At 67.8% G+C, this 54102-nt stretch carries 56 protein-coding genes and 1 tRNA gene (2 of these 57 only partly in view); 27 read left to right on the plus strand and 30 right to left on the minus strand.

What is annotated here, in order from left to right:
• From CAP40_RS04890 to sdhC, 8 genes are all read right to left on the minus strand, one after another.
• Nucleotides 1–200, minus strand: partial view of a succinate dehydrogenase iron-sulfur subunit gene (locus CAP40_RS04890; protein WP_086128180.1) — the 5' end (the start) only. It extends 586 nt beyond the left edge of the window; only the first 200 of its 786 coding nucleotides appear in the window; it begins with the start codon at nucleotides 198–200; the stop codon falls past the left edge of the window.
• A gap of 59 nt (nucleotides 201–259) precedes the next feature.
• Nucleotides 260–1126 carry an ATP-dependent Clp protease proteolytic subunit gene (locus tag CAP40_RS04895; protein WP_144034225.1) on the minus strand — a complete coding sequence of 289 codons (867 nt, stop codon included), beginning with the start codon at nucleotides 1124–1126 and terminating at the stop codon, nucleotides 260–262.
• Between the two features lies 1 nt (nucleotide 1127).
• A complete protein-coding gene (locus CAP40_RS04900) occupies nucleotides 1128–2102 on the minus strand; it encodes a C13 family peptidase (protein ID WP_086128181.1) in 975 nt (324 codons plus the stop codon).
• A 113-nt stretch (nucleotides 2103–2215) separates the two neighbouring features.
• Entirely contained in the window at nucleotides 2216–2767 is a 552-nt protein-coding gene (locus tag CAP40_RS04905; protein ID WP_086128182.1) for a hypothetical protein, read from the minus strand.
• A gap of 78 nt (nucleotides 2768–2845) precedes the next feature.
• Nucleotides 2846–3553 (minus strand): HNH endonuclease signature motif containing protein, encoded by a 708-nt coding sequence (locus CAP40_RS20725; protein ID WP_256924018.1) that lies wholly within the window; start codon nucleotides 3551–3553, stop codon nucleotides 2846–2848.
• Nucleotides 3554–3562: 9 nt separating this feature from the next.
• Nucleotides 3563–5377: a succinate dehydrogenase flavoprotein subunit gene (gene sdhA / locus CAP40_RS04915; RefSeq protein ID WP_086128183.1), complete on the minus strand. Its 1815-nt coding sequence runs from the start codon at nucleotides 5375–5377 to the stop codon at nucleotides 3563–3565.
• Nucleotides 5377–5766: a succinate dehydrogenase, hydrophobic membrane anchor protein gene (gene sdhD, locus CAP40_RS04920; RefSeq protein ID WP_086128184.1), complete on the minus strand. Its 390-nt coding sequence runs from the start codon at nucleotides 5764–5766 to the stop codon at nucleotides 5377–5379. The genes sdhA and sdhD overlap by 1 nt, the downstream gene beginning before the upstream one ends.
• Entirely contained in the window at nucleotides 5759–6184 is a 426-nt protein-coding gene (sdhC, locus tag CAP40_RS04925) for a succinate dehydrogenase, cytochrome b556 subunit (protein WP_086128185.1), read from the minus strand. Before sdhC ends, sdhD begins: the two co-directional genes overlap by 8 nt.
• A gap of 191 nt (nucleotides 6185–6375) precedes the next feature.
• Here sdhC and CAP40_RS04930 point away from each other — a divergent pair, with 191 nt between their 5' ends.
• From CAP40_RS04930 to CAP40_RS04945, 4 genes are all read left to right on the plus strand, one after another.
• On the plus strand, nucleotides 6376–7719 hold the full coding sequence (locus CAP40_RS04930; RefSeq protein ID WP_086128471.1) for a methyl-accepting chemotaxis protein: 1344 nt from the start codon (nucleotides 6376–6378) through the stop codon (nucleotides 7717–7719).
• A gap of 117 nt (nucleotides 7720–7836) precedes the next feature.
• Nucleotides 7837–8538, plus strand: a complete 702-nt coding sequence (locus tag CAP40_RS04935; protein WP_086128186.1) for an SDR family NAD(P)-dependent oxidoreductase — start codon at nucleotides 7837–7839, stop codon at nucleotides 8536–8538.
• Nucleotides 8528–9235: a hypothetical protein gene (locus tag CAP40_RS04940; protein WP_086128187.1), complete on the plus strand. Its 708-nt coding sequence runs from the start codon at nucleotides 8528–8530 to the stop codon at nucleotides 9233–9235. Before CAP40_RS04935 ends, CAP40_RS04940 begins: the two co-directional genes overlap by 11 nt.
• Entirely contained in the window at nucleotides 9235–10209 is a 975-nt protein-coding gene (locus CAP40_RS04945) for a 50S ribosomal protein L11 methyltransferase (protein WP_086128188.1), read from the plus strand. The genes CAP40_RS04940 and CAP40_RS04945 overlap by 1 nt, the downstream gene beginning before the upstream one ends.
• A 350-nt stretch (nucleotides 10210–10559) precedes the next feature.
• On the opposite strand, the gene phhA is transcribed toward CAP40_RS04945, so the two are convergent.
• The gene (gene phhA / locus CAP40_RS04950; protein WP_086128189.1) at nucleotides 10560–11426 is read right to left on the minus strand and encodes a phenylalanine 4-monooxygenase; all 867 of its coding nucleotides are present in this window, start codon (nucleotides 11424–11426) and stop codon (nucleotides 10560–10562) included.
• Between the two features lie 50 nt (nucleotides 11427–11476).
• Between phhA and CAP40_RS04955 the strand changes: the two genes are divergently transcribed.
• Entirely contained in the window at nucleotides 11477–12106 is a 630-nt protein-coding gene (locus CAP40_RS04955) for a TIGR02117 family protein (RefSeq protein ID WP_256924019.1), read from the plus strand.
• Nucleotides 12103–12813: an alpha/beta fold hydrolase gene (locus CAP40_RS04960; RefSeq protein ID WP_086128191.1), complete on the plus strand. Its 711-nt coding sequence runs from the start codon at nucleotides 12103–12105 to the stop codon at nucleotides 12811–12813. The genes CAP40_RS04955 and CAP40_RS04960 overlap by 4 nt, the downstream gene beginning before the upstream one ends.
• Here CAP40_RS04960 and CAP40_RS04965 read toward each other — a convergent pair.
• From CAP40_RS04965 to CAP40_RS04980, 4 genes are all read right to left on the minus strand, one after another.
• Nucleotides 12810–13238 carry a DUF5990 family protein gene (locus tag CAP40_RS04965; protein ID WP_086128192.1) on the minus strand — a complete coding sequence of 143 codons (429 nt, stop codon included), beginning with the start codon at nucleotides 13236–13238 and terminating at the stop codon, nucleotides 12810–12812. The genes CAP40_RS04960 and CAP40_RS04965 overlap by 4 nt on opposite strands.
• Before the next feature lie 63 nt (nucleotides 13239–13301).
• Nucleotides 13302–14165, minus strand: a complete 864-nt coding sequence (gene lepB, locus CAP40_RS04970; protein WP_086128193.1) for a signal peptidase I — start codon at nucleotides 14163–14165, stop codon at nucleotides 13302–13304.
• Nucleotides 14166–14169: 4 nt separating this feature from the next.
• Entirely contained in the window at nucleotides 14170–14526 is a 357-nt protein-coding gene (locus tag CAP40_RS04975) for a GntR family transcriptional regulator (RefSeq protein ID WP_086128472.1), read from the minus strand.
• Nucleotides 14527–14544: 18 nt separating this feature from the next.
• Complete coding sequence (locus CAP40_RS04980) at nucleotides 14545–15144, minus strand: nitroreductase (RefSeq protein ID WP_086128194.1); 600 nt, start codon at nucleotides 15142–15144, stop codon at nucleotides 14545–14547.
• Nucleotides 15145–15434: 290 nt separating this feature from the next.
• Here CAP40_RS04980 and CAP40_RS04985 point away from each other — a divergent pair, with 290 nt between their 5' ends.
• Nucleotides 15435–17447 carry a peptide MFS transporter gene (locus tag CAP40_RS04985; protein ID WP_086128195.1) on the plus strand — a complete coding sequence of 671 codons (2013 nt, stop codon included), beginning with the start codon at nucleotides 15435–15437 and terminating at the stop codon, nucleotides 17445–17447.
• Between the two features lie 689 nt (nucleotides 17448–18136).
• Here the strand turns inward: CAP40_RS04985 and CAP40_RS04990 are convergent.
• Nucleotides 18137–18538, minus strand: a complete 402-nt coding sequence (locus CAP40_RS04990; RefSeq protein ID WP_086128196.1) for an EVE domain-containing protein — start codon at nucleotides 18536–18538, stop codon at nucleotides 18137–18139.
• Between the two features lie 143 nt (nucleotides 18539–18681).
• Between CAP40_RS04990 and CAP40_RS04995 the strand changes: the two genes are divergently transcribed.
• The 3 genes from CAP40_RS04995 to CAP40_RS05005 are packed head-to-tail and all read left to right on the plus strand — an operon-like array spanning nucleotide 18682 to nucleotide 21045.
• On the plus strand, nucleotides 18682–19053 hold the full coding sequence (locus CAP40_RS04995; protein WP_086128197.1) for a hypothetical protein: 372 nt from the start codon (nucleotides 18682–18684) through the stop codon (nucleotides 19051–19053).
• Between the two features lie 50 nt (nucleotides 19054–19103).
• Entirely contained in the window at nucleotides 19104–20765 is a 1662-nt protein-coding gene (locus CAP40_RS05000; protein ID WP_086128198.1) for an FAD-dependent oxidoreductase, read from the plus strand.
• Nucleotides 20766–20781: 16 nt separating this feature from the next.
• Complete coding sequence (locus tag CAP40_RS05005) at nucleotides 20782–21045, plus strand: DUF3297 family protein (RefSeq protein ID WP_086128199.1); 264 nt, start codon at nucleotides 20782–20784, stop codon at nucleotides 21043–21045.
• 166 nt (nucleotides 21046–21211) lie between these two features.
• Here CAP40_RS05005 and CAP40_RS05010 read toward each other — a convergent pair whose 3' ends face one another.
• From CAP40_RS05010 to CAP40_RS05025, 4 genes are all read right to left on the minus strand, one after another.
• Entirely contained in the window at nucleotides 21212–21544 is a 333-nt protein-coding gene (locus CAP40_RS05010) for a GIY-YIG nuclease family protein (protein ID WP_086128200.1), read from the minus strand.
• Nucleotides 21545–21548: 4 nt separating this feature from the next.
• A complete protein-coding gene (locus CAP40_RS05015; protein WP_086128201.1) occupies nucleotides 21549–22313 on the minus strand; it encodes an isocitrate lyase/phosphoenolpyruvate mutase family protein in 765 nt (254 codons plus the stop codon).
• Nucleotides 22314–22488: 175 nt separating this feature from the next.
• A complete protein-coding gene (locus CAP40_RS05020) occupies nucleotides 22489–23295 on the minus strand; it encodes a LytTR family DNA-binding domain-containing protein (RefSeq protein ID WP_086128202.1) in 807 nt (268 codons plus the stop codon).
• Nucleotides 23292–24329, minus strand: a complete 1038-nt coding sequence (locus CAP40_RS05025) for a sensor histidine kinase (RefSeq protein ID WP_086128473.1) — start codon at nucleotides 24327–24329, stop codon at nucleotides 23292–23294. Before CAP40_RS05025 ends, CAP40_RS05020 begins: the two co-directional genes overlap by 4 nt.
• Nucleotides 24330–24528: 199 nt before the next feature.
• On the opposite strand from CAP40_RS05025, the gene CAP40_RS05030 reads away from it, so the two are divergent.
• Nucleotides 24529–25116, plus strand: coding sequence for an HD domain-containing protein (locus CAP40_RS05030; RefSeq protein ID WP_086128203.1), 588 nt, complete (start codon nucleotides 24529–24531; stop codon nucleotides 25114–25116).
• Nucleotides 25117–25332: 216 nt separating this feature from the next.
• On the opposite strand, the gene CAP40_RS05035 is transcribed toward CAP40_RS05030, so the two are convergent.
• Nucleotides 25333–28125, minus strand: a complete 2793-nt coding sequence (locus tag CAP40_RS05035; protein WP_086128204.1) for a TonB-dependent receptor — start codon at nucleotides 28123–28125, stop codon at nucleotides 25333–25335.
• A gap of 169 nt (nucleotides 28126–28294) precedes the next feature.
• Complete coding sequence (gene ligA, locus CAP40_RS05040; RefSeq protein ID WP_086128205.1) at nucleotides 28295–30424, minus strand: NAD-dependent DNA ligase LigA; 2130 nt, start codon at nucleotides 30422–30424, stop codon at nucleotides 28295–28297.
• Nucleotides 30425–30499: 75 nt separating this feature from the next.
• Between ligA and CAP40_RS05045 the strand changes: the two genes are divergently transcribed.
• Both CAP40_RS05045 and CAP40_RS05050 read left to right on the plus strand, forming a co-directional pair.
• Nucleotides 30500–31657, plus strand: coding sequence for an MBL fold metallo-hydrolase (locus tag CAP40_RS05045; RefSeq protein WP_086128206.1), 1158 nt, complete (start codon nucleotides 30500–30502; stop codon nucleotides 31655–31657).
• A 92-nt stretch (nucleotides 31658–31749) separates the two neighbouring features.
• On the plus strand, nucleotides 31750–32208 hold the full coding sequence (locus CAP40_RS05050) for a hypothetical protein (RefSeq protein WP_086128207.1): 459 nt from the start codon (nucleotides 31750–31752) through the stop codon (nucleotides 32206–32208).
• Nucleotides 32209–32227: 19 nt separating this feature from the next.
• Here the strand turns inward: CAP40_RS05050 and CAP40_RS05055 are convergent, their stop codons facing one another.
• Nucleotides 32228–32797, minus strand: coding sequence for a DUF3617 domain-containing protein (locus CAP40_RS05055; RefSeq protein WP_167301268.1), 570 nt, complete (start codon nucleotides 32795–32797; stop codon nucleotides 32228–32230).
• A gap of 52 nt (nucleotides 32798–32849) precedes the next feature.
• Between CAP40_RS05055 and uvrB the strand changes: the two genes are divergently transcribed.
• The 3 genes from uvrB to CAP40_RS20360 all read left to right on the plus strand — a co-directional run bounded on the left by uvrB (nucleotide 32850) and on the right by CAP40_RS20360 (nucleotide 37136).
• Nucleotides 32850–35042 (plus strand): excinuclease ABC subunit UvrB, encoded by a 2193-nt coding sequence (uvrB, locus tag CAP40_RS05060; protein ID WP_086128209.1) that lies wholly within the window; start codon nucleotides 32850–32852, stop codon nucleotides 35040–35042.
• A gap of 57 nt (nucleotides 35043–35099) precedes the next feature.
• Nucleotides 35100–36506 carry a pentapeptide repeat-containing protein gene (locus CAP40_RS05065; protein WP_086128210.1) on the plus strand — a complete coding sequence of 469 codons (1407 nt, stop codon included), beginning with the start codon at nucleotides 35100–35102 and terminating at the stop codon, nucleotides 36504–36506.
• An 87-nt stretch (nucleotides 36507–36593) separates the two neighbouring features.
• A complete protein-coding gene (locus tag CAP40_RS20360) occupies nucleotides 36594–37136 on the plus strand; it encodes a hypothetical protein (protein WP_086128211.1) in 543 nt (180 codons plus the stop codon).
• Nucleotides 37137–38146: 1010 nt separating this feature from the next.
• Here CAP40_RS20360 and CAP40_RS05075 read toward each other — a convergent pair.
• The 3 genes from CAP40_RS05075 to CAP40_RS05085 form a co-directional block, all read right to left on the minus strand.
• Nucleotides 38147–38842: an HAD family hydrolase gene (locus CAP40_RS05075; protein WP_086128212.1), complete on the minus strand. Its 696-nt coding sequence runs from the start codon at nucleotides 38840–38842 to the stop codon at nucleotides 38147–38149.
• Between the two features lie 59 nt (nucleotides 38843–38901).
• A complete protein-coding gene (locus CAP40_RS05080) occupies nucleotides 38902–40653 on the minus strand; it encodes a cellulase family glycosylhydrolase (protein ID WP_086128213.1) in 1752 nt (583 codons plus the stop codon).
• A gap of 202 nt (nucleotides 40654–40855) precedes the next feature.
• Nucleotides 40856–41632 (minus strand): energy transducer TonB, encoded by a 777-nt coding sequence (locus tag CAP40_RS05085; protein ID WP_086128474.1) that lies wholly within the window; start codon nucleotides 41630–41632, stop codon nucleotides 40856–40858.
• 124 nt (nucleotides 41633–41756) lie between these two features.
• Between CAP40_RS05085 and CAP40_RS05090 the strand changes: the two genes are divergently transcribed.
• Nucleotides 41757–42074 (plus strand): hypothetical protein, encoded by a 318-nt coding sequence (locus CAP40_RS05090; RefSeq protein ID WP_086128475.1) that lies wholly within the window; start codon nucleotides 41757–41759, stop codon nucleotides 42072–42074.
• A 3-nt stretch (nucleotides 42075–42077) separates the two neighbouring features.
• Here the strand turns inward: CAP40_RS05090 and CAP40_RS05095 are convergent, their stop codons facing one another.
• The gene (locus CAP40_RS05095; protein WP_086128214.1) at nucleotides 42078–43142 is read right to left on the minus strand and encodes an alanine racemase; all 1065 of its coding nucleotides are present in this window, start codon (nucleotides 43140–43142) and stop codon (nucleotides 42078–42080) included.
• Nucleotides 43143–43225: 83 nt separating this feature from the next.
• On the opposite strand from CAP40_RS05095, the gene CAP40_RS05100 reads away from it, so the two are divergent.
• The 3 genes from CAP40_RS05100 to CAP40_RS05105 all read left to right on the plus strand — a co-directional run bounded on the left by CAP40_RS05100 (nucleotide 43226) and on the right by CAP40_RS05105 (nucleotide 45457).
• Nucleotides 43226–45022, plus strand: coding sequence for an aminopeptidase P family protein (locus CAP40_RS05100; protein ID WP_086128215.1), 1797 nt, complete (start codon nucleotides 43226–43228; stop codon nucleotides 45020–45022).
• Complete coding sequence (locus CAP40_RS20365) at nucleotides 44989–45138, plus strand: hypothetical protein (RefSeq protein ID WP_167301277.1); 150 nt, start codon at nucleotides 44989–44991, stop codon at nucleotides 45136–45138. The genes CAP40_RS05100 and CAP40_RS20365 overlap by 34 nt, the downstream gene beginning before the upstream one ends.
• Before the next feature lie 244 nt (nucleotides 45139–45382).
• Nucleotides 45383–45457 (plus strand) — tRNA-Thr (locus CAP40_RS05105).
• Between the two features lie 51 nt (nucleotides 45458–45508).
• Here the strand turns inward: CAP40_RS05105 and CAP40_RS20905 are convergent.
• From CAP40_RS20905 to CAP40_RS05130, 5 genes are all read right to left on the minus strand, one after another.
• The gene (locus tag CAP40_RS20905) at nucleotides 45509–46222 is read right to left on the minus strand and encodes a winged helix-turn-helix domain-containing protein (protein WP_086128216.1); all 714 of its coding nucleotides are present in this window, start codon (nucleotides 46220–46222) and stop codon (nucleotides 45509–45511) included.
• Nucleotides 46137–47414 (minus strand): adenosylmethionine--8-amino-7-oxononanoate transaminase, encoded by a 1278-nt coding sequence (locus CAP40_RS05115; RefSeq protein WP_086128217.1) that lies wholly within the window; start codon nucleotides 47412–47414, stop codon nucleotides 46137–46139. Before CAP40_RS05115 ends, CAP40_RS20905 begins: the two co-directional genes overlap by 86 nt.
• On the minus strand, nucleotides 47411–48022 hold the full coding sequence (gene bioD / locus CAP40_RS05120; protein ID WP_086128218.1) for a dethiobiotin synthase: 612 nt from the start codon (nucleotides 48020–48022) through the stop codon (nucleotides 47411–47413). Before bioD ends, CAP40_RS05115 begins: the two co-directional genes overlap by 4 nt.
• Complete coding sequence (locus CAP40_RS05125; protein ID WP_086128476.1) at nucleotides 48019–49137, minus strand: 8-amino-7-oxononanoate synthase; 1119 nt, start codon at nucleotides 49135–49137, stop codon at nucleotides 48019–48021. Before CAP40_RS05125 ends, bioD begins: the two co-directional genes overlap by 4 nt.
• Nucleotides 49138–49226: 89 nt before the next feature.
• Entirely contained in the window at nucleotides 49227–49649 is a 423-nt protein-coding gene (locus CAP40_RS05130) for a hypothetical protein (protein ID WP_086128219.1), read from the minus strand.
• Between the two features lie 170 nt (nucleotides 49650–49819).
• Here CAP40_RS05130 and CAP40_RS05135 point away from each other — a divergent pair, with 170 nt between their 5' ends.
• The gene (locus tag CAP40_RS05135) at nucleotides 49820–50467 is read left to right on the plus strand and encodes a hypothetical protein (RefSeq protein ID WP_086128220.1); all 648 of its coding nucleotides are present in this window, start codon (nucleotides 49820–49822) and stop codon (nucleotides 50465–50467) included.
• Nucleotides 50468–50524: 57 nt separating this feature from the next.
• Complete coding sequence (locus CAP40_RS05140; protein WP_086128221.1) at nucleotides 50525–51637, plus strand: S-(hydroxymethyl)glutathione dehydrogenase/class III alcohol dehydrogenase; 1113 nt, start codon at nucleotides 50525–50527, stop codon at nucleotides 51635–51637.
• Between the two features lie 10 nt (nucleotides 51638–51647).
• Nucleotides 51648–52031 (plus strand): VOC family protein, encoded by a 384-nt coding sequence (locus tag CAP40_RS05145; RefSeq protein ID WP_086128222.1) that lies wholly within the window; start codon nucleotides 51648–51650, stop codon nucleotides 52029–52031.
• Nucleotides 52028–52384: a cupin domain-containing protein gene (locus CAP40_RS05150; protein WP_086128477.1), complete on the plus strand. Its 357-nt coding sequence runs from the start codon at nucleotides 52028–52030 to the stop codon at nucleotides 52382–52384. Before CAP40_RS05145 ends, CAP40_RS05150 begins: the two co-directional genes overlap by 4 nt.
• A 4-nt stretch (nucleotides 52385–52388) precedes the next feature.
• A complete protein-coding gene (gene purU, locus CAP40_RS05155; protein WP_373384836.1) occupies nucleotides 52389–53258 on the plus strand; it encodes a formyltetrahydrofolate deformylase in 870 nt (289 codons plus the stop codon).
• A gap of 10 nt (nucleotides 53259–53268) precedes the next feature.
• Nucleotides 53269–54102 carry an S-formylglutathione hydrolase gene (fghA, locus tag CAP40_RS05160; RefSeq protein ID WP_086128223.1) on the plus strand — a complete coding sequence of 278 codons (834 nt, stop codon included), beginning with the start codon at nucleotides 53269–53271 and terminating at the stop codon, nucleotides 54100–54102.
• On the plus strand, nucleotides 54099–54102 hold the 5' end (the start) of the coding sequence (locus tag CAP40_RS05165) for an NAD(P)/FAD-dependent oxidoreductase (RefSeq protein ID WP_086128224.1). 1214 nt of this gene lie beyond the right edge of the window; only the first 4 of its 1218 coding nucleotides appear in the window; its start codon is at nucleotides 54099–54101; its stop codon lies off the right edge, out of view. The genes fghA and CAP40_RS05165 overlap by 4 nt, the downstream gene beginning before the upstream one ends.

Genomic DNA, 54102 nt, shown 5'->3' on the forward strand with positions numbered 1-54102 from the left:
ATCTTGATCAGCGCGTCGAGGACCATCGGGCCGCATTCGTCGAGGTCGATCTCGAAACTGTCGTAGCGCGGATTCTCGCCCGTGTCGGGATCGTAGCGGTAGATCTTGAACTTCTTGACGTTCGTCGCGCCCGGATCCGCCTTGTGCTCCCGGCCCTTGGTGGAGATGCGGCTGTTCTTGGGAAGGCGGAATTGGGCCATCGAGGGGGTTCCTTATGCTTGGGCGCGCGATAGCCAATCGCGCTGCGCCGCTCAACCTCTCAGATGATGTCGAGCACCAGGCCCAGCGAGCGCGCCTCCTCCGCCGCGATATACCAGCCGGCCGGCGCGCGGGCCCGGAGCTCCTCGAAGGGCAGGCGCGAGCCCGCCACGAGCGCGCGGAAGCCTTCTTCCTCGATCCGCGCCGATTCCTCGATTTCGTGCAGCATGGCCTTCAGGCTGGCGGCGCAGCTCTCGAGCGGGCCGGAAAGCGCCACATTGCGAGTGAGGATGCGCTGGCGGAGCATCAGCCGGGTGCCGCGCGTGAGGAAGCGCTTGTCGGCGGGGAAGGCGGCCATGAAGGCGGTGCCGGCCGAATGGACCGCGACCTTGCCGAGGAAGAGCGTTTCGCGCCCCGAATATTCGCGCAGCAGCCGGATCTCGTCGCCCATCAGCCGCGCGATTTCGGGATCGCCGCCCGGTGTCGAGAGCGAGACGACGAGCGCACCCTGTTTCGGTGCGGCGCCAAGCTGCGCGCGGAAGCTGGCGTACATCGCCTGGTCGACCGGGCCGGACAGCGCGACGTGCGGGCGGGCGAGCAGCGGGTAGCACGTCGCCTGGGTGCCGTCGTCGGGCAGGGGCTCCGGTTCGTGCGTGCCGGCGATTGCCGCGAGCACTTCGGGTTCGGGGACGGGCGGGAGCGCGGCGGCGGCGGCCGGCCGCGGCGCGAGCGTGCGGCGCCGTGCCTCGCGTCGCTCCACCCAGCGGCGGACCAGGAACGCGAAGCCGAAGGTGATCAGCAGGCCGAGGCCGAGCTGCAGCAGCCGGTTGCGGAAGCCGCCCGGAAGCGCCTTCTGGATCGCCGCGGGGATCTGGTGCTCCAGATCGCCCGGGATCAATCGCTCCAGAAGGGTCTCCTGCTCGGCCATCTCATCCGCCGGCCTTGAGCGCGTCGGTCGCCGGGCGGCCCACGGGCGACGTGTCGGTCTGGGGCATGCGCGCCTCGAGCGGCGCCAGCCAGGTCGCGACATGATCGCCGATCGCCACCTGCGGGTTGGAGGGCGGCACCCGCGCCGCGCCCTCCCATTCGCCGATCATCATCCGCGCCGCGTCCGACGCCTTTTCGAGCGGCTGGTTCTTGCGCAGCGCATGGTTGATCATCGCGTCGCCGAAGAAGGTCCAGTCATTGTCGGCCTGGCAGCCGAAGCTCGGCCGGTCGGAGGAGGCGGCGGTGAACAATGCGGTGTCGGGGCTGGAGAGTGGCCCCACGAAGATGCCCGAATAGCAGGCCGACAGGATCAGCACGCGATTCCGGATGCCGAGTTCGTCGAGCAGCGCCTGGAGCCGCTTGGGGCTGAGGACGCCATAGCCCTCGTCGCCGTCATGATAGGCGATGCCGACCTTGGCGCCGTGGCTGGTGGTGTAGAGGACGAGGACGTCCTGCTCCTTGTCCATCACTTCGGCGACCCGGGCGAGCGCGAGCGTGAGGCTGGTCAGCGAGCCGTTCGGCAATTCGCTCGGCATGGTGCCGGTGCTGCCGGCGAGCACGATGGTGCGCCCGGCGGCATCGAAGCGGCGCGAGAGCACCTTGCCCGCCTCGCGCGCCTCGCGCCCGAACACCGGATCGCTGTCGAGCGCGACCGAGACGACATAGGCGTCGACCAGTGCCTTGCGCTGCGGCTGGAGCGCGGCGAGCGCGACGTTCAGCTTGCGGGCATCGGCGAGCATTGCCCTGGCCGATCGCCCGCGCTGCAGTTCGGGGCCGGGATCGAGCCCCTCGATGCCATCGCTGCCCGAGACCATCCCGGGCCATTCCGCCTTGTGCTCCGGCGCGCGATACTGGGCGGCGGCGGGCGTGACGGCGAGCGCGGCAGCCGCCGCGAGGATGGCGAACGCGATACGCATGGCAGGCCCGAACCCCCCGGAAATCGTTAACGCCTCACTCTCGCGGGTGCGGGAGCGGTGTCAAGCGGGGACGGAAATCCCGGCCCGCTGCCGCATTTGGGGATCGATGCTCCCTAATGCCAGACCGCGCTGAGCGGATAGAGCAGGATGAGCCAGGCGAGGCATCCGATCGCGATCCGCCGATCCCGCGCCAGGATGGCGAGCAGGGAGACGGGGAAGAAGGACCAGGTGCACACCAGCAACCGGGGGGACAGCATGCCGTTCGTGCCCAGCAGCGCGATGGTCGTGGTCATCAGCGCGACGTTGCAGAGCAGGACGGCGCCCATCACCTTGCGATAGTGCTTGTCGAAATAGCTGTTCAGGTCGCCCCATTCGTCGAAATCCTCGGGGAAGATCAACGAGGCCGCGACATAATAGACGGCGGTCACCAGGAAGCCGCAGAACATCACCGCCCAGTTGAGCGGCAGCAGCTCGCGCAGCGTCCAGCCATACATCCAGAAGGACACGACGTCGCACGAGACGAAGATGCCGAGCAGCATCGTCGCCCAGCCGATCCGCACCTTGTGGCTGGCCTTGAGCGCGCGGCTGAGCCCGCCCAGCCCCTCGGCCAGCGCCAGCCCGAGCAGCAAGCCGAAGAAACTGAAGATGAATTCGAATGCGCTCATGTGGTTATTCCCCCGACCAGGCTCCACTGTCGCGGTGACGAGAGGGGTGTCAAGCGCACGGCACGGCGATGCGGGTCGTCATTCCCCGAAGTGCATTCGGCGATGGCAGTTCGGGCACAGGGCTATCGCATTGGCGACGGTATCGTCTCCGCCCGAGGCCAATGTTTCCTTATGATGGACCTCCAGATAGGGCGATCCATCCGATTTCCGTGAGAAAGGTGCGGGGTTCCCACAACGCTCGCAGCGCCCGTTCGCGCGCGCCAGTACTTCCGCGACCACATCCGGATTGCGCCGGAAAGCGATCGTTTTGACGACATAGACCTGAGGTTGCTTTTGCGCCTGTGTGAGCCGCTTCCGGCGTTCCTCGTTCGGGAGCGCTTCGGATTCTCGTATCAGATCTTCGAAGCGCGGCCCGGTCTGCCGGCTTTCGATCTCGTTGCAAACAGTCTCGATCCGGTTCAGGCGGCCGTTGCCCAGCGCGTTGTAATATTCGATATGCGCCCGCACCGAGCGTAGCGCAGTTGCCATGGCCGAGGCGCCGAAATCGACCTCGATATGCTCGAGATAATATCTGATCGAGTAGGCGCTGAGCGTGCGGTGAAAGGCCTTGCCGGTCAGCATCTGGCGGAGGTTTCGAATCTGGTCCGATGCCGAAGCGGGATTCATGTCCCGCGTCGTGACCAGTTCGGCAACGCCTTCCGCTTCCGCCAATTCCCCGAAAATCACGCGCTTGGCTACGGCGTAGGCTTCTGCCGTATCCTCAGGCGTGATCTTCTTTCGAGGCATCGAGCGGGCTTAGTACACCCGCTTCTTCGGCTTGATGTACTCGATCTCGTCGGTGAGCGTGTAGTCGTGCACCGGGCGGTAATCGATGCTCGTGGCGCCGCCCTTGCCGCCCCAGCCATCGAAGGTGGCGACGGTGTGCTTCATCCAGTTCTTGTCGTCGCGCTCGGGGAAGTCCTCGTGCATGTGGGCGCCGCGGCTTTCCTTGCGGTTGGCGGCGCACTCGATGGTGACGACGGCCTGGCCGATCAGGTTGTCGAGCTCGAGCGTCTCCACCAGGTCGGTGTTCCAGATCAGCGAGCGGTCCTGGATGCCCACGTCCTGGAAGCCCTTGTAGACGTCCCGCATGTAGCCAACGCCCTCGGCGAGCAGCGCGCTGTCGCGGAACACCGCGCAGTGGCGCTGCATCGTCTTCTGCATGTCGGCACGGACCTCGGCGGTCGGGCGCGAACCCTTGGCGTTGCGGAAGTGATCGAGGCGGCCGAGCGCGAACTCCTCCGAGCCCTTGGGCAGCTCGTTGTGCTTCATGCCGGGCTTGAGCAGCTCCTTGAGGCGGAGACCGGTCGCGCGGCCGAACACGACCAGGTCGATCAGCGAGTTGGAGCCGAGGCGGTTGGCGCCGTGGACCGACACGCAGGCCGCCTCGCCGACCGCGAACAGGCCGGGGATCACCGCGTCCGGATCGCCGTCCTTGTTGTGGACGACCTCGCCATGATAATTGGTCGGGATGCCGCCCATGTTGTAATGGACGGTCGGCACCACCGGCAGCGGCTGGCGGGTCAGGTCGACGCCGGCGAAGATCTTGCCGGTCTCGGTGATGCCGGGCAGCCGCTCGTGCAGGATCTTCGGGTCGATATGGTTGAGGTGAAGGAAGATGTGATCCTTCTCCTTGCCGACGCCGCGGCCCTCGCGGATCTCCATCGCCATCGAGCGCGCGACGACGTCGCGGCTGGCGAGGTCCTTGGCCGAGGGGGCGTAGCGCTCCATGAAGCGCTCGCCCTCGGAGTTGGTGAGATAGCCGCCCTCGCCGCGCGCGCCCTCGGTGATCAGCACGCCGGCGCCGTAGATGCCGGTCGGGTGGAATTGGACGAACTCCATGTCCTGCAGCGCGATGCCCGCGCGCAGCGCCATGCCGTTGCCGTCGCCGGTGCAGGTGTGCGCCGACGTCGCCGACTGGTAGACGCGGCCGCCGCCGCCGGTGGCGAGGACGACGGCGTGGCTGCGGAAGCGATGGATCGAGCCGTCTTCCATGCACAAGGCGATCACGCCGCGGCAGGCGCCATTCTCCATGATCAGGTCGAGCGCGAAATATTCGACGTAGAAGTCCGCGTCGTATTTCAGGCTCTGCTGATAGAGCGCGTGGAGCATGGCGTGGCCGGTGCGATCGGCCGCGGCGCAGGTGCGCTGCACCGGCGGGCCTTCGCCCATGTTCTGCATGTGGCCGCCGAACGGGCGCTGGTAGATCGTGCCATTGTCGTTGCGGCTGAACGGCACGCCGGCATGCTCGAGCTCGTACACCGCCTGCGGCGCTTCGCGGACCATATATTCGATCGCGTCCTGGTCGCCGAGCCAGTCCGAGCCCTTGACGGTGTCGAACATGTGCCACGACCAGTGATCGGGCGTGTTGTTGCCCAGGCTGGCTGCGATGCCGCCCTGCGCCGCCACGGTGTGCGAGCGGGTCGGGAACACCTTGGTGATGCAGGCGGTCTTGAGGCCCGCCTCGGCGCAGCCCATGGTGGCGCGCAGGCCCGAGCCGCCGGCGCCGACCACCACCGCGTCATAGGTGTGGTCGATGATCTTGTACGCGCCAGAAGAATTGTTTGGCATCAGAGCGCTGCTCCCGCCGTGAAGGCGATCTTGAGGATCGAGAAGATGGCGGTGGTGCCCGTCGCCAGCGTGAAGAAGTTGAGCAGCACCATCAGCACGATGTGCGTCTCGTCGTGCTGATAGTCCTCGATCACCACCTGCAGGCCGAGGCGGAAGTGATAGAATGTGGTGAGGACCAGCAGGATCAGCGGCACGGCGACCTGGGTCTGGGCGATCCAGTGGCGCGCGGTCTCGAAGTCATAGGCCGGCAGCAACGCGATGCTGAGCACGAACCACAAGGTCAGGATCAGGTTGGCGCCGGCGGTGAGCCGCTGGTGCCACCAGTGATGCGCGCCTTCATGCGCCGAGCCGAGGCCGCGGACCTTGCCGATGCTGGTGCCGTTACCCATTGGTCTTCCCCCAGATGATATAGGCCCAGAAGGCCGCGGTGAGGAGAACCGCGGCGACATAGGCCAGCGTCGCGGTGGTCTTGTTGGCCTTGAGCTCGAAATTGGCGCCCTGGTCGAGGAACAGGTGGCGGATGCCCGAGCTCATGTGCTGGAAGAAGGACAGGGTCAGGCCGATGCCGAAGACATAGCCGGCGATGTTGAGCGCGCCGGACTTGACCGTGAACAGGTCGAGGAACGCCGCATAGGCCACGGGCCCCGAGGCGAGGGCGACCAGCCACCAGACGAACAGGATCGTCCCGACGGTCGCCATGCCCGTGCCGGTGACGCGGTGGGTGATGGAGACCGCCATGGAGGGGCCCCACTTCCAGATCGACAGATGCGGCGACATGGGTCGCGCTTCGTTGCGCACATTGGCCAAGATTATGTCCTTCCTCGGTCGGTGCCGTCTCCTTAATCCCGGCGCCGCCGGATGCAAGCTGGCATGCACGACGGCCGGCTTGGCTAACCCCGCCTTAACCACTTCACCGGCATATCCCGGGGCAAGTGGCCGATCGTCCCGCGGCCGCAAAGGGGACAAGTTTCGTGACCAACGCCGTTTCGCTTGAGGATCTGCCGGTACCGGGCTCCACGGCCGCCCGCATCGACGTGCGCGCCCGGCTTCGCATCTTCGATTTCGAGGGCTCGCTCGCGGCTTCGGGCCGTGCCGCCTGGGAAGCGCTGGAGCCGGAGATTCGCGCGGTTTCGGAGGCCTATTGGCAGCAATGGCTGCGCTGCTTCGCCGACGAGCGCAGCTGGGCGCCCGACGATACGCAGAAGATGATCGATCTCGGCGTCGTCTTCCTCAGGAACCGCTTTCTGGACGCCGAGGGCCGGCCCTGGATCGAGTCGATCGAGCGCTCGGTCGCGGCGGCCTATGCCGCGAACGTGCCGCCGATGGCGCTGCTCTCGATGATCAGCGCAAGCGACCGGGTGGCGCTCGAGATCCTGATCCGCCGCGTCGGCACCGAGGACCGGCGACTCGCCGGCCTGATCGACACGCTGATGCGCCTCTCCGCGCTCGAAGGCGACATCACGGTCGAGATCTACAACATGTACCGCGAGCACAGCGCCCAGGCGGCGCGCGACCGGCTTGCGGAGGATTTCCGCGATTCGATCGGCGGCACCGTCCAGCGCGCCTCGCGCGAGGGCGAGCAGCTCCGCGTCCAGGCCAGCCATACTTCCGCTTCGGCGCGTGGGATGCTGGGCAAGGCGTCGGAAGTGGCGGCGGCGGCGGAACAGTCTGCGGTGGCGATGCGCGAGGCGGCGCAGACGGCGGCCGGGCTGATCCGGGCGATCGAGGATGCGCGGATGGAAGTGGAAGCAGCGGCGGGGATCGCGACGCGGGCGTCGTCGCAGGCGACCGACGCGGTGGGGATGAGCGAGGCGCTGAGCGACCATGCCAAGTCGATCGAATCGATCCTGGGGCTGATCCGCGACATTGCCGGGCAGACGAACCTGCTGGCGCTGAATGCGACGATCGAGGCGGCGCGTGCGGGCGATGCCGGTCGCGGATTCGCGGTGGTGGCGCAGGAAGTGAAGAGCCTGGCGAACCAGACGGCGCGGGCGACGGACGACATCGCGGCGAAGATCGCGGCGATCCAGTCGGCGACGAAGAGCACGGTGGAGACCAACGCCTCGATCCGTTCGACGGTGAGCGAGGTGCAGGAAAGCGCCAATCGCATCCGCAGCGCGATGGAAGTGCAGGCGCAGACCGTCACCGCGATCACCGCGGCCGTGGACGAGACCGCGCTTGCCGCCGACTCCATGTCCGCCACCATCGGCGCTATCCGCGAGGATACCAAGTCGGTCACCCACGAGATCGACACGCTCCAGAAGGACGTGGCCGAAGTCGACGACCGTCTCCACAAGCTGCGTGCCGCCGCGGACAGTTTCTCCAGCAGCGTCGCTGCCTGAAGCGCTTCGTCATTCCCGCGAAGGCAGGGCTCCAGAGGCAAGCAGGACAGCACTTGCTACTCTGGTCCTCCGCCTTCGCGGGGATGACGGGGACAGGGCGAAGCGCTAGGCAGGCGCATGGCCACCCACATCCTCCTCACCGGGGCAAGCCGCGGCATCGGCGCCGCGATCGCCGAGAGCTTCAAGAACGACGCGGTTCGCCTGATCGGGCAGGGCACCAGGAGCGGCATCCCCGCCGATTTCGCCGATCCGGCGGCGCCCAGGGCCCTGTGGGACCAGGCGCTCGATGCGCTGGGCGGGCGGATCGACGTGCTCATCAACAATGCCGGGGTGTTCGAGAGCAATCCGCTCGACATCGAGCATGACGACTGGGTGGCGAACTGGGAGCGGACGATGCGGATCAACCTCACCGCTTCGGCCGAGCTCTGCCGCCTCGCCATCTGCCACTGGCAGGCCGGGGGGCGGCCCGGGCGCATCGTCAACATGGCGAGCCGCGCCGCCTATCGCGGCGACAGCCCGGCGCACTGGCACTATGCCGCGTCCAAGGCGGGCATGGTCGGCATGACCAAGAGCATCGCCCGGGGCTATGCGCGCAGCGGCATCCTCGCCTTCGCGGTCTGCCCGGGCTTCACCATGACCGGCATGGCCGACGACTATCTCGCCAGCCGCGGCGGCGAGAAGCTGCTCGCCGACATCCCGCTCGGCCGGGTGGCGGATGCCGACGAAGTGGCCGTGCTCGCCCGTTTCTGTGCGCTGGCCGCGCCGCCCTCGATGACCGGGGCAGTGCTCGACATCAACGGGGCGAGCTATGTCCGATAGTCCCGGGCCCCGGCTCCCCCTGGCCGCGCGCCCGCCCTTCGTCGGCGGCCTCCTCGTCGGCGCGCTGGCCGTGGTCGGGGCGGGCATCGTGATCCTGGCGGCGGTCCTGATCGGCGGCGCGATGTTCATGCGGGGGCGGGGCAATGCCGATGCCCCGGCGCAGGTCGAGGCCAAGGCTGCCAAGGACGTGTTCGCCGTCGCCGCGGTCAATCCGCTGCACGGAACCAACGTGCTGGAGATCGTGATCGCCACCGATTCCTCGATCCGGCGCGGCGATGCCGGCTCCTATTCGGGCGGTGGCGCACCGGACGAACGCAACGTGATCCTGCTCGACAAGGCGAGCGGTGCCAGCCGCAAGCTGCTGCCGGACAATGGCCGCCGGATCGTCTCCCGCGATTATCTGCCGGCGATGGCGGGTGCCGGGGAGGAAGGCGTGGACACGCAGAAGGCTCCGCTCGCTTATTATGTGTTCCGCGTCCGCACCGTCGACGGCACGCGTCAGGATGTGCTGGTCGGCGACCTCGCCACCGGGCGCCAAGCCTATCTGCTTGCCGGGATAGACGGGATCGACAAGGCCTGGATGCAGAGCCCGACCCGCCTCGCGCTGCTGATGCGCCAGGGCCGCAAGCTGCAATATCGCGCGATCGAGATCCCCGATCTCAAGGTGGTCGTCGCGCGCCCCGTGGAGATCGATTGATGTCGAGCTGGAAGCTCATCCTGCCCTGCACCCGCGCCGAAGCTGAGGCGATCGATGCCGATGACGAGGCATTGTTCGGCATCGAGCCGATGCCCGTGCTGCTGACCAGCGAACGGATCGAGGACGATCCCGACCATTGGCAGCTCGAGGCCTTTTTCGAATCGAAGCCCAACAGTGCCGCGCTCGACGCGGTGCGCGCCCTGGTGCCGAGCGCGAAGGGGGTGAAGGCGGTCGCCGAGAAGATCCGCGACGCCGACTGGGTGACGCTCAGCCAGGCCGGGATCGAGCCGGTCCATGCCGGCCGCTTCTACGTCCATACCGCTACCAACAAGGGCAAGGTGCCCGCAGGCGCCACGGCTTTCCGCATCGATGCCGGCCTCGCCTTCGGCACCGGCACGCACGCGACCACTTCGGGCTGCCTGCTCGCGCTCGACCGGCTGAAGCGGGAGGGCAAGCGCTTCGAGAACGTCCTCGATCTCGGCACCGGCACCGGTCTGCTCGCCTTCGCGGCGCTGCATCTCTGGCCGCGCGCCTATGCCACGGCGTCGGATATCGATGCGCGCGCGGTCGCGGTCACTGCAGAGAATGCCGAGCTCAACGGCATCGGGCTGGGCGGCGGGCAGGGCGCATTGGCGCTGGCCGCCGCGGCGGGCGTCGAGCATCCGCTGCTGATCGGCCGCGCGCCCTATGACCTGGTCATCGCCAACATCCTTGCCGGCCCGCTGGTCGAACTGGCGCCGAGCATCGGCGCGGTGCTGGCCGAGGGGGGGACGTTGATCCTGGCGGGGCTGCTGGTAGGGCAGGCCGAGACGGTGGCCCAGGCCTATCGCCGCCAGGGCCTGCGCCTGGTCCACCGCGCCGATCGCGGCGACTGGCCGACGCTGACGCTGGCGAAGCGGGTGCGCTACGGGACGGAACGGGTAACGCGGATGAGCCGCGGCAAGGGCGAGGCGCCGGGGTTCGGGAGCTGGTAGGGTCGGGAGGCCAAGCCAAGGCCGTTCCCCGCCATCGCCACTTCCGGCTCCTTCACTGTCATCCCTTCTAGCTCCCCTCCCTGGAAGGGAGGGGCTGGGGGTGGGTTGCGTCCAGGCGTACCGCCAACGCCCTGCTTATCCTCGCCGTGACGCGTGCATCCACCCACCCCTAACCCCTCCCTTCCAGGGAGGGGAACAGGTGCGGCACAAATCACTTGAGATGGAAAACCATATAGGTTGTAGAACCCGCCATCCTCCGGCTGCCACCGGCAGACCGGGCCAGCTGCACTTCCGGCGTATGCCCCTTCCCCCGCTCGCGGGGAGAAGGAGAGAAGCACCGGGCTGAGACCCTATTGCTTCGACCGCGCATATTCCTGGGTGCCGCGGGTGACCACGTCGTCCCCCGGCAGGATCTCGGCGATCGGGATGTCCGGCTGGCGGAGGATCTCGTCATAGAGCGGCGCGAAATCGGTCTCCACCGTGGCGCGCAGCAGCTCGGCATAGCTCGGGATGACGAAATAATTCTGCTGGAAGTCGTCGATCCGATAATCGGTGCGCATCACGCGCTTCAGGTCGAAGCCGATGCGGTTGGGGCTGTCGCTCTCCAGCGCGAACACGCTTTCGGCGAAGGAGGAGACGATCCCCGCGCCATAGATGCGCAGGTCGCCGTCCTCGCGGACCAGCCCGAACTCCACCGTGTACCAGTAGAGCCGGCCGAGCTGCTTCAGCGCGCCCAGCTCGAGCGCCCGGTTGCCGCCGCGGCCATAGGCTTCGAGATAGTCGGCGAACACCGGATCGGCGAGCATCGGCACATGGCCGAACACGTCGTGAAAGACGTCGGGCTCCTGGATATAGTCGAGCTGGTCGGGCCGGCGGATGAAGTTGCCGGCGACGAAGCGGCGATTGGCCATGTGATCGAAGAACACGTCGTCGGGCACCAGCCCCGGCACCGCGACCACTTGCCAGCCGGTGAGCTTCATCAGCCGCTCGCTCAGCTCCTCGAAGTTCGGAATGCCCGATTCGGACAGGCGCAGCGCGTCGAGGCCCTGCAGATAGGCCTTGCTCGCCCGGCCCGGCAGCAGCTTCGCCTGGCGCGCATAGAGCCTGTCCCAGGTCGCGTGTTCTTCGGCCGTATAGGCCTGCCAGTTCTGCGGGATCGTCCAGTCGGCCGATGCGCCCTCGGGGGGGCGATCGAGCACATGCGTGTCTTGAGCCATGAAAATAGCATAGCATGCGATGGTGCAGGTGCGAAATGGGGGATGGCCGGTTGCGGATCCTGGTAAGGCTGATCGGAACGCTGGTGCTGCCGGTGGTCGTCTATCTCGCGGCCGCGGCGCTGGGTGCCGGGCTTGCCGCCAACCGCGGGCGCACGCCGCCGGCGACGGGGGTGCGCATCTATGTGGCCGACAATGGCGCGCACACCGATCTGATCCTGCCTGCCGCCGCGTTCCGCGACATCGCCCGGCCCGAGCATCTGGCCGATCCCCGCTACGGCGCCGAGCCCTATCTCGCCATCGGCTGGGGCAATCGGGATTTCTACCTCCACACCGCCCGCTGGCGCGACATCGATCCCTGGCGCACCGCCAAGGCGCTGGCCGGTATCGGATCGACCGTGGTCCATGTCGCCCATGTGCCCGCGCCCCAGGTGGACGGATCGGTGCGCGCGGTGCTGCTGCGGCCCGAGGAATATCGCCGGCTGGTCGCCTATGTCCGGGGCAGCTTCGCCGCGGGGCCGGTGGTGCGCGGCTATGGCGCGCGCGACGCCTTCTATACGGCCAAGGGCGGCTATAGCGCGATCCGTACCTGCAACGAATGGACGGGACGGAGCCTGCGCGAGGCGGGCGTGCGGATGGGCAGCTGGACGCCGCTGCCCTGGGGGGTGATGCTGTGGCTATGATCCCGCGCACCGCCGCCGAGCCGCCGCCCCGCCTCGCCCTTGCGCTCGAGCCGGCCCGTGCCGCGATGACCCTGGCCGAACTCGCCCGTTTCCGCATCGCCGGGCTTGCCCGGGGCGACGGCCGGCCGGTGCTGGTGTCGCCCGGCCTCTGCAACACCGATCGCTCCAATTTCATGCTGCGCGCCATGCTATCCCGGCTCGGCTATCGCCCCTATCCTTGGCGGCTCGGCCGCAATTTCGGCGTGCGCACCGTCGGGCCGGAGTGCGAGAAGCTGATCGCCCGAGTCGAGGAGATCCAGCGCGAGACCGGCGGGAAGGTCACGCTGATCGGCGTCTCGCTCGGCGGCGTGATGAGCCGCATCGTCGCGCATCGCCGCCCCGATCTGGTCCGCGCGGTACTCACCATCAGCGCGCCCTTTGCCGGTGCGCCCAGCGCCACCAATGTCTGGCGCCCTTTCCAACTGCTCACCGGCGAGAAGATCGCCGACCCGGCGGTGGTGGCGCGGCTGGCCGAGGCCGCGCGCCCGCTGCCCATGCCGAGCGCCGCGATCTGGAGCCGCAGCGACGGCTTCGTGAACGGGCTGATCTGCCGCGAAGGCAGCGAGGCGGCGTGCCGCGCGGTCGAGGTGCGCAGCAGCCATCTGCTCGTCCAGATGAAGCCCCAGGTCCTGCGCGCCGTCGCCGGGATACTGGGCGGCTGGACCTAGGGCGCCACCACGCGCAGACTCGTTGCCCGCACGGTGGCGCAGGCGGGCGTGCCGTCCTTGCCGGTGCCCTGGACCTGGATCTCGAGGATGCCGCCCTCCGCCGCGCGCGCCAGCAGCGCGGGATCGATATCGTGGATGTCGATCTTCATCCTGCGCGACCAGGGCGAGGCGGGGTCGCCCGCCGCCTGCCCGATGCGGATATAGACGAAGCGCCGCTCGGGGCCTTCGCGGCGCACCTGGTCCCCGAAGAATTTCGGGCCCGGCGCCACGCGCACGGGAAAATCGAAGTGCAGCGCCTCGCCCGCCCGCGACAGCTTCGGGTCGAGCGGTTGGTCGTCCTTCGCCTGCAGGCTGTGCAACACCCCGATCACCGGCTGCGCGACGACGATCCGAAAGGGGAGGGGGATCTGCTCTGCCTTCGCCATGGCGCGGACCCTAGCAGGGCGCACCGGCATCCGTCTCCCGCAAAGCCGGATCGGGTTCCGGCGTCAGCGATGTTCGGGGCGAAGCGAACTGCCGGCGCGCTTGCCGCGCAGCGCGGTGACATAGGCGAGCGGGTTCAGCCAGGAACCCTCGCCGTTATAGCTGTGGGTGATGATCTCGGCGCGTCCGCCCAGGCTCTCGATCGGCACCGGTCCGCCCAGGCCCTTCTCCGCCAGCGTGAACCGGCTGTCGGCGGACTGGTCGCGATTGTCGCCCATCAGGAAGACATGGCCGGCGGGCACCCGGATCGGGCCATAGGTGTCGCCGGGGCTGACATAGCCCCCCGCAAGATAGGTGTCGCCCAGGTCGATCACGTCGTAGCGCGCGCCGTTCGGCAGGGTCTCGCGGAACAATGGCAGCGCGCAGACGAGCGTGCCGTCCTTCGCCACCTTGCGGAACGGCGCGAGCATCGGCTCGTCGCACGGCACATTGGCGTCGACGGGAATGTCCGCGGTCCCCGCGGCCACGCGCGGCACCGCCTTGCCGTTGAGGATCACCACGCCGTGGCGAACCGCGACCGTGTCGCCCGGCAGGCCGATCACACGCTTGATCAGGTCCGCCCCGTCCCCGCGCCGCGCCACCGTGACGATGTCGCCGCGCTCGGGCAGCCGGCCGAACAGCCGGCCGGGAACCACGCCGCTGCCATGGATCGAGAGCGAGGCATAGGACCAGCCATAGGGATATTTGGAAACGATCAGCCGGTCGCCCTTGCGCAGCGCCGGCATCATCGAGCTGGAGGGAATGTAGAAGGGCTTGGCCGCCACGCTCTGAAAGGCGAACACGCCACCGAAGAGCAGGCCCCAGGCCAGCGCGGTCCGCGTCCAGCCTTGTTTCCGCGGCACGGCGGCCGCATCCTCGACCGCCGGCATCGCCTCAGACCGTCTCGCGGTCGAACAATTCCCGGGCGTCGAGGCCGAGCAGCGCGATATGCTCCTTCACCCGCGGCCAATAGCCGGTGAGGAAGCGCTCGCGCTCGGCGATACGCAGCTTCTCCACCGCGCCCGGCAGCACGAACATGCCGACGCCGCGCCGGACCTCGACATAGCCGTCGTCCTGGAAGCTCTGATAGGCCTTGGCGACCGTGAGCGGATTGGCGCCGTGCTCGGCCGCCAGCGCACGCACCGACGGAAGCTGATCCCCTGCCCGGTATTGCCCGCGCAGGATCGCCGCGGCGATGCTGGCGCGCAGCTTGAGGTAGACCGGGCTGTCCTCATGCTCTAGCGCTGTCATGCTGCGATAATACACCAATCAAGCGGCGGGTCCATACCCCGGATTCCACTTATGTGCGATTTCGGACAGTGACGGCCGGGGGCGCTCCTCCAGCGGCGCGGCGGGGGTGCCGATGAAGACGAATCCCGCGATCTTCTGCGGCGCCGCCCCGAACAGGTCGCGCACTGCGTCCGAATAGGCGGCCCAGCCGGTGATCCAGGCGCCGGCGAAGCCCATGGCATGCGCGGCGTGGAGCAGGTTCATGCAGACGGCACCGGCGGAGAGCTCCTGTTCCCAGACCGGGATCTTGTGCGGCACCACGGGTGCGGAGAGCACCACCACCAGCGCCGGCGCCTGATTGGCGAACTGGATCGCCGCTTCCTCGTCGCGTGCCGTGCAATCCGCCTTCTCGCCGCGCAAGATCGCGACGAGCTTCTCGCCCAGTGCGGCCCGCGCCGCCCGGGGCACGATCACGAAGCGCCAGGGGAAGAGCTTGCCGTGATCGGGCGTGCGCGCGGCGATCTCGATCATCGCGTCGAGCTGCTCCGGGCCGGGCCCGGGCGCGGCCATGTCGCGCGGCTTGCCGGAACGGCGGGTGCGGAGATGGGCGAGCAGGCTGGAGCTATCGTTCAGGACCATGGCCGGGCATCTAGGGAGTGGAAGGCGAGCGCGCAAACGCCACCGGCGCGGACCGGAAGGGATTCGGCCGCGCAACCGCGAGGATGTTCGCACGGCCATCGGCATCCGGGGAGGGCGGGCAGCCGGCCGGGCATCGCCATCCTGCTGGACCGGGTCATTGGTCGCGCGATCGCTCGCGCCGCAGCCATGCACGGGCGCGCATGCTTTACAGCCGCTTCATTCCGTCTAGTTTGGCCGCCCATGCGCCGGGCCTATGGCCTGGAACCGATATCTAAAGGGCAATAAACCGCATGGTCGACACTCCAACCGCCGATAGTCCGGCAGAGCCGGACATCACCCACGTCAATCCCGCTGCGGAGAAGACGTGGTTCGGGCATCCCCGCCAGCTGGCGCGCATGTTCACCACCGAGATGTGGGAGCGCTTCGGCTATTACGGCATGCGCGCGCTGCTGACGCTTTATCTCACGCAGCATTTCATGTTCGGCGATCGCGAGGCGACCGGCCTTTATGGCGGCTATACCGCCCTCGTCTATCTCACCCCGCTGATCGGCGGCTATCTGGCCGACCAGTATCTGGGGTCCAAGCGCGCAGTGAAATTCGGCGCGATCGTCATGTCGCTGGGCTATCTGATCCTCTGCTTCGGCGGCCCCACCGCCAAGCCCCATGCGACGATCGACGGCCAGCGCTACGAAGTCTCGATCGGCAAGTCGGCCGAGGGCAAGGAAGTCCGCTACGTCATCGACGGCGCGAAGAAGCTCGAGATCAAGGGCAATGACGACGGCACCGTAGATCTGCTCGATGCCGGCACCGTCGCGCGCAAGGTCGACAAGGGCAGCTTCGAATCCGGCGCGGACCGCAACGCCTTCTACGTGATGGTGATGCTGATCGCGCTGTCGATGGTGTCGGTCGGCAACGGCTTCTTCAAGCCGAACATCTCCACCATGGTCGGCGAACTCTACGAGCAGGGCGACCGACGACGCGACAGCGGCTTCACCATTTTCTACATGGGCATCAACACCGGCTCGCTCTTCTCGCAGATCCTCTGCCCTTGGCTCGCCGTCGCCTATGACTGGAGCTGGGGCTTCGGCCTTGCCGCGATCGGCATGATGATCTCCTGGGCGCTGATCCAGTTCAACGGCGGCAAGCTCGACGGCTATGGCGAGCCGCCGGCCAAGCCGGGCGTCCACAGCCAGCAATGGATCATCTATGCGGTGGCACTCTGCGTCGTGCCGCTTTTCTATCTGCTCTATGTCAACCTGATGCACGCCGCGCCGCCCGCCAAGGGCTCGGGCTTCATCGGTTACCTCACGCACCTTCCGCTGATGGGCAAGCTGCTGTTCGGCTCGTTCCTGGTTAGCGTGCCCGGAATCCTGATCTGGTCGTTCTTCGCGGGCAGCAGGACCGAGTTCCAGATGATGCTGGCGGCGATGGTGCTGATCGTCTTCAACGTCGTGTTCTGGACGCTGTTCGAGCAGGCGGGCTCGTCGCTCACCCTGTTCGCGGACCGCAACACCGATCTCGCACTCCACTGGTCAACGCCGTTGATCGCCTTCTTCCGGGCGCAGCCGACCGCCTATTACGCCACCTGTGCCGTGCTGATCGGCGCGATGATGTGGAGCGTCCGGGTGCTACTGCCGGAGGTACTGGGGCGCCCGCGCAAGGCGCTCGACGAAGTGATCGTGCTGCTGGTCTTCGCCATTGGCACCGGCCTCCTCTGGTGGCAGCAGAACAGTATCCTCGGCGCGCCGACCTGGTCGATGAGCGCGGGCCAGACCCAGTTCTTCAACGCGGCCTTCATCGTGCTGCTCGCCCCGTTCATGTCGATGCTGTGGACCGCGCTGGCCAAGCGCGGGCTGGAGCCGTCGATCCCGGTCAAGTTCGGCATCGCGCTGATCGGCGTGGCGGCAGGCTTCCTGCTGCTCGTCTGGGGCGCGAGCTATGCCGATGCCAATTTCCAGGTGGGCATCTGGTGGCTGGCCGGCCTCTATTTCATCCACTCCTTCGCCGAACTGTGCATCTCGCCGGTTGGCCTGTCGATGATCACCAAGCTGTCGATCGCCCGCGTCGTCGGGTTGATGATGGGGGTGTGGTTCCTGTCGATCTCGGTGGCGCAGTTCGTCTCCGGATCCATCGCGCAGCTGGCCAGCGTCGATACGGTGGGCGGCCAGGTGACCAACCTCAAGGTCAGCCTCGATACCTATGTCGATGTGTTCACCACCATCTCGATCGCGGCGATCATCCTCGGCGTGCTGCTCCTGCTGCTGAGCTGGCCGCTGAAATACTGGATGCACGGCGTGAAATAAGCGCCGCTTCGTTCGCGGAAGCGAAAAGGGCCCGCGCGCAAGCGCAAACGAAAAGGGGGAGCGGCGACGCTCCCCCTTTTTTGCGTCTGCGATGCCGCCCGTTCAGGCGGCGAGGCGCAGCTCGACCTGCGCGTCGGCAACGGCGCCCGGCGCCTGAATGGCGACCGGCAGCGTGACTTCGCGGCGAGCGGCGAGGAAGAGCGAGATAAGCGAGAACATCGTGAAACCCTCATATCTGCATGCTCTGCTGCAATGCAGCATGTGCAGATGGTTCAGGGTTGCGCTTTCTGCAACTGCAATGGGTTGGGGCGTGGATTGCAGAGTACGCAATCACTCCCATCTTCGTCATACTGAACGCGTTTCAGCATCCAACCTGCGGCGGGCGAGGCGCGTGCGCTTCGTGTCTGTCGCCCGTCGATAGTTGGGCCCTGAAACAAGTTGGCGATTATCCCCTTCAAGCATGTGGCGGGAGGCGGTTCCCCGGCGAAGACCGGGGTCCAGTTCCGAACCCCTCGATGGCATTGCGCCCTCGCGAATGTGCTGCGACTGGGTCCCGGCCTTCGCCGGGGAGCGCATACATGCTCGAACGGGATAGTTCCCAACCAAGTTCAGGGTGGCGAGAGAGGTTGGTTCGAAGTGTTCCGACCCGCCAAGCCGCTCCCTCGGCCTGAATGTCGGCCCCTCCGCTGCTATGTGTCGCCCAGCTCGAGAATCACCGCCCATTCGTCCTCGCGCACCGGCGTGACCGAAAGGCGCGACTGGCGGAGCACTTCCAGTTTGGCGAGCCGCGGCTCTGCCTTGAGCATCGCCAGGGTGACGGGCCTGGCGAGCTTGCGCACCGGCTTCACTGCGACGCTGGCCCATTTGCCGTCATCGCCGTCCGGCTGCCAGGCGCGGGTGATCTCCAGGATTCCCACCGCCGCCTTCTCGGTGTTCGAATGATAGAACAGGGCCTGGTCGCCCGGTACCATGTCCTTCAGGAAGTTGCGGGCGGTGTAGTTGCGCACGCCGTTCCATTCGGTCGCCCCGTCGCGGACCAGGTCGTCCCAGGAATAGGCGTCGGGTTCGGAGCGGAGGAGCCAGTAGCGCATGCCGCCGCCTTAACCGCCTAAACGGCTGCTTAACAACCGATTCCGAACCAGTTCAGCCGCCGGGCGTTATCTCCATGACCTCAGCGCCGCGACTCGTCCCTCCTCGGACGGCCGGCAGGCGCCCGCAAATGAGGAGGAAAGTGATGACCAATTTCGTTAAGAAGGCCGTGCTCGGCACCGTTCTGGGCGCGACCGTGCTGGTCGCCGTCGCGCCGGCGGCCGAGGCGCAGCGCTATCGCGGCCATTATCGCGACCATGACGGCACCGGCACCGCGATCGTCGCGGGTATCGCCGGCCTCGCCATCGGTGCCGCGATCGCCAGCGACGGCCGCCGCTACGACCGCTACGATCGCCGCTACGACTATGATCGCGGCTATTATCGCGACCATGGCTACTACCCGACCGACGGCTATTATTATCGCGACTATTACCGCTCCTATCGCGGCTATTGCGAGGTCCGCCGGGTGTGGGATCCCTATCTCGATCGTCCGGTGCGGGTCCGCTACTGCCGCTGACGTTCTCGCGGAGGGGTAGCCTGGCGCTGCCCCTCCGCTAGGCTGCGGGCATGGGCACCGATTCGAACCTGCAGCCGCGGCAGCACGCCGCCGATCCCTCCGATCCCTATCGCCGGGAAGCCCAGACCTTCCCCGAGCTCGACGACGACATGGCCGGGCGCGCCGCCGCCTTTGGCAGCGTCGAGGAATGGCCGGAGGGCGGTGCCCTGTTCGAGCGCGGGCAGCGCAGCGTCGATTTCTTCCTGGTGCTGGCCGGCGCGGTCGAGGTGCTCGACGTCGATGCCAAGGGCCGCGAGCATGTCGTGCACGTCCATGGCGCGCGCCAGTTCACCGGCGAGCTCGATCTGTTCAACGACCGCAAGATCCTCGTCTCCGCCCGGGCGCTGCCCGGCACCCGCGTCGTCCGAGTCGAGCGGCTGGCGTTTCGCCGCCTGATCGCCGCAGAGCCGGACATCGGCGAGGTGGTGATGCGCGCCTTCATCCTGCGCCGGGTGGGCATGATGCTGCACGGCGAGGCGGGCATCGCGCTGATCGGACCCGCCCATGGCGCGGCCACGGCCCGAATCGAGAGCTTCCTGCGCCGCAACGGCCTGCCCCACCGCCAGATCGACACCGAGACCGACGCCGATGCCGGCGGCTTCCTCGCCTGTTTCCAGCTTGCCCCGGACGACCTGCCCGTGGTGGTGGTCCGGGGCCAGACGCTGCGCCGGCCGAGCAATGGCCAGGTGGCGGACGCGCTCGGCCTAACCGTCGAGCTCGATCCCGCCCATGTCCATGACGTCGCCGTGGTCGGTGCCGGCCCGGCCGGGCTTGCCTCCGCCGTCTATGCCGCGTCGGAGGGGCTCGACACGATCGTCGTCGAATCGATCGCGCCGGGCGGGCAGGCCGGGACCAGCTCGAAGATCGAGAATTATCTCGGCTTCCCCACCGGCATCTCCGGCCAGGCGCTGGCCGGGCGGGCCCAGGTGCAGGCGCAGAAGTTCGGCGCGCGCCTGCTGGTCTCGCGCGGCGCGGTGGGGCTCGACTGCTCCGGGGCGCCGTTCGTCGTGCAGCTCGACGACGGGACCGAGATCCGTGCGCGCGTCGTGGTGGTCGCCACCGGCGCCCGCTATCGCAAGCTCGACTTGCCGCGCTATGCCGAGCTGGAGGGCAACGGCATCTATTACGCCGCCACCAACATGGAAGCCGGGCTCTGTGCCGGCCAGGAAGTGGTGGTGGTGGGCGGCGGCAACTCGGCCGGGCAGGCGGCGATCTACCTCGCGCGCAGCGCCGGCCATGTCCACATCCTGGTCCGCGGCAAGGGGCTGGCCGACACCATGTCGCGCTACCTGATCGACCGGATCGAGGCTTCGGACCGGATCACGCTGCACCCCTTCACCGAAGTGACCGGACTGGAGGGCGAGCGGCACCTGACCGGCCTGACCTGGACCGATCGCAAGACCGGCGAGACGCGCCGGCGCGGCGTGGGGGCGCTGTTCGTGATGATCGGCGCGGTGCCTTCGACCGACTGGCTGGACGGCTGCCTCGACCTGGATCCCGCCGGCTTCGTGCAGACGGGCAGCGGCGAGACTTTCTTCTGTTCGTCCAAGCCGGGGATCTTCGCCGTCGGCGACGTCCGCTCGGGCTCGGTCAAGCGAGTCGCCTCGGGCGTGGGCGAGGGATCGGTGGTGGTCTCCTCGATCCACCGTTATCTTGAAAGCCTGCGCCAATAGCGGCAAAGGGCTGCCCATGAGTGACACGCCCCCGGACCGCCTGTCGGTCAACCAGAGCAGCCCCTATTTCCAGCGCGAACTGCTGGAGCGCGGCATCGGCATCCGCTTCAAGGGCAATGAGCGCCGCGACGTCGAGGAATATTGCATTTCCGAAGGCTGGGTCCGCGTCGCGCTCGGCAACAAGGTCGACCGCAAGGGCAACCCGCTGACGATCAAGCTGGTCGGCCCGGTCGAGGCCTGGTTCGAACGACCCGCCGGAGAGGGCGCCGACGAGGGCTGAGACGCAGGCTCCGTTGAAGCTCCCCAATCCCCCTGATGCATGCGCGAAGGGGAGACTCAGCTCCTCTTCGTCGCCCTGAACTTGTTTCAGGGTCCAAGGTTGGGCCGGGCGAGGGCACGGGTGATCTGATGGCGTCGCTCGCCGCGCGTTGGATGCTGAAACAAGTTCAGCATGACGATGGGAGCCTTGGCAGCGGTTCCGCGATGCCGAGAAGCGGCGCCAGGTCATTCCATTCGGGATTCTGGCGCTCGATCAGGTTGCATTTCCAGTCGCGGTGCCAGCGTTTCAATTGCTTCTCGCGGGCAATAGCCGCGTCCATGCATTCGGCGACTTCGTACCAGACAAGGCAATACGCCTTGTACTTGCTGGCGAAGCCACCGGTCATGCCATTGCGGTGCTGGAAGAGCCTGCCCGACAGGTCCGAAGTCACGCCTATATAGATCGTGCCCCTCGGACCACTGGCGAGGATATAGACGCAGGGCAAGCGGTCCCGCGCCACCTGTTCACCCCCCGAACGCCGCCCGTGCCGCGTCCTCGAACGCCTTGAGCGCGGCCATGTGCGGGAAGGGCCCGTGGCTGATCCGCGCTATGCCGGTTTCCGCCACCGCCCGGGCATCGGGAGCACCGGGAAAGGCCATGAAATTCACCGGCAGCGGCACCGCCTTCGCCACCCGCTCGAGCAGCGCGAGATCGGCGAGGCCGGGGACGAAGAAGCCGCTCGCGCCGGCATCGGCATAGGCCTTGCCGCGCGCGATCGCCGCATCGGCCATCGCGGCGTCATGCGTGTCGCCCGGCGCGATCAGGAAGATGTCGGTGCGGGCGTTGAGGAAGAAATCCGGGCCCACCGTCCAGCGGATCGCCGCGATGCGGGCAGCCTGCTCCTCGACGCCGTGCAGGGTGCGCGCGGCGGTGCCGTGGCTGGCCACGATCTGGTCCTCGAAATTGCAGCCGATCGCGCCGGTGGCGGCGAGCTTCTCGACATTGGCGGCGACCGCATCGGGGTCGACCGCATAGCCGCCCTCGAAATCCACGCTCACCGGCAGCGCTACCGCGGCCACGGTGCGCCGCGCATTGGCAAGCGCGAGGTCGAGCGGCAGCGCCTCCGCATCGTCATAGCCATGCGCGGTGGAGACCGAGGCACTGCCCGTGGCGATCGCCCGCGCGCCGGCGCGTTCCGCCGCGCGCGCGCTGCCCGCATCCCACACGTTGAACAGGATCACCGGGTCGCCGGGCACATGAAGCGCGGCAAAGCTCTGATACTTGGACATGGAGAACCCCTCTTGTTCTTGGATTGTTCTAGAGAGGTAATGGTGCCGGGGCAAGAGGGCGGTGGCGCAACTCCATGATCATGCTGACAGATGTGTCCATCCGCGATCCCCGCTGCTTCCCGCCGTCATCCCCGCCTGCGCGGGGATGACGGCGTTTGCGGATCGAGTCGTGACCCTAGTGGACGAACCGCGCCACCACGTCGCGATAGGAGCGGCTCACCTTCACCTGCGCACCCGAATCGAGCACCAGGAAACATTCGCCATTGGTGTGCGGCTTGACCTGGCGGACCAGGTCGAGATTGACGATGGTCGAACGATGGACGCGCTGGAAGCGGCGCGGATCGAGGCGCTTCTCGAGGTCCTTCATCGTCTCGCGCAGGATCAGCGTGTTGTCGCCGGTGTAGATGCACATATAGTCGCCGGCCGCGTCGATCCGCTCGATCGTGTCGACATCGACCCGGAAGATCTGGCCGCGATCCTTGATGTTGATCAGCTTCTCGAAACGGTTCGATGCCATCTCGCCGTCCATGGCCGAAGCGGCGATCTCGTCGACCGCTTCGGGGGCCACTTCGGCCAGCACTTCCTTCAGCTTCTCGATCTCCTCGACGCCGCGCTTCTCGCTGAGGCGCTGGCGGACGCGCTCGATCGTATCGGCCAGCCGGGCGGGCTCGACCGGCTTCATGAGATAGTCCACCGCCTGCGCCTCGAAGGCGCGGATCGCGTGATCGCTATAGGCGGTCACGAAGACGAACAGCGGCGGCTCGACCTCCATCAGCCCCTGGACGACCGAGAAGCCGTCGAAACCGGGCATCTGGATGTCGAGGAAGACAAGGTCGGGCTTGTGGGTCTTGATCGAACGGATCGCTTCGCGCCCGTTCGAGCATCTGTCGATGATCTCGACGTCGTCATGTTCCTGAAGCCTCAGCTCGAGCCCCTGGATGGCCAGGGATTCGTCGTCGACCAGAATAGTACGGATGGTCATGCGGCCTCTCGATTAGGTTCCTCGATCTGGAACGGTATCTCGATCTCAACGCTGAACCCCTTCCCTGGGTCCGAACGCGTCTCAAATCGATGGTCAGGCCCGAAAGCCTGGGCCAACCGCTCCTTGATATTGGCGAGCCCCACGCCGGTTGAAAGGGTCGGCCGCTGCTTGGCCTCGATCAATCCCGGACCCGTATCGGATACGGCGATCTGCACTCGTTCTCCGGCGAGCCGAGCGGAGACGGTGATATCGGCGCCCTCTTCCTGGGGCGTGACCGCATATTTGATGGCATTCTCGACGAGAGGCTGGAGCAGCAGCGACGGCAGCCGCGCCTTGGCGACGCGCTCGTCGATGTCGAAATGCGGGCGCAGGCGCTCGTCGAAGCGCATCTTCTCGATCTCGAGATAGAGCTTCAGCGTCTCGGCCTCCTGGGCGAGGGTGACGTGCGCCGTCGGTTCGTTCGCCAGCGTGTAGCGCAGGAAGGAAGAGAGGCGGGAGAGCATGATGTTCGCCCGCTCGGTCTGCTTCAGCAGCACCAGCGTGGAGATCGAGTTGAGCGTGTTGAACAGGAAATGCGGGTTGAGCTGGTAGCGCAGCATCGCCAGCTGGGCATGGCTCGCCTGCACTTCCAGCGCCTGCATCTGGTCGATCTGCTGCTCGACGATCAGATAGAAGTTGATCGCGAAATAGAGCGCGGACCAGCCGGCCAGCACGGTGAAGTTGATGAACACGGTGCCGACGACCAGATTGAACGAAATGTTCGGCGTCGGCATCTTGATGAAGGAATAGATGAAGGCGTCGAGCACCGCATAGATCGCCGTCGCCGTGCCCAGCGTCGCCAGCGTCAGCAGGATGCCCGGAATGCGCGGCAGCCGGCGATAATAGCCGTAGAGCGTCGAGAGCAGCAGCGTCAGGCAATAGCCGATGATCGATTCGATGATCACCGCGATCACGCCCTCGACGCTGAAGCCGTTGGACAGCGACACCACGGTGCGCAGCAGCAGATAGCCGGTCCAGCCGCCGGCCTGGAGCATCCAGAAGGCGCGGTTCTTGTCCTCGAAGAACGGGCGCGACAGCGCGGCGGGCGCCGGCTGCTTCAACGGCTGGGCGAGGAACGGGGAGCTAGGATCCAGGGTAGCCACGCCCAAGCCTCTAACACCGCTGACAGGCGGGGGCAAAGAGGCGTAGGCTGTCCGCGCCGGCGCGAGACCGGGACGATGGTGGAGAGCGAGGATGGATCAGGGCGGCGAACGCGCGAAATTCCACGCGATGACCGAAGGCACTGCCGAGGACTGGGCGATCATCGGCGGGGCGTTCCGCGGCTTTGCGGGCGGATTGCCCGATCGGATCCTGGGGCACCTGAAGCTGCTCGATGGCGATTTCGGCGGATTCGCGATCGACCGGCTGCAGCATTCGCTCCAGACCGCGACGCGCGCGCATCGCGACGGACGTGGCGAGGATTATGTGGTGATGGCCCTGCTCCACGACATCGGCGACACGCTGGGGAGCTACAACCATCCCGAGATCGCCGCGGCGATCCTGCGCCCCTTCGTCAGCGAGGAACTACACTGGATCGCCGACAAGCACGGCGCCTTTCAGGGCTATTATTTCTTCCACCATCTCGGGCTGGACCGCGATGTGCGCGAGGGGTTTCGCGGGCATCCGCATTTCGAGGCATGCGCGGAATTCTGCGCGCACTATGATCAGGCGGCGTTCGATCCCGCCTATGAGAGCGCGCCGCTCGCCTTTTTCGAACCGATGGTCCGCCGCGTCTTCGCCCGGCCGCTGAACAGCATCTACGCCAGGGCGGCCGAGGCGTGATTTGCTGATGCCGCGGGGAGGGGGCAGGTGCCTGTCCGCCCGCGGGGAGCCCGGACAAGCTATTGAACTATTTCCGCCATCTCCGTGCAGGCGGGATGGGCCGGCGGATATGCGCTCACTGCCCGGAAGCCGTGCAGGCAAGCCTGCCAAACGAAAACCGCCGCCCCGTTTCCGGAGCGGCGGCTTCGTGTTCCCGTTCGGGAAGCGGGTCTTGGCTTAGAAGCCGACGACCAGCGTGCCCATCACGGTGCGCGGGTAACCGATCTGGGTGAACGGCGGGTTGCCGTAGTTGGTGATCGCACCCGTCGTCGCGTTGTAGGTCGGGCCCTGGTTCAGCGCGCCGTTGCCGCTGTTGATCGAACCGACCCAGAACTCGTTGAACAGGTTGCGAACGTTGACCTGGAAATAGGTCTTCTTGTTCAGGCCGGCCCAGGTGAGGTCGACACGCGCGTTGAGGTCAACCAGCGTGTAGGCCGGGGTCTTGGCCGGGAAGATGTCGAAGGTCTGGACCGCACCGTTGACGGTGAGGGCCTGACGGATCGGCTCGTTGGTGTCGTAGATGTAGCGCGGACCGGTGCGCTTCACGTCGATGCCGAGCGAGACCGGCTCGATGTCGACCGTCGCGCCGCCACCGAAGGTGTAGACGGGAGCGTTCGACTCGCGCTTGCCGGCGGTCGGCGCGTAGATGATCGTGCCGGCCGTGGTGCGGGCCACCTCGACGTTGTTCACGATCTCCGAGTGGAGGTACGAACCAAAGGCGTAGACGCTCAGCTCCTTGACGGGCTGGTAGGTCACCGAGCCGTCGAAGCCGTACTTACGCACGGTGCCGAGGTTGCGGTAGACCGACTTTTCCAGCTCGGGATCGTAGGACGAAGCGAGACGGTTCTTGTAGTTGGTGTACCACGCGCCGAACTGCGCCTGCAGCGTCGCCGAGCGATAGCGGATGCCGAGGTCGAAATTGTCCGTGCTCTCCGGCTTCGGCGTCGCGCGCTCCGAACCCTTCGGGAAGTAGAAGGAGTTGTAGAGGTTGTCGGTGCCCGGGACCTGCAGGCCCTTCGAATAGTTGCCGAACACGTCGACCTGCGGGGTCAGCGACCAGGTGTAGCCGATGTTCGGCAGCACGCGGTTGTAGTTGAGGACGCGCTGCTGCGGCCCCTGCGTCGCGAACGAGCAGGTGGTCACGCCGGTGGTCGCCGGCGGCACCGGCGGGGCGGTGACGCAGGTTGCGCCCGAAGCCGCGGCCGCGCTCTGGGTCACCGTCTGGATCGGGGTACCGGCGAGGAAGCCGGCGACCTGCGAACCGCACTCGATGAAGCCCGAAGCGCTCGAAGTGGCGCAGTAGTTGGTCAGGTTGCGGCGCATGAACGGCGCGCGGACGCCCGCGTTGATCTTCAGCGTGCCGTCGAAGAACTCGCCGCGATATTCGGCCGCGACCTGCTGCAGGATCGCGTACGAAAGACGATCGCGCTTCTGCAGCGAGTTGCCGTTCGCGTCGAGGATCGGGTTGTTGACCGGGAAGACGTCGAAGGGCTTGCCGTTGAGCTGCAGATAGCCGAGCTCGCCGGTCTGACGGTGGCGCGCACGGTCATAGGTGTAGGCGATACGGACGCTCTGGTCGGGCGACAGGTCGTAGCGCAGCGACGCGATGACGCCGATGCGGTGCGTCTGGGTCTGGCTGGGGGCCAGGACGCGGACGGTGTCGAGCGTGTCGCCGTCGCCGTTCAGGTCGCGGCCGGCATAGGGGTTGCCGCCCCAATAGCCCGGCTGGCAGTTCACCGTGCCGCTGTTCGCGGTGGTGTTGCAGTTCGCGCGCGCCGGCGAGCCCGCCGGGTTGAGGTCGAACGCCGACTCGTTCGCGACGACGGTGCCGCCGCCATTGGCCTTCACGAACTGGTAGCTCGGATCGACCGTGAGGACGAGGCCGTCGGACAGGGTGAAGCGCGACTGGGCGCGGATGTTGGCGGTGTTCGACGGGTTATAGCGCTCGTCGAAGGTCGAGCCGCAGCTGTTGGCCAGGTCGGCCTGGCCCGCGCGGGCCACCGTGTTGATGGTGCAGGCCGGGATGTTGTAGAACGCTTCGCCGTTGTTCATCGGGTAGCGGTCGGTCGCGTTCACGCCGGTGAAGCGCGTGCCGTTGGAGATGACGACCTGCTGGCCCGTGGGGCACGGGGTGGTGGTGACGGCGCAGCCGACCGCACGCTGCACGGTGTCCCAGCGCAGCGGCACCGAGCCCTGGAAGTTGTTGCGGTTCTGGTTGTAGTGGCCCGCGATCGCAATGAAGTCGCCGCTATCGCCCAGCGGCTGATAGATCTTGGCGTTGAACTGCTGCTTGTCGATCTTCGAGTTCGGGTTCCAGCGCTGATAGTTGCGCGCCTGGCTCGCCGCGAACCAAGCGCGGGTGCCGGCCGAAGTGAACTCGCCGGTGTCGACGAGGCCGAAGGTGCGGAAGAAGCCGTACTGGCCCACCGAGCCGACCAGCTTCACGCCGAAGTCACGGCTGGGGACGCGCGTGCGGTAGTTGACGGTCGAACCGGTGGCGCCGGCGGTCGGCGAGTCGACGTCGGTCGAGCCGAGGTTGACGTTGACCTGCTCGATCAGCTCGGGATCGATCTGCTGGTTCGAATAGATGGCGTAGTTGCCCGAGTCGTTCAGCGGCACGCCGTCGAAGGTCTGGCTGATGCGCGTCGAGTCGAAGCCGCGGATGCTCATCGAGCCGCCCGACGAACCATAGGGATCGTTATTCTGGAAGCTGACGCCCGGAAGCTGATTGATCAGATCGTTGACGCTGGCGCCCGGCGCCTGGCGTTCGATGAATTCCTGCGTGAGGACGCCCTTGGCCCGCGAGGTGTCCGGAATGATGATTCCGTTCACGCCATTGTCGGCACGGCCGCCGGTCACGACGATCTCGGTCTCGCCCTCGAAGTCCTGCGTACCGGTGGACTGCGCGAACGCCGCCCCCGGGACCATCAGCGCGGCAAAAGCCACGCCCGCAAAAAGCTTGGTGCGCATTAGAGGTGTTTCCCTTTCGGTGTGTGCTTATCGTCTGCACTGAACGCGGTGCGGTTCACCGTCGTCGCCGCCCATGCGATTAATTTATGTCGGTCCTGTGACAGTCAATCCGAGTCCTGCGGGGCAGGCCGGTTAATCTGCGATTCAGGATTGTTGCGTTGCAAAAAAGTCACTCCACAGTGGCGACGATCTGCAGCCATTCACTCTCCGAAATTACGCGGATTCCGAGTTCCGCGGCCTTTTTCAGCTTCGAGCCCGCGCCGGGCCCCGCAATCACCAGATCGGTCTTCGCGGACACCGATCCCGCGACTCGCGCGCCCAGCGATTCGGCCTGGGCCTTGGCCTCGTCGCGACTCAGCGCCTCCAGCGTGCCGGTGAAAACCAGCGTCTTTCCCGACACTTCCGATTCGCGCGTCTCGACGATGAAGGGCGGCGGGGCGACTTCGCCCAAAAGGTCTTCCCACACCGCGCGATTGTGCGGTTCGTGGAAGAAATCGGCCAGGGCCTGGCCGACGGCGCCGCCGACATTCTCGACTCCGATATGCTCGGCGATCGCCTTGTCGAGCCGCGCGCGGTGTTTCGTCTCGGTCTCACCGATCTGTGGCGGCGTCGCATCGCGCAGCGCGATGACCTGGTCGGCGAGCGCCTGGAGCGCGGGCAATGTTGCATAGCGTTTCAAAAGGTCTCGCGCCGTGATCGCCCCGATATGGCGGATGCCCAGGCCGAAGAGCAGCCGCGCCGCGTCGGGCGCGCGCTTGGCTTCGATCGCGGCGAGCAGCGCGTCGACCGACTTCTCCTGCCAGCCTTCGCGGCCCAGCAGTTCCGCGCGATGGGGAGCGAGGCGGAAGATGTCCGCGGGCTCGACGATCCAGCCCAGGTCGAGCAGTTCGATCAGGGTCTTCTCGCCCAGCCCCTCGATGTCGAGCGCGCCGCGGCTGACGAAATGCTTGAGGCGCTCGAGCCGCTGGGCCGGGCAGATCAGCCCGCCCGTGCAGCGGATGTCGACCTCGCCTTCCTCGGCCACGGCTTCCGAATGGCAGATCGGGCAATGGCTGGGGAACAGGAATGCCGGCCGGTCCTCGTCGCGGGTCAGGTTCTCGACGATCTGCGGGATCACGTCGCCGGCGCGCTGGAGCACGACCCGATCGCCCGGGCGCACGCCCAGGCGCGCGATCTCGTCGGCATTGTGCAGCGTCGCGTTGGTGACGACGACGCCGCCGACGGTGACCGGCTCCAGCCGCGCTACCGGCGTGAGCTTGCCGGTGCGGCCGACCTGGATGTCGATGCCGCGCAACAGGGTCTGGGCGCGCTCGGCAGGGAATTTGTGCGCCAGCCCCCAGCGCGGCGCGCGGCCCACAAAGCCGAGCCGGCCCTGCCAGTCCAGCCGGTCGATCTTGTAGACCACGCCGTCGATGTCGAAGGGCAGGTCGGCGCGGACCGCTTCGATCTTCCCATATTGCGCCAGCGCGGCCTCGAGGTCGACGGGGCCGACGAACAGGTCCGAAACCGGGAAGCCCATCGCCTGGATGGCGCGGATCACCTCTGCCTGCGTGTCGCCGGGCAGCGCGCTGGTCTCGCCCCAGCCCCAGGCGAGGAAACGCAGCGGACGCGCCGCGGTGACGGCGGCGTCCTTCTGGCGCAGCGATCCGGCGGCGGCGTTGCGCGGATTGGCGAACTGGCGTGCTTCCTTGCCGGTCTCCGCGGCCTCGGCGAGCAGCCGGGCGTTGAGGGCGGCGAAATCCGCCTTCGCCATGTACACTTCGCCGCGCACCTCGAAGATTTCGGGCGCGCCGGCGATCTCCTGGGGCACGTCGCCGATGGTCCGGGCATTGGCGGTCACGTCCTCGCCGATCTGGCCGTCGCCGCGCGTGAGCGCCTGGACGAGCCGGCCCCTCTCGTAGCGCAGCGAGCAGGAAAGGCCGTCGATCTTGGGCTCGGCGGTGAGGGCGATCGGCTCGGCATCGCCCAGCGCCAGGAAACGGCGGACCCGGCCGAGGAAATCGGCGACGTCGGCGTCGTCGAAGCCATTGTCCAGGCTGAACATCGGCCGCGCATGCGCCACTTTGGCGAGCCGCCCGGACGGCGCGGCGCCGACCAGCCGCGACGGCGAATCGGCGCGGACCAGATCGGGGAAGGCGGCCTCGATCGCGGCATTGCGCCGCATCAGCGCGTCATAGTCGGCGTCGCTGATCTCGGGCGCATCCTCGGCATGGTAGAGCCGGTTGTGGTGCGCGATCTCGCCGGCGAGCTTCTCCAGCTCGAGCGCGGCTTCCTGGGGCGTCTGGGGCAGCGGGTCCATGCCGCCGGGGTTAGGCTGGGCGCCGCATCGCGATCAAGCTTGAAGACGTGCGGATGCGTAACGACATGATCGGCAATGCGCCCGGTCCGGATCGTCCTTGCCATCTTGTTCTGGATCGCGGTCGCGCTGTGCCTTGTCGTCACGGTCGCGCCCTTCTTCCTCGATCGCATCTATTATCGCGGGCCCGTCAGCAGCCATTTCGACGGGCAGCGCTTCTTCAATCCCGACGGCGACGCGCTCGACATTTCCGCCGCCCGCCGCAACAGGCTGCTCCGGCAGCAGGTCTTCGGCGACCCGACCCGGCCCGCCTGGCCCGCGCGCGTGGCGGTGACGCCGGCCAGGCCGCCGGCGCGGGTGACGGGGGGCGAGATGCGCGTCACCTGGATCGGCCATGCCACGGTGCTGGTGCAGGCGGACGGCGTGAACATCCTCACCGATCCGGTGTGGAGCGAGACCGTCGGACCGTTCGGCATCGGGCCCAGGCGGGTGGCGCCGCCGGGCGTGCGCTTCGCGGACCTGCCGAAGATCGACCTCGTCCTCGTCAGCCACAATCACTACGACCATATGGACCTGCCCACGCTCAGGCGGCTCCAGGATCGCGACCGGCCGCTGATCGTGACGTCGCTGGGCAATGACGCGGTGATGGCCAGGGCCGGCGTGAAGGCGACGGCGCTCGACTGGGGGCAGGGGGTGGCGGCGCCGTCCGGCGCGGCGGTGACCGTCACGCGGAGCCACCACTGGGGCAGCCGCTGGTTCGCCGATCGCGGCCGCGCGCTGTGGTCGAGCTTCGTGGTGCACCTGCCGCACGGCAATTTCTTCTTCGCGGGCGATACCGGGCTCGGCGACGGCAAATGGCCGGCCGAGGCGGCGTCGCTCGGCCCGGTCCGCTTCGCCGCGATCCCGATCGGCGCCTTCCGCTTCGACGAGGGGCAGATGGCGAGCGGCACGCATATCGGCCCGCGCGATGCGATCCGGGTGTGGGACGGGCTGGGCCGGCCCGATGCGCTCGCGGTGCATTGGGGCACGTTCCGCCTCTCGCGCGAAGGCTATGCCACGCCGCCCTTCATGCTGCGCGGCATGCTGCGCTGCGCGGGCGAGGATCCGGCCCGCTTCGCCGCGCACCGGATCGGCGAGAGCTTCACGGTGCCGCCGCTGGGCGGGCCGCCGCCCGCGCCCGATTACGGCGCGCTCGACCATTGCATCCAGGCCGGCCGGTTCGACGCGCTGCGCTGACGCGCCGGATTCGGCACGTCCCCGCTTTTCAGGTGCTTGAAGGGACTCGGCGCCCGGGTTTATTCTCCCGCGAATCCGGGAGGGGTCCCCCAGTGAACAACCGCGCGACGGGCGCCGTGCGACGCTATGATACGACGATCGACCGCGCCGGGCTTGCGCTCGGCGTGGGGAGCGCGTTCGCGGGCCTGATCGTGCTCGGGCTGCTGCTGCTCGGCGGCAAGCGGGATCCGCTCAGCCTGGTCAGCGGCTGGCTGATCGGCAGCCTGATCGCCGGCATCGCGATCACGGCGGTGGGCGGCCCGCTCTGGCTGGTGATGCACGTCGCCGGCCTGCGCCGCGCCCACCATGCCGCGCTGGTCGGCGCGGTCACGGCGCTCGCCATCTTCGTCGGCGCCCAGACCTATGGCTTCGGGTTGTTCGAGATGCCGCCGATGGACAATCGCGCGCTCCTGTTCCGCTGGATCAGCGCCGTGGCGTCGAGCGCGATCCTGGCGCTGTTCGCCGCCGGGATCGGCGCCCTGATGTGGCGGATCGCCTATCGCCGCGAATAGCCGCAGGGCTATTCGCGCATCAGGCCTTGCATTCCCCGAGGCGCTTGCCGGTGAGCCGCACGGTCATCGAAGTCGCCTTGGTCTGCCCGGTCGGCGTCTGACGCTGCGTCATCGTCAGGTCGAACGCGGTCGGGGTCTGGGTGCCGCTGAAGCTCGCCTGCGCCTTGCCCATGGGCGTTTCGCATTCCATCGCGGCATCCAGCTTGCCGCCGACGAAGCGATATTTCGAGAAGCGGCAGCCCGATGCCATCGCGCCCAGCCTGGAGACGTCGAGCGGCTTCAGCTCCTCGGCCTTGCGGCAGCCGCGCTCGGTGCGGGGCGGCTTGCCCACATCTTCCTTCATCTTGGCGGCGATCGCCTCGGGCATCGCGCCCGGCTCGAGCGCGACGAGCTGCATCCCGGTTTCCCACTGGCCCGGCTGGCTGGGCGTCTTGGCATCCGCCGCGGTGGCCTGTTTGGCGACTTCCTCGACGCTGGCATTTTCCAGGCGGATATCGCCGGTCTTGCGCGCGCTTTCCTCGGTCGAGGGACCCTGGTTGCAGGCGGCGAGCGGGAGCAGGGCTCCAGCGGCGAAGATCGTCAGGCGCATGATGTTCCCCCGGGGTTGGCGTATGCGCCAGCCACACCCCATATTCCCCGCGATGGCAATCCAGATTCGCACCAGCCTGGCCGAGCCCGAGACCGGGCAGAGCTTCGTCCCGCACCGCCCGCAGCGCCCGGAGAAGTCCGAGGGCGGCAGGCCGTTCCGGCTCGTCAGCGAATATCAGCCCTCGGGCGACCAGCGCTTCGCGATCCCCGAGCTGGTCGAGCAGGCCCAGGCGGGCGAGCGCGACCAGGTGCTGCTGGGCGTCACCGGCTCGGGCAAGACCTATACCATAGCCAAGGTGATCGAGACGCTGCAGCGCCCGGCGCTGGTGCTCGCGCCCAACAAGATCCTGGCGGCCCAGCTCTATGGCGAGATGAAGAGCTTCTTCCCCGAGAACGCCGTCGAATATTTCGTCAGCTATTACGACTATTACCAGCCCGAGGCCTATGTGCCCCGGTCCGACACGTACATCGAGAAGGAAAGCTCGGTGAACGAGGCGATCGACCGGATGCGGCATTCGGCGACGCGTTCGCTGCTCGAGCGCGACGACGTGATCATCGTGGCGTCGGTTTCGTGCCTCTACGGCATCGGATCGGTCGAGACCTATTCGGCGATGATCTTCGACCTGAAGAAGGGCCAGGTGGCCGACCAGCGCGAGATCATCCGCAAGCTGGTCGCGCTCCAGTACAAGCGCAACGACGCGGCGTTCGCGCGCGGCAATTTCCGGGTGCGCGGCGACAGCCTGGAGATATTCCCGTCGCACTATGAGGACAGCGCCTGGCGCATTTCCTTCTTCGGCGACGATATCGAGGAGATCACCGAGTTCGACCCGCTGACCGGGGCCAAGGTGGCGAGCCTCGACTATGTCCGCGTCTTCGCCAACTCGCACTATGTCACGCCCGGGCCGACGATGAAGCAGGCGATGGAGGGCATCCGCCACGAGCTGACCGAGCGGCTGAAGGAGCTGGAGGCCGAGGGCAAGCTGCTCGAGCATCAGCGGCTGGAGCAGCGGACGAACTTCGACCTGGAGATGATCGCGGCCACCGGCAGCTGCGCGGGCATCGAGAATTACAGCCGCTTCCTCACCGGCCGCCTGCCGGGCGAGCCGCCGCCCACCCTGTTCGAATATCTGCCCGAGAACGCGCTGCTCTTCGTCGACGAGAGCCACCAGACGATCGGCCAGATCAACGGCATGTCGCGCGGCGACCATCGCCGCAAGGTGACGCTGGCCGAATATGGCTTCCGCCTGCCCAGCGCGATCGACAACCGGCCGCTGCGCTTCAACGAATGGGAGGCGATGCGCCCGCAGACGGTCTATGTCTCGGCGACGCCCGGCGGCTGGGAGATGGAGCAGACCGGCGGCGTGTTCGTCGAGCAGGTGATCCGCCCCACCGGCCTCATCGATCCGCCGGTGGAGATCAAGCCGGTCGAGGAACAGGTCCAGGACCTGATCCAGGAATGCAAGGCGACCACGGCCAAGGGCTATCGCACCCTGGTGACGACGCTCACCAAGCGCATGGCCGAGGACCTGACCGAATATATGCACGAGGCGGGCGTGAAGGTCCGCTACATGCATTCGGACACCGAGACGCTGGAGCGCATCGAGCTGATCCGCGACCTGCGCATGGGGGTCTATGACGTGCTGGTGGGCATCAACCTGCTGCGCGAAGGCCTCGACATCCCGGAGTGCGGGCTGGTGGCGATCCTCGATGCGGACAAGGAAGGGTTCCTGCGCAGCGAAACGTCGCTGATCCAGACGATCGGCCGCGCGGCGCGCAACGTGGAAGGGCGGGTGATCCTCTATGCCGATCGCATGACCGGCAGCATGGAGCGCGCGCTCGCCGAGACCGGCCGCCGCCGCGAGAAGCAGCAGGAATATAATGCCGAGCACGGCATCACGCCGGAGACGGTGAAGAAGAATATCGGCGACATCATCGCCCATGTCGCCTCGAAGGACCAGGTGACGGTGGAGATCGACGCCGATCGCCCGCACATGGTCGGCCACAACCTGCGCGCCTATATCGAGGAGCTCGAGAAGAAGATGCGCGACGCGGCGGCGAACCTGGAATTCGAGGAGGCCGGGCGCCTGCGCGACGAGATCCGCGCGCTGGAGGCCGAGGAACTGGGCCTGCCCGAGGACCAGCGCAAGGCGCCGGTGATGGGGCGGAGCAACGAGGGCAAGCCGGGGACGCGCAAGACGCGCTACGGCAAGGTGCAGAAGAAATGGGGCGGAGGCGGCCGGCGCTAGACTCCTGAGCCCGCCGCGATAATCCTGCCATGCGATCGCGCATGAAAGGGGGAGCGGATGGCCGGGTGGAGGAAGCGCGTCTCGCGCTGGTGGCTGGACGACATGTTCGGCCCGCGGCACGAGGTCCGCTTCGCGCTTCGGGTCAGCGCGCGCCTCGCCTGGTTGCGGTTCCGCCTGTGGCTGCGCCGGCCCCGGGGAATGGGGCTGCGGCGCCACTGGCCCAAGCCGGTCGCGCTGGCGCTGGTCGGCATCCTGGTGCCGCTCGGCATCGCCACCCTCCTCTCGCTGCTGTTCCCACAAGAGGCGCGCGGCGTCGCGGCCGCATTCCATCGCCTGTTCACCGATGCGGAGGCGCCGCGTCTCGAATGGCGGGAGGCCGCACAGATTCTGCTGCTGCTGATCGGCGTGCCCTCCGCCTTCCTGCTCTGGCTGTTCCGCGACCTCAACGTCAACGCGACGCTCGACAACCAGCGCAAGGACGTGAACCTCAAGGAGTTCCAGGAGATCCAGATGCGCGCCGCCGGCGCCATCGACGAGAAATTCCCCGCCGCCGCGCGCGAGACACTGCAGATCGCGGCGTTGCACCAGATGCGCGCGTTCCTGCGCGGCGAATATGGCAAGAGTTTCCAGCGCCCCGCCTTCGAGCTGCTGCGGGCGCGGCTGGTCGCCAGTGCCGAGGCGACCGGCAGCAGCGTCGTGGGGAACTGGCTGCAGGACTGGCGCGAGCGCTTCCGGCGGCTCGAGGGGCGCGACGTGGCGCGCGCCATCGTGGAGATGAAGCGCGAGATCGCCGGCGCGCGGCGCAAGCTTCGCCCCTGCGCCATCGCCGCCGCGGAGCAGACCATATTGAGCGAGGAATGGGAGGCGGTGCTCCGGGGCAGCCTGCCGCTCGCCGGATCCGCCTTCGATCGCATCCAGCTGGGGCGCAAGACGGTGCTTTCGGGGGCGAGCTTCGTCGATTGCCGCTTCCGGCTGGCGCGGCTGCGCTACGTGCATCTCGAGCGCGCCGAGTTGTCCGGCACCTTTATGGAGGGCGCCTATCTGCGTGGCGCCCATCTCGAACAGGCTGCCTTCTTCTACGCCTATCTCGAATATGCCTCCTTCGTGGGCGCCAATCTCGATCGGGCGCTGCTCCAGGGCGCCAGCGCGGCCGGCGCGCGCTTCACCAGCGCGTCGCTGCGCTTCGCGACGCTGTCTGACGCGGATCTGCGCGGCGCGTCCTTCTCGAACGCGGACCTGCGCGGCGCCGATTTCCGGGATGCCGAGCTTGCCGGCGCGAGCCTGCGGGGCGCGCGCCTGGAAGGGGCGAAGCTTGCGGATCAGGATGCGAGCCTGGTGGGCAATTGCACCGGCGCGACGTTCGACGATGCCACCGAATTCGCGTTCGACTGGTCTTCTCTCCCGGAAAGCGAACGCGAGGCGGTGCGTCAGCCCTGGATTGCCAAGGGCATGCAGCGGGTCTGAGGGCGCTGCCGCGGCAGAACGAAGCGACAGGCCGTTTCGTCGCCGTAGCGGTTGAGCCGCCCGGGCACTTCCCGCATAAGGCCGCGCATGCGCCGTCAGCTGCTCGTCTTCGCCTCCGCGCTCGCAATTGCGGGCTGTTCGGAAACGCCGCGCGTGGTGCCGCCGCCCGCGCCTCCGCCCCGACCCGTCCCGGCGCCTGCTCCCGCGCCGGCCCCGGCGCCGTCGCCCGTACCCCAGGGGGCGGACTGGCGCGACTGGCCGCTCACCCCGGGCGACTGGGTCTATCGCCAGGACGGGCGCGGCTCGGTTGCGTTCTTCGGCATGGCCGGTGGCGAGGCCGAGTTGATCCTGCGCTGCGATGCCGGCCGCGGCCGCGTGGTGTTTTCGCGCAAGGGCGCGGGGGTGGCGAGCGTCACGGTGCGCACCACCAGCACGTTCCGCCAGGTCCCGGTCCAGCCGCTCCCCGGCGCGGCACCGCGGCTGGCCGCCGATCTCGCCCCGGCGGATCCGTTGCTCGACGCGATGGGCTTCAGCCGCGGGCGGTTCCTGGTCCAGGGCAACGGCCTGCCCACGCTGGTGGTGCCCGCCTATGCCGAGGTGCTGCGCGTCACCGAGGATTGCCGCGGATAGATCGGTCGCCCGCGCCGCGGCGGAGAAGCACGCGCGCGAAGCCCAGTATTTCAAGCGGCATCGGGCCTCGCCCGGGCAGGACGGGAGTGGGCGTGCGCGCCCGCCGCGATGCCTTGGGAATATGGGAGAGGGCGTGAGTCGCCGGGGCGGGTTCCCCGCTTTGCGGCCCAGAATTCCAGAATCGCTCAGAAAAAGATTTTATACAAGACTTGTTCTGCGACTCGCAGTGATTCAAATAGTTGGCGTGCCCTTTGAGGGTGCGTGCTTCTTCAACTAGCGAAAGGAGGTGATCCGATGTCTCATGGTTCAGCAATGGGGTCGGTTCAGTTCGTTCGGGAGACGCACCGCTGAGCAGACGGACGCGATCGGAAGCCCTCCGATCGTAAGGCGCGCGGGAGGTATCCTCCTCCAATCAACGGCGCCAGTCCGAAGCAAAGCGGTCCGCATGGTCTCCCGGGCTGGAGCTTCCGGCCGCTGACCATGTCGGAGGTCGCCGGGTCGTCGGGAGACGCCCCGGCGGCCTCTTTCATTTTGGGGATATCCGTGGTGCGGCCCCTGCGAGAGCGGGGCCTTTCATTCGGGCGCGCGCGAGGCCAGCGCCCGCCAGGGCCGGGGACCTCCATTCCCCTCCCCGTCGTCCTCACGGGGGCGGGGTTCCAGAATATATGGGCCGATCGAAGCAATCCTGCGCATGCCGGCCGAGCCGCACGACTCTTGCTCCTGGCCCTGGATCCCGTTTCGGCGGGGGATGACGGACCCAGTTTCAAGGGCTGTGCGGGGCCTGCCCCTAGGGCCAATCGACATTCAGGCTAAGGGTGTGGCTTGGCTTCGAACCAACCTCCTTCGTCACCCTGAACTTGTTTCAGGGTCCAACGTGCCACTGGCGATGTCGCTGGTGGAGAATTGGATGCTGAAACAAGTTCAGCATGACGGAAAGGAGAGGTTTCGACATGCAACTTCCTTCCCTCGCCACCGGGAATGGAGGGGACGGAGCTGAATGGCGATCCGCCCTAGCCGATGCGGTCGAGCCAGCCGGGCAGGGCGGCGAAGCGATCCAGTTGGGCGAAGCGCGGATGGTCGCTCGGCACCGGCGCGCGCTCGTGCGCCCAGGATAATTCGGGCGGCAGGAACGCGGCCCAGCCGCCGGCGGCGAGCACCGGTGCGATGTCGGATCGGATCGAGTCCCCGGCCATCCCGGCGCGCTCGGGCGCGGCGCCGTAGCGGGCGAACAGGCGGACAAAGGTATCCGGCGTCTTGTCGCTGACGATCTCGACGCCGTGGAACAGCTCACCCAGCCCGGAGGCGGCGAGCTTGGCTTCTTGGTGGAGCAGGTCGCCTTTGGTCACCAGCACGAGCCGCACGCGCCGGGCCAGCGCGGCGAGCGTCTCGCCGACGCCGTCGAGCAGCTCGACGGGATGCGAGAGCAGGGTGCGCCCCGCGGCGAGCATCGCAGCGATGGTCTCGCGAGACAGCGCATCGCCGCACAGCTCGGTCGCGGTCTCGATCATCGAGAGCGTGAAGCTCTTGGCGCCATAGCCGTAGAGCCGCAGATTGGCGCTCTCCACCGCCTCGAGCCGCTCGCGCGCCACGCCTTCGGCCGCGAAGGGCGCCATCATCGCGACGAAGGCACGTTCCGCTTCGTCGAAATGGCGCATATTGTGCCAGAGCGTGTCGTCGGCATCGAGGCAGAGTAGATCGAGCGGCATGGCCTGCCCCTAGCGCCGCCCGGCCCGGACGGCCACGCATAAGATATGCGCAAGCACCTTCATCGCGCCGGCGTGAACGTCATTCTGCGCACCGCGCCGTCAAAGCCTTTCGAGCCGAGCACCAGCATGTTGTTGCCGTCGAGCAGCATGAGCCGGCCGGGCAGGCGGAGCGTCCGCCAGCCGGGCGCGGCCGGCACGTCGAGCGCCATCGGCGTGCCGCCGTTCAGCGCCAGCGCCAGCGCGCCGCCCCTGGGCGACTGTATCTCCACTTCGACCGCATAGGCGCCGCCGCCCTCGGCCGAGAGCGAATAGCGCATCCATTCGCCGGGCACGAAATCGCTGACGTACAGATACTCGCCTTCCGCGCGGGCGATGTCGACGCCGTCGTTGCGCCAGGTGCGGCCCTTGTTCCACGGCGTTCGCGCCTTGCCGGTGGAGACATGGTAATTGGCGTCGTCGGTATCGCTATATGCCACGCCGGCTGGGCCGATGTCATAGTCGACGGCGTCGATCGCGCCGCCCTCCCTGGTGACCTGCAGCGGCGCCGAGGGGCGCGGGCTGGGGTCGTGCGGTTGGCGCAGCATCGCGTCGACCACGTCCTGGTGGAACAGGTTGTTCTCGTGCCGGATGTCGTGGCGGGCGAGCTGCATCAGCGTGGCATGGGCCTCCTCGGCGCTCGGGCGCGGACCCTTGCCCGTCCAATAGGCGACCAGCCTGGCCCAGCCGGGATTGGGCGCGATCTCCAGCGGATTGTTGAAGCCGATCTTCTTGAGCGGCCAGAAGGCCCAGCCGATGCCGTTTCGCTCGACGAGCGAGATCGCGTCGCGAAACCAGACATTGGAGTTCTCGCCCGATTCCCCCAGCCAGAGCGGCATGGCGTAGGTATCGCGCAGCTTGAGGAACGGCGCGATCGACGCTTCGTCGTTCAGGTTCCAATATTTGTGGAAGCTGAGCGCGGTGTTCCCATCGGCGAAGGGCAGCAGGCCGGCATAGTTGTTGCCCCAGCAATTGCCCTCGATGACGAGCATGTGGCGCTTGTCGACTTCGCGGATCGCGGCGGCGATATCGGCGTAGAGCTGCTTGAGCGGTCCGTTGCCCGCCTCCTTGCAGCCATGGTCGCCGCCGGGGCCGGAAAAGTCCCAATTGGGCTCGTTGAGCAGATCATAGGCGCCGATCCCGGGCTCGTTCGCATAGCGCTGCGCCAGCTTGCGCCACAGCGCGATCGTCTTGCGGCGGTTCTCCGCGCTCTGCCACAGCGCGGGCCTGGCGGGATCGCGGTCGGCGATCGGCAGGTCGTTGCCCTGGCCGCCGGGTGCGGCGTGCAGGTCGAGGATCAGGTACATGCCGTTCGCCTTGGTCCAGGCGAGCAAGCCGTCGATGCGCCGGAAACCGTCCTCCAGCCAGGTGTCCTTGCCCGGAACCGGCTCCTTCTCCGCCGGCAGGGTGAGCAGATCATAGTGCATCGGCAGGCGCACCGAGTTCATGCCCCAGCGCGCCATCATGTCGATGTCCGCCTTGCGGGTATGGTTGTCCAGCCAGGCCCGATAGAATTCCGCCGTCTTCTCCTCGCCGATCAGGTCGGCGATCGCGGCCCGGATGCGATGCTGCTGGCCGGAGCCCAGCTGGCCGAGCTGGAACATATAGCCCTCCTGCAGCATCCAGCCGCCCAGCCCCATGCCTCGCAGCAGCACTTCGCGGCCGCGCTCGTCGACGATGCGGGGGCCGTCGGCGCGCAGGAAGCCCTGCGCTTGCGATGGCAACGTTGTCATCATCGCGAGGGGGGCAAGCAGCGCGAGCGCGAGCTTCTTCATCCGGGCGGTCCTCTCTGTTCGATTTTGGAGGAGCGTAGCGTGGGGTTCGGCCGGGATCGAGCGGGATTCGCGATCCGGGGATCTCATCTGGGTTCGGGCTTTCGGTCCCCCCGGCTTCTTTACCTTGGCGAAAGCCGGGTCTCCTGCCCTGCGCTACGGCCTGAGATCCCGTCCGGGGCCGCCCGGATGCGGACGGGCGCGTTCAGGGTGAGGATGCGCGATCCGGCCGGTCGTAGAGCTCCCACACCTGCTCTCCCGTCACCACGTCCGCATAGGGCCTGCCGTTCGCATCGCGGCTCGGCGCATAGCGGAAGCGCTTCCTGATCAGGCGGCAGGTCGTCTCGTCGAGATCGGCATTGCCGCTCGATCGCGTCACCTGGCAATCGGTCACCCGCCCGTTCACGCCCACCGTGAAGCGCAATCCCACCGTGCCGCTCGCGCCGGCCTCCGCCGCGGCCTTCGGATAATCGCGCCCGGTGATCCTGCCCTCGAGCAGCTGCAGCACCGTGCCGCCCCCGCCGCCCGATCCGTCGCCGTTGCCGCCCGATCCGGTGCCGGTGCCGGATCCGCCGGCGCCGGTTCCCGGCCCGGCAACGGGTGCGCTGCCCGAATGCGCGTCGCTTCCCTGCGCGGGGATCGTCGCCGCCGGAAGCGGCTGGGGCAGGGGCGTCTTCACCGGCGCCGCCACTTCGGTGGCGCGGGAGACCAGGTTGGGCGGCGCGGCCTTGCCCGATGCCCTGGGCGCGCGGGGCTTCGGCTTCGGCGCGATCCGCGGTTCCGGCGGCGGCGGCGGGGGCAGCACGAAACCCACCAGCCGCATTGCCGGCACCGGGGCGAGATGCAGGTTCACTCCCAGCCCGCGCATCAGCATCCAGACGAGCAGCGCCACCAGGGCCAGCGCGCCCAATGCGCCGGCGATACGTTCCCGCGGGGTTGGGCCGATCCGCTTGCGCGGGGCCGGGATGCCGGCGCCTGTCATGCCGCGGACAATGCGCCGGACACCGGGAACGATCCCGATGAACGCCATGTTGTTTTCGGTTCATGCAACCGCCGGCCATCCGGCAAGTTGTCTGCACATTGGATTCGAGGAAGGGATGGAAATCATGCGCAAGCTCATCGCGGCCGCTGCCGCTCTCGCACTGGCCATGCCCGTCGCGGTCATTCCGACGGCGCCCGCCCAGGCCCAGTCGCACTACAAGGGCAAGTCTTCCAAGTCGCGCACCTATTACAAGAAGTGCCGCCGCTCGACCGGCACGGCCGGCCTGGTCGGCGGCGCCGCGGTGGGCGTGCTCGCCGGCCCGGCGATCATCGGCCATGGCCTGCTGGGTGCCGCGGTGGGCGGCGTGGGCGGCGCGCTCGGCGGCCGGGCGATCGATCGCAGCATCACCGCCAAGAAGCGCTGCCACTATGTCCGTCGATAGATCCTAGGTCGAACGGCCGCGCGCGGTCACCGGCCAGGCGCCGGTCACCGTGCCGCCTTCCACCAGGTGGTAGGCGTCGTACAGATTCACCGTCGGGTCGCAGTGCGGCGGCACCAGCGTGACGCGTTCCGCCAGGCCCGGCAGATCCTCGCCGGTCAGCGCACCCTGCTCGTCGCCCATGAAGGCGTAGCGCGCGGTGCCTGACGCGGGCACGGGCACCCCGGCATCGGTGGCGAAAGACTTCAATCCCGCATCGATCGTCACCATGCCGGGCGTGTTCGCGCTGACCACGGTGGCATCCACCCAGAGCGCCTGCTCGAAGCGCGGCCCTGCCAGCTCGCAGTCGCGATATTCGCGGTCGAGGAAGATATAGCTCCCCACCTGCAGCTCGGTGAGCACGCCCAGCTCCGCGTCGATCGCGAAGGTGCCGGTGCCGGCGCCGGTCACCACCGGGATCGCGAACCCCGCCGCCGCCAGGGCGGCCAGCACGGTGCGCAGATAGCCGGTCTTCGCCACGATCGCCGCGTGCCGATCGGCATAGGCAGCGATATGCTGTTCCGAGCCGCAATAATATTGCACCCCGCCCAGCGTCAGCCCGGCCGCGGCGATCGCCTCCGCCAGCGCCACCGCCGCTTCGGGCGACGTCACGCCGGTGCGGTGCTTGCCGGGGTCGACGTCGACGAAGAGCGTCGCGCCGCAGCCCGCCAGCGCGCGCGCCACCTCCGGATGGTCCGCCACCACCGAGAGCCGGATCCTCGCCGCCAGCGCCGCCAGCCGCGCGATTCCGCCCCGGGTCACCACCGGCGAGGTGAGGTGGATGTCGCCCACGCCGTCCGCGGCGAGCGCTTCCGCCTCGCCCAGCTTGGCGCAGCATATGCCCACTGCGCCCGCCGCGACCTGCCGCCGGGCGATCTCGCCGCTCTTGTGCGTCTTGGCATGCGGCCGGAGCGCCAGGCCGCGGGCCTTCGCGAATGCCGCCATCGCGGCGATGTTGCGGTCCATCGCTGCCACGTCGAGCAGCAGCGCGGGCGTGGCCAGGTCGACGCGGGGCAGGGGGAAGGCAGTCATCGGCCAGGCGATAGCGCAAGGTGTGACTTTTGCCGAATAACGGCGCAAAGCAGCCCCATAGAGTCCAGCTAAGAGTAGAAACGATGTCCAGCTATGCCGACCGCCTCAAGGCCCTGCGCGAGCAGTTGAAGCGCGACCGTCTCGACGGTTTCGTGGTGCCGCTCACCGACGAGCACATGTCCGAATATGTCGGCGCCTATGCCCAGCGCCTCGGCTGGCTCACCGGCTTCCAGGGCTCGGCCGGCACCGCGGTCGTGCTGCCCCAGGAGGCGGCGATCTTCACCGACGGGCGCTATACGCTGCAGGTCCGCCAGCAGGTCTCGGCCGAGGATTGGGAATATGTCGGCGTGCCCGCCACCAGCGTTTCGGGCTGGCTCGGGGCGCATGCGCCGGACGGCGGCCGTATCGGCTATGATCCCTGGCTGCACACCCGCGCCTGGGTGGAGGAAGCGCGCAAGGCGCTCGCCGAGAAGGGCGCGGAACTGGTCGCGGTCGATACCAACCCGATCGACGCGGTGTGGCCGGACAAGCCGGCGCCCAGCGACGCGACGCTGGCGATCCAGTCCGATGTGGCCGCCGGCAAGTCCTCGCCCGCCAAGCGCGCCGAGATCGCGGACTGGCTGGCCGAGCGCAAGGCCGATGCGGTCGTGCTTTCCGCGCTCGATTCGATCGCCTGGGCGTTCAACATCCGCGGCACCGACGTGAGCCACACGCCGGTCGCGCTCGCCTATGCGATCGTCAATGCCGACGGCACCGCCGACCTGTTCGTGGCGCCGGAGAAGATGAACGACGCGGTGCGCCAGCATCTCGGCAATGCGATCCGCATCCATGATCGCGCCGCCTTTGCTCCCGCGCTCAAGGGCTTTGCCGGCAAGCGCGTCGCCGCCGATCCGGGCAGCGCCGTTGCCGCGGTGTTCGATGCGCTCGACGCCGGCGGTGCTAAGGTGCTGGCGCTGCGCGATCCGGTGATCCTGGCCAAGGCGATCAAGAACCCGGCCGAGATCGCCGGGCAGAAGGCCGCCCAGGCCCGCGACGGCGCCGCGCTCTCGCGCTTCCTGAAATGGTTCGAGGAAACCGCGCCCGGGGGCGGGCTCACCGAAATGTCCGCCGCCGACAAGCTGCGCGAATTCCGCGAGGCGACCGGCGTGCTCAAGGACCTCAGCTTCGACACCATCTCCGCCACCGGCCCGAACGGCGCTATCCCGCACTACAAGGTGACGGACGAATCGAGCCTGCCGATCGAGCCCGGCCAGCTCTATCTCGTCGATTCGGGCGGCCAATATGCGGACGGCACCACCGATGTGACGCGCGTGATGCCGGTGGGCGAGGCGAGCGACGAGATGAAGGACCGCTTCACCCGCGTCCTGAAGGGCCATATCGCCATCGCCACCGCGATCTTCCCCGACGGCACCACCGGCGCCCAGCTCGACAGCTTCGCGCGGCGCCCCTTGTGGGAAGTCGGCCTCGACTACGGCCATGGCACCGGGCATGGCGTCGGTTCGTACCTGTCGGTGCACGAGGGCCCGCAGCGTATCGCCCAGCCCTATTATCCGGGCGGCCAGAGCCTGGAGCCGCTGCGCGAGGGCATGTTCCTGTCGAACGAGCCCGGTTACTATAAGGCGCAGGAATTCGGCATCCGGATCGAGAACCTGGTGCTGGTGGTCAAGCAGTTGATTTCGGGTGCGGAACAACAAATGCTCGGCTTCGAGACGCTGACCTTCGCGCCGATTGAGCGAACGCTGATTAAACCATCTTTGCTAACCGTGCAGGAACTTGCCTGGCTCAATGCCTATCATGCTGAAGTCCTGCGGATCCTCGGTCCGCAGCTGGGCGGGGACGCGTTGGCATGGTTAGAAGCGAAGTGCGCACCTATCGGGTGATGTGGTTCCTGGCGGGTGCGGTCACGATGGCGGTATATCTGCTCGGGCCGCACGCGATCGCGCGCAACGCCTATGATGCTGCCGATCGCGTATCGCTCTGGGTGGCTTCGCTCTGAGAATCGGGGCTCTGAGAATCGGGGCTCGGGGAATCGGGCGCGTCGCCGGCCGCGGCCTGGGTGCGCGCCTGCGTCTTGCGTTTCCTCAGATTGGCCCGCAGCGCCTCGGCCAGGCGGGCCTTCTTCTCCGCTTCGCTCATCTTCCTGCGATAAACCGACCATGGGCGGGTTGACAATCGGTCCCGCCCAAGCACATAGGCGCCTCCCGCTTGGGACCCGGCACTGCCGGACCGTTCGAGCGAGTGCTGCCGTAGCTCAGTGGTAGAGCGCATCCTTGGTAAGGCTGAGGTCGTGAGTTCAATCCTCACCGGCAGCACCACTCGCCCGAAGACAACATAGTCGCGTTTCGCCTTCGGGCGCGGACCCAATTTCAGGCCCGATCTCTTAGTGCCTGCGCCTTCCTTCGGCCTTCGTCGCTAAGCTCCCAGCGGCCGCGGGGTGAGTCCGAACGCAAATATCCTTCTTTCTTCAGATCACTGCGCTCCCAACACGTTGCGTTCCACCACCGAGCCTCGCCGGTTTCGACTAACTTGTAGTCTGCAGGACTAAGTCGCGCTTCAACCAGCGGATGCATTGCGTCTCGAATCTCCTCTAGAGAACCGGCGCCGCCCAATTTTTCTAGAGTCAGCAGCAGTGGATTGCGAAACTCCTTCTGCGGCAGCTTTCGCCCAGCGTCTGTAGTCTTCGGGCGGCCGGTGGTAGAACGACCCCTGGTAGGTCTCTCGGTAACGCCTTCTAACGCGTCCAATGCACGCCTTACGATATCGTCAGGCGTGTCTTCGAGTGGACGTGCGTGCCGCTTCATGCGTTCCCAAGTCGCATCCGTAACTCTGATGACCGGCATCATGGATTCCCTCCGTTGAGTTTCGATCAGCTGATAACCTTGTAACAAGGTTTCTGTCAAATACCCGAGATGAGTTATCTTGTGACCCTTGAATCGTTCCGTCACGCAGCTTGGCGAAAAGGGCGCTGTCAATTGTTCAGAGCGGCGGCGCGTCTCAACGAATCGCGAACAAATCCTCCATGCGGGGTTCCCGCTCCACGAAATCCGCCACCGCGGCATAGACCGCGTCGAGATCGGCATCGTCGATGCAATAGGGCGGCATCACGTACACCGTGTTGCCGAGCGGCCGGATCAGCACGCCGCGCGTCAGCGCGAAATCGCGCAGCCGTGGGCCCACGGCATTCAGATAGGCCGATTCGCCCGCGCCGATCTCGGCGGCGACGATCGTGCCCAGCCGGCGCGGGTTGCGGACCAGCGGATGCCGGGCGAGCGTGTCGAGATGGTCCTGCTGGCGGTCGCCCAGATCGGCGATGCGTTCGCGCACCGGCTCGTCGCGCCAGATCGCCAGATTGGCGTTGGCCGCCGCGCAGGCGATCGGATTGGCGGTGTAGCTCGACGAGTGGAAGAACATGCGGGCGCGATCGGTCGACAGATGCGCCTCGAAGATCGGTGCGGTCGCCATCGTCACCGCCAGCGGGATCGCCCCGCCGGTCAGCCCCTTGGACAGGCAGAGAATGTCGGGCACCACGCCCGCCTGCTCGCAGGCGAGCAGGGTTCCGGTGCGGCCCCATCCCGTCATCACTTCATCGGCGATGAACAGCACGCCGTGCGCCGCGCAGATCCTGCGCATCTCGGCGAGCAGGCTGGCGGGGTAGAATTTCATGCCGCCCGCGCCGAGCACCAGCGGCTCGACCAGCAGCGCGGCGGGCTTGTCGCGGCACTGCGCCTCCAGCGCGTCGAGCGTCGCCTGGCTCTGGCCGGGCTCGGGGAAGGGGATGGTCGCGACGTCGAAGAGCAGGGGCTGATAGGGCCGGTTGAACACGCCGCGCGCGCCGACCGACATGCCGCCGATCGTGTCGCCATGATAGCCATGCTCCATCACGACGATGCGGTGGCGGGGCTCGCCGCGATTGTCCCAGAAGCCGAGCGCCATCTTCAGCGCCACTTCGACGCTGGTCGAGCCGCTGTCGGAGAAGAAGACGTGCCGGAGCGGATCGGGCAGGATCCGCACCAGTTCGCGGGCGAGCGCTTCGGCCGGCTCATGAGTCCAGCCGGCGAAGATGATCTGGTCCATGCGGCGCGCCTGCTCGGCGATCGCGGCCATGATCCGCGGATGGCAATGGCCATGCGTCGTCACCCACCAGGAGGAGATCGCATCGACGAAGCGCCGCCCGTCCCGCGTGTGCAGCGCCGCGCCTTCGGTGCGCACCACTTCGGGGATCGGCTCGCCGAGCCCGTGCTGGGTGAAGGGATGCCAGACGGGGGAAGTCATGCGGTGAAGTCCGTGCAGGTGAAGGCTTGGGCGAAGGCGGCGGCGAGGGCGGGGCGGTCGAGCGTGTCGAGGATCGGCAGCCGACCGAGCCGGCGGACCCCGCCGATCGCGGCGATGGTCGCCTCGCTGTCCTCGTTCGCCGCGCCGACAAAGGCGACGCCGAGGATCGGCACGCCGCGGGCGCGGAGCGCCTCGATCGAGAGCAGGCTGTGGTTGATCGTGCCCAGCGCAGTGCGGGCGACGAGGACCACCGGCAATCGCCAGCGCGCGAACAGATCGGCGTAGAGCAGTTCGCGCGTCACCGGCACCAGCACGCCGCCGGCGCCTTCGATCACCAGCGGGTCGATCGCGGGCGGATCGAGCCGCGCCGGATCGATCGTCACGCCGTCGATCTCGGCGGCCAGGTGCGGCGAGCAGGGGGTGTTCAGCCGATAGGCCTCGGGCAGCACCGCCGCGCCGGACAGGGCCGCGACCCGTTCGGCATCGCTGGCGCCCGCGAGCCCGCTCTGCACCGGCTTCCAATAGGTCGCGCCCAGGGCTCCGGCCAGGCCGGCGGCGAACACGGTCTTGCCGATATCGGTATCGGTGCCGGTGACGACGATCCTCATGCCAGGCCCCGCAGCGCATCGGCGAGCGCGGCGACATCTTCCTCGCCGGCATTGAGAGTCAGCGAGATGCGCAGCCGCGACGTGCCCGCCGGCACGGTCGGCGGGCGGATGCCGCGCACGTCGAAGCCCTGTGCCTGCAGCGCCGCCGCCATTTCCATGGTCCGCGCATCGTCGCCGATCACCAGCGGCAGGATCTGCGAACCGGTCGGCCGCACTCCGGCCGGGGCCAGCAATTGCTCGGCGCGCGCGATCAGCGCCTGCAGCCGCCCGCGCCGCGGCGGCTCGGCGATCAGCCCGAGCGCGGCCCGCACCGCCGCCGCCATCAGCGGCGACGGCGCGGTCGAGAAGATGAAGGCGCGGCCGCGATTGACCAGGAAGTCGCGCACCACCCGTGGCCCGCACAGCAGCGCGCCTTCGCAGCCCAGCGCCTTGCCGCAGGTATGCAGCGTGATCAGGTTCGGCCGCCCGGCCAGCCCCGCCGCCAGTCCGCGGCCGTCGGGCCCGAACACGCCGGTGGCGTGTGCCTCGTCGACGACCAGGATCGCTTCGTGGCGGTCCGCGACTTCGGCGAGCGCGGCGAGCGGCGCCTGGTCGCCATCCATCGAATAGAGGCTCTCCACCACGATCCACACGCGCCCGGTGCCGCCTCCGGCCCGCCAGGCGGCGATCGCATCGGCAAAGCCGTCCGCGTCGTTGTGCGCGGCGCCGCGCGCTTCGGCCCGGCTCAGCCGCATGCCTTCATGCGCGCTGGCGTGGATCAGCGCGTCATGGACGATCAGGTCGCCGCGCTGGGGCAGGGTGGCGAGCAGGGCCGCGTTCGCCGCATAGCCGGTCGAGAAATAGAGCGTCTGCTCCGCTCCGAAGAAGCGTGCCGCTTCCGCTTCCAGCTGCTCGTGCTCGGCATGGTTTCCGCGCAGCAGCCGCGAGCCGCCCGATCCGATCGGCACGCCCGCATCGATCGCGCCGCGCACCGCCGCTGCCAACGCGGGATCGCCGGCCAGCGCCAGATAGTCGTTGGAGGCGAAGTCCCGCCCCGCCGGCACCGCCAGCCGCCGCGCGCGCGAACGCTCGGCAAGTTCGGCAAGATCGCGGCGCTGCACATCGAAATAGACCATCCCCGCGCCCATAGGCGCAGCGGACGCGATCGGCCAAGCGGAGAGGCGTCGTGCGGGGAGGATTGCCCGAACGTCGATCCGCCCCGGCGCTACTCCGCCTCGGCCGCCGCCAGGGCCTCCCGCAGCCCGGTCATGGGCATGACGTCCCCTTCGGCCACCTCGACGGCATATTGATTGACGAGGTGCCATTTATTCCGCGTGACCAGCAGGAGCAGGTCCTGGTTGAGCGGCAGCATGTTGCCGTCGATCCGGACGGTTGCGACGAACAGGCCGTCGAGCCACACGAGCGCGACGTTGTTGGTGCCGTTGAAGAAGCAGCCCGGGCCATCGCTGGCGTTGAGCCGGCGCGGCACGGCCTGGCTGCGCGGCTGATACTTGCTCGCGCCCGACTGGTTCCAGCCCGCGATCGTTCCGCCGGCCGTGCCCAGGCCGTTGGTGCTCAGGTTCAGGTCCTGGCTGGTCATGTTGAACACATAGACATTGCCCGTGGCGGTGTTCGCAGTCGCCTCCATGGTCGCTCTCCCTCCGTTTAGCTTATGCCACTCGGACATATCATGGCCCGCGCGCCGGCGTCGCCGCGGATTGGGGCCGTTTCGGCGGCAGCCCGGAGGCCCCATCGGCAGGGCTTGCTCGGGCAGGCGGGTAAGTGTATTATCATTATAATACACACGGGAGAAATGCCATGCAGCGCCCCTTTGCCGGCAATAGCGGAAGGCCCTTCGGCACGGTGGCGGCGCTGTTCTGCCTGCTGCTGGCCGTCGCGGCGATCGTGCTGGGCGACGTGTCGCACGACCTGGCGGGAGCGGCGGACCCGTTCTCGGCGATCGCCCGGAACAAGCTCGACATGGCCCAGCCCTATTGGGGATTGCTGCTCGCCGGCGAGATCGTCCGCTCCGTGCTCGCCAGCGGGCTGCTGCTCGCGATGCTCACCCTCGCCGCGCCGATCGGCCCGCGCACGCCGGGACGGGACGTGGCGCTGCTCGCCGGCGGCGCCGGCATCCTCTGCCTCGCCATCGCCGCGCATTTCAGGATCGAGGCGACCGCGCTGATCGGCCAGGGGCGCATCTCGCCGCGCGCCGATCTCGTCGCCGCGCTCACCCTGCTCGGCCATGCCGGCGTGGCCCTCTGGGCGACGCTGACGGTGCGCGAGGCGCGGATGGCGGGGAGCCTGCCGGGCTGGGTGCAGCTTGCCGGCCTGCTCTTCGCCTGCCTCGTCTTCCTTTCGGGCTTCGTGCGGCCCTTCCTGGAATTCGCCGCCTTTGCCGGCATTCTCTGGTGGGGCGGAATCTTCCTCACCCTCCGTCGTCCGGAAGACCGCGCCATGCGCTGACGCCTTGCAACAAGGCGGCGTTTCCCCGATCACGCCGCCGAGCAAGGAGCAAGACCGATGAAGACCCGCGCCGCCGTCGCCTTCGAAGCGAAGAAACCGCTCGAGATCGTCGAGCTCGACCTCGAAGGGCCCAAGGCCGGCGAAGTGCTGGTCGAGATCATGGCGACCGGCATCTGCCATACCGACGCCTATACGCTCGACGGATTCGATTCCGAGGGCATCTTCCCGAGCGTGCTGGGCCATGAGGGGGCGGGCATCGTCCGCGAAGTCGGGGCGGGCGTCGCCAGCGTGAAGCCGGGCGACCATGTGATCCCGCTCTACACGCCCGAATGCCGCCAGTGTAAGTCGTGCCTGTCGGGCAAGACCAATTTGTGCACCGCGATCCGCGCCACCCAGGGCAAGGGCCTGATGCCCGACGGCACCACGCGCTTCAGCTATCGCGGCCAGCCGATCTACCATTACATGGGCTGCTCGACCTTCTCGAACTTCACGGTGCTGCCCGAGATCGCGGTGGCGAAGATCCGCGAGGACGCGCCGTTCCAGACCAGCTGCTATATCGGCTGCGGCGTCACCACCGGCGTCGGCGCGGTGGTCAACACCGCCAAGGTCCAGGTCGGCGAGAAAGTGGTGGTGTTCGGCCTGGGCGGGATCGGCCTCAACGTGATCCAGGGCGCTCGGATGGTGGGCGCGGACGTGATCGTCGGCGTCGACATCAATCCGGACCGCGAGGCGTGGGGCCGCAAGTTCGGCATGACTCATTTCATCGACGGCAAGGGCAAGTCGCGCGAGGCGGTGATCGCCGAAGTGCTTGCGCTCACCGATGGCGGCGCCGACTATAGCTTCGATGCCACCGGCAATACCGAAGTGATGCGCACCGCGCTCGAATGCTGCCATCGCGGCTGGGGCGAATCGATCATCATCGGCGTGGCCGAGGCGGGAAGGGAGATCGCGACGCGCCCCTTCCAGCTGGTCACCGGCCGTGTCTGGAAGGGCACTGCGTTCGGCGGCGCCAAGGGCCGGACCGACGTCCCGAAGATCGTCGACTGGTACATGAACGGCAAGATCGCGATCGACCCGATGATCACCCATGTCCTCACGCTGGAGGAGATCAACAAGGGCTTCGACCTGATGCATGCGGGCGAGAGCATCCGCAGCGTCGTCGTCTATTGAGGAGAGCGCCATGTTCAGCCACGTCATGCTCGGCAGCAACGATCTCGCCCGTTCGCGGGCCTTTTACGACGCGCTGTTCGGCGCGGTCGGCGGCAAGCCGGCGATGGCCGACGACAAGGGCCGGCTGATCTACCTACACAAGGGCGGGATCTTCATGGTCTCCATGCCGCTCGACGGCGATCCCGCCTGCCATGCCAATGGCGGCACGATCGGCTTCGCGATGGACGGCCCCGAGCAGGTCGTGGCCTGGCACGATGCCGGCGTCGCCGCGGGCGGCACGTCGATCGAGGATCCGCCCGGCCTGCGCGAACTGCCCTTCGGCAAGATGCACCTCGCCTATCTCCGCGATCCCGACGGCAACAAGCTGTGCGGGCTGTGGCGCGTGCCGGCATGAGCGAAGTCGTCAACCTGGCGGAGAAGTTCGCCGGCTTCTCCGAGCATTGGGCGCCGCGCATCGTCGCGCGCTACAACGACAACGACATCCGCATCGTGAAGGTGGAGGGCGAGTTCGTCTGGCACAGCCATCCCGAGACCGATGATTTCTTCCTGGTGCTCGAAGGCGTGCTCGACATCGAGCTGCGCGATCGCACGGTGACGCTCCATCCGGGCGAGATCTTCGTCGTGCCGCGCGGCGTCGAGCATCGGCCGGTCGCGCGGCGGGGCGAAGTGAAGCTCATCGTGATCGAGCCCATGGGCACCCCCAATACCGGCGATGCGGCCACGGCGACGCAGGTGGAGGCGCTGTGATGCCATGGCAGCCGGCCCGCCGCGCATGACCGCGCCGGCCTGGATCCTGACCCTGGATTGCGAGGACCGGCCGGGCATCGTCGCGGCGGTGAGCGGATTCCTCGCCGCGCGCGACGGCTTCATTCTCGACAGCCAGCAATATGCCGATCTCGATTCGGGCCGCTTCTTCATGCGCGTCGAGTTCAAGGCGGTGGGGGCGCCCTTCGAGACCGCGGTGCTGCGCGCGGATTTCGCACCCGTGGCGGAGCGTTTCGGCTTCGACTGGGCGATGGCGGAGAGCAACAGGTTCCCGCGCATCCTGATCGCGGTGTCGCGGGGCTCGCACTGCCTCAACGACCTGCTCCACCGCTGGAAGACCGGCGGCCTGGGCGTCGAGATCGCGGGCGTGGTCTCGAACCACGACACGCTGCGCGACCTCACCGAATGGCATGGCCTGCCCTTCGTCCTGCTGCCCGAGGACAAGGCATCGCAGGAGGCGGCGCTGCTCGCCGAGTTCGACCGCGCCGATGCGGACTATCTGATCCTCGCGCGCTACATGCAGATCCTGTCGCCCGCGCTTGCCGATCGGCTGGCGGGGCGATGCATCAACATCCATCACAGCTTCCTGCCAGGGTTCAAGGGCGCCAGGCCCTATCACCGGGCGCATGCGCGCGGCGTGAAGCTGATCGGCGCCACCGCGCATTTCGTCACCGGCGACCTCGACGAGGGGCCGATCATCGAGCAGGCGGTCGAGCGGGTCGACCACCGTGCCTCGGTCGACGACATGATCCGCATCGGCCGCGACATCGAGGCGCAGGTGCTCGCCCGCGCGGTGCAGTGGATCGGCGCCCGCCGGGTCTTCCGCAACGGCAATCGCACCATCGTCTTCCGCTGAAGGGCCGCCCATGGAACTGCTTTCCTCCAACAAGTCCCAGGGCGGCATGCAGGGCGTCTATCGCCACGCCTCGTCCGCCACGGGCACCGACATGACCTTCTCCGCCTTCGTGCCCGAGCATGCGCCGGGCGCGAAGCTGCCGGTGCTGTGGTTCCTGTCCGGGCTGACCTGCACCCATGCCAATGTCACCGAGAAGGGCGAGTATCGGGCGGCATGCGCCCGGCACGGCGTGATCCTGGTCGCGCCCGACACCTCGCCGCGCGGCCCGGGCGTGCCCGATGACGAGGCCTATGATTTCGGCCAGGGCGCCGGCTTCTATCTCGACGCGACCGAAGCGCCCTGGGCGGCGCAGTTCCGGATGCGCAGCTATGTCGAGCAGGAACTGCCGGCGCTGGTCGGGGCGGAATTCCCGGCGGACATGGGCCGCCAGGGCATTACCGGCCATTCGATGGGCGGGCATGGCGCGCTCACCATCGGCCTGCGCCATCCGGAGCGCTTCCGCTCGGTCTCGGCCTTCTCGCCGATCGCGGCGCCGAGCCGGGTGCCCTGGGGCGAGAAGGCGCTGGGCGGATATCTCGGCACGGATCGGGCGGCGTGGCGCGCCCATGACGCCGTCGCGCTGATCGAGGACGGCGCGCGCCTGCCCGAACTGCTGGTCGATACCGGCGCCGGCGATCCGTTCCTCGACACCCAGCTCAAGCCCGAACTGCTGGAGGCCGCCTGTCGCCGGGCGGGCATCGCGCTGACCCAGCGGCTCCAGCCGGGCTATGACCACAGTTATTATTTCGTCTCCACCTTTCTCGGCGCGCATGTCGCCTGGCACGCGGAGCGGCTGCACGCATGA

The sequence above is a fragment of the Sphingomonas sp. IBVSS2 genome (assembly GCF_002127225.1).
Taxonomy (GTDB): domain Bacteria; phylum Pseudomonadota; class Alphaproteobacteria; order Sphingomonadales; family Sphingomonadaceae; genus Sphingomonas.

Excerpts from the sequence above, each read along its gene's own strand:
- CAP40_RS20905 (WP_086128216.1), bottom strand. The coding sequence starts at position 46,222 with ATGCCGATCTCGACGCGGTCTATGCCGCGGTGGCGGATTTCGTGGAGC.
- purU (WP_373384836.1), top strand. The coding sequence starts at position 52,389 with ATGGCAGCCGGCCCGCCGCGCATGACCGCGCCGGCCTGGATCCTGACC.
- CAP40_RS05135 (WP_086128220.1), top strand. The coding sequence starts at position 49,820 with ATGCAGCGCCCCTTTGCCGGCAATAGCGGAAGGCCCTTCGGCACGGTG.
- CAP40_RS05080 (WP_086128213.1), bottom strand. The coding sequence starts at position 40,653 with ATGAAGAAGCTCGCGCTCGCGCTGCTTGCCCCCCTCGCGATGATGACA.
- CAP40_RS04985 (WP_086128195.1), top strand. The coding sequence starts at position 15,435 with ATGGTCGACACTCCAACCGCCGATAGTCCGGCAGAGCCGGACATCACC.
- CAP40_RS04960 (WP_086128191.1), top strand. The coding sequence starts at position 12,103 with ATGATCCCGCGCACCGCCGCCGAGCCGCCGCCCCGCCTCGCCCTTGCG.
- lepB (WP_086128193.1), bottom strand. The coding sequence starts at position 14,165 with ATGCCGGCGGTCGAGGATGCGGCCGCCGTGCCGCGGAAACAAGGCTGG.
- CAP40_RS05045 (WP_086128206.1), top strand. The coding sequence starts at position 30,500 with ATGCGCCCGGTCCGGATCGTCCTTGCCATCTTGTTCTGGATCGCGGTC.
- CAP40_RS05055 (WP_167301268.1), bottom strand. The coding sequence starts at position 32,797 with ATGCGCCTGACGATCTTCGCCGCTGGAGCCCTGCTCCCGCTCGCCGCC.
- CAP40_RS05145 (WP_086128222.1), top strand. The coding sequence starts at position 51,648 with ATGTTCAGCCACGTCATGCTCGGCAGCAACGATCTCGCCCGTTCGCGG.
- CAP40_RS05150 (WP_086128477.1), top strand. The coding sequence starts at position 52,028 with ATGAGCGAAGTCGTCAACCTGGCGGAGAAGTTCGCCGGCTTCTCCGAG.
- CAP40_RS05035 (WP_086128204.1), bottom strand. The coding sequence starts at position 28,125 with ATGCGCACCAAGCTTTTTGCGGGCGTGGCTTTTGCCGCGCTGATGGTC.
- CAP40_RS05025 (WP_086128473.1), bottom strand. The coding sequence starts at position 24,329 with ATGCTCCAGGCCGGCGGCTGGACCGGCTATCTGCTGCTGCGCACCGTG.
- CAP40_RS05030 (WP_086128203.1), top strand. The coding sequence starts at position 24,529 with ATGGATCAGGGCGGCGAACGCGCGAAATTCCACGCGATGACCGAAGGC.
- CAP40_RS05015 (WP_086128201.1), bottom strand. The coding sequence starts at position 22,313 with ATGTCCAAGTATCAGAGCTTTGCCGCGCTTCATGTGCCCGGCGACCCG.
- CAP40_RS04940 (WP_086128187.1), top strand. The coding sequence starts at position 8,528 with ATGTCCGATAGTCCCGGGCCCCGGCTCCCCCTGGCCGCGCGCCCGCCC.
- CAP40_RS04895 (WP_144034225.1), bottom strand. The coding sequence starts at position 1,126 with ATGGCCGAGCAGGAGACCCTTCTGGAGCGATTGATCCCGGGCGATCTG.
- CAP40_RS04995 (WP_086128197.1), top strand. The coding sequence starts at position 18,682 with ATGACCAATTTCGTTAAGAAGGCCGTGCTCGGCACCGTTCTGGGCGCG.
- CAP40_RS20725 (WP_256924018.1), bottom strand. The coding sequence starts at position 3,553 with ATGCCTCGAAAGAAGATCACGCCTGAGGATACGGCAGAAGCCTACGCC.
- CAP40_RS04990 (WP_086128196.1), bottom strand. The coding sequence starts at position 18,538 with ATGCGCTACTGGCTCCTCCGCTCCGAACCCGACGCCTATTCCTGGGAC.
- CAP40_RS05000 (WP_086128198.1), top strand. The coding sequence starts at position 19,104 with ATGGGCACCGATTCGAACCTGCAGCCGCGGCAGCACGCCGCCGATCCC.
- sdhA (WP_086128183.1), bottom strand. The coding sequence starts at position 5,377 with ATGCCAAACAATTCTTCTGGCGCGTACAAGATCATCGACCACACCTAT.
- CAP40_RS05125 (WP_086128476.1), bottom strand. The coding sequence starts at position 49,137 with ATGGTCTATTTCGATGTGCAGCGCCGCGATCTTGCCGAACTTGCCGAG.
- CAP40_RS05100 (WP_086128215.1), top strand. The coding sequence starts at position 43,226 with ATGTCCAGCTATGCCGACCGCCTCAAGGCCCTGCGCGAGCAGTTGAAG.
- CAP40_RS05090 (WP_086128475.1), top strand. The coding sequence starts at position 41,757 with ATGCGCAAGCTCATCGCGGCCGCTGCCGCTCTCGCACTGGCCATGCCC.
- CAP40_RS20365 (WP_167301277.1), top strand. The coding sequence starts at position 44,989 with ATGGTTAGAAGCGAAGTGCGCACCTATCGGGTGATGTGGTTCCTGGCG.
- bioD (WP_086128218.1), bottom strand. The coding sequence starts at position 48,022 with ATGAGGATCGTCGTCACCGGCACCGATACCGATATCGGCAAGACCGTG.
- uvrB (WP_086128209.1), top strand. The coding sequence starts at position 32,850 with ATGGCAATCCAGATTCGCACCAGCCTGGCCGAGCCCGAGACCGGGCAG.
- CAP40_RS04965 (WP_086128192.1), bottom strand. The coding sequence starts at position 13,238 with ATGGCGAAGGCAGAGCAGATCCCCCTCCCCTTTCGGATCGTCGTCGCG.
- CAP40_RS04905 (WP_086128182.1), bottom strand. The coding sequence starts at position 2,767 with ATGAGCGCATTCGAATTCATCTTCAGTTTCTTCGGCTTGCTGCTCGGG.
- CAP40_RS05020 (WP_086128202.1), bottom strand. The coding sequence starts at position 23,295 with ATGACCATCCGTACTATTCTGGTCGACGACGAATCCCTGGCCATCCAG.
- CAP40_RS04900 (WP_086128181.1), bottom strand. The coding sequence starts at position 2,102 with ATGCGTATCGCGTTCGCCATCCTCGCGGCGGCTGCCGCGCTCGCCGTC.
- ligA (WP_086128205.1), bottom strand. The coding sequence starts at position 30,424 with ATGGACCCGCTGCCCCAGACGCCCCAGGAAGCCGCGCTCGAGCTGGAG.
- CAP40_RS05095 (WP_086128214.1), bottom strand. The coding sequence starts at position 43,142 with ATGACTGCCTTCCCCCTGCCCCGCGTCGACCTGGCCACGCCCGCGCTG.
- CAP40_RS05115 (WP_086128217.1), bottom strand. The coding sequence starts at position 47,414 with ATGACTTCCCCCGTCTGGCATCCCTTCACCCAGCACGGGCTCGGCGAG.
- CAP40_RS04980 (WP_086128194.1), bottom strand. The coding sequence starts at position 15,144 with ATGGTCCTGAACGATAGCTCCAGCCTGCTCGCCCATCTCCGCACCCGC.
- CAP40_RS04945 (WP_086128188.1), top strand. The coding sequence starts at position 9,235 with ATGTCGAGCTGGAAGCTCATCCTGCCCTGCACCCGCGCCGAAGCTGAG.
- CAP40_RS04975 (WP_086128472.1), bottom strand. The coding sequence starts at position 14,526 with ATGACAGCGCTAGAGCATGAGGACAGCCCGGTCTACCTCAAGCTGCGC.
- CAP40_RS05065 (WP_086128210.1), top strand. The coding sequence starts at position 35,100 with ATGGCCGGGTGGAGGAAGCGCGTCTCGCGCTGGTGGCTGGACGACATG.
- CAP40_RS05085 (WP_086128474.1), bottom strand. The coding sequence starts at position 41,632 with ATGACAGGCGCCGGCATCCCGGCCCCGCGCAAGCGGATCGGCCCAACC.
- CAP40_RS05130 (WP_086128219.1), bottom strand. The coding sequence starts at position 49,649 with ATGGAGGCGACTGCGAACACCGCCACGGGCAATGTCTATGTGTTCAAC.
- CAP40_RS20360 (WP_086128211.1), top strand. The coding sequence starts at position 36,594 with ATGCGCCGTCAGCTGCTCGTCTTCGCCTCCGCGCTCGCAATTGCGGGC.
- CAP40_RS04935 (WP_086128186.1), top strand. The coding sequence starts at position 7,837 with ATGGCCACCCACATCCTCCTCACCGGGGCAAGCCGCGGCATCGGCGCC.
- CAP40_RS05140 (WP_086128221.1), top strand. The coding sequence starts at position 50,525 with ATGAAGACCCGCGCCGCCGTCGCCTTCGAAGCGAAGAAACCGCTCGAG.
- CAP40_RS05075 (WP_086128212.1), bottom strand. The coding sequence starts at position 38,842 with ATGCCGCTCGATCTACTCTGCCTCGATGCCGACGACACGCTCTGGCAC.
- CAP40_RS05005 (WP_086128199.1), top strand. The coding sequence starts at position 20,782 with ATGAGTGACACGCCCCCGGACCGCCTGTCGGTCAACCAGAGCAGCCCC.
- phhA (WP_086128189.1), bottom strand. The coding sequence starts at position 11,426 with ATGGCTCAAGACACGCATGTGCTCGATCGCCCCCCCGAGGGCGCATCG.
- sdhD (WP_086128184.1), bottom strand. The coding sequence starts at position 5,766 with ATGGGTAACGGCACCAGCATCGGCAAGGTCCGCGGCCTCGGCTCGGCG.
- fghA (WP_086128223.1), top strand. The coding sequence starts at position 53,269 with ATGGAACTGCTTTCCTCCAACAAGTCCCAGGGCGGCATGCAGGGCGTC.